The following is a 57,671-nucleotide window of genomic DNA, read 5'->3' on the forward strand; positions in this document are numbered from 1 at the left end:
CAACTTGGTCTCGCTGGCGATCTGCTCGATCAGGCGCGGATTGGTGATGTTCTCGACAAAGATCGCCGAAGCCTTGTCTTCCCTGATCTGCTTGATCAGGGCAACGATATCGGCGGCCGATGCTTCGGAATCCGTCGAGATCCCTTCAGGTGCCAGGAATTTTAGCCCATACTCATGCTGGAAATAGCCGAATGCATCATGTGATGTGATGATCAGACGCTTCGATTCAGGAATGGAGGCGATGGCAGCCTTCACCTCAGCTTCAGTCGTATCGAGTTTCGCCGTATAGGCCGCAGCATTGGTCTTGTAGGTATCGCAATTTGCCGTATCCGCCGTGCAAAACGCTTCGACGATGTTTTTGACATAGATTTTTGCATTGTGGATCGACTGGAAGGCATGTGGATCATAGGCGCCATGTTCTTCCTTTTCCGTCCCGGCGGCTCCATGGACATGTTCCTCTTCAGCGCTCTTGATCGGCTCGACACCCTTGGACAGTTCGACGATTGGCGCCTTGGTGGCACTTGCCTCGACAAGCCGTGGCACGAAGCCTTCGAAATGCAGGCCATTGACCAGAACCACATCGGCTGCAGCGACCGCTGCGGCATCGGCAGGTTTTGGCTCGTAAACATGCGCGTCCCCGTTCGGGCCGACCAGCGTTGTCAGCGAAATCTTGTCGCCGCCGACGTTCTTGGCAAAGTCAGAAATGACGGTGAAGCTCGATACGACCTTCAGATCTTTCGCCGAAGCCGTGGAAAATCCGGCGCCAAGTAATAGTATAACATTTAATGCCGTGGCGAGTTTAAGAGCCTTGATCATGGTCAATTTCCTTGAGTTGCGAGGTATATGTCTGGATTTAAATCAGGACGAGATCAAAATGTTGCTTTTCGAGACCCGGAGCGCAGTGGACTTTTGGGTCCATGCGCACCGGGAGCGGAGAAAAGTGCCATTTGCGGGCCATCATGGTTTAATCCTAAGCTGTTCTGTGGCGATGGGGGCGCAAGCGGGTATTGAGAATGCCGCGCGAGCCGGCGAGGATTGAACCGAGATATATTGCGCCCGCGGAGAGGATGATGGCCGGCCCCGACGGTACGGCGAAATGATAGGAAACCAGCAGGCCCACTGTGCACGACACGCAACCGATGACAATGGCGAGCGCGCACATGGGTCCCACCCTCGATGTCCAGAAGCGTGCGGCAGCGGCCGGAAGCATCATCAACCCGACCGCAAGTAGCGTGCCCAGCGCCTGGAAACCACCGACGAGATTGATGACGACCAGCGCCAGGAAGATGAAATGAACCGGCGTGCCGATCCGGCTGACCGAGCGCAGGAACAGAGGGTCGAGACATTCGGCAACGAGCCCGCGCCAGAAGATCGCCAGCGTCACGACGCTGATCGCCGAGATCATGCCGATCAGGCTCAGCGCTTCGTTGTTGAGCGCAAGAACCGTTCCAAAGAGCACATGCATCAGATCGACATTCGAGCCGCGCAACGACACAATCAATACCCCGAGCGCCAGCGATATCAGATAGAAAGCCGCCATTGAGGCATCTTCCTTCTGGATCGTGAAGCGTGACACCGCACCCGCGCCGAGTGCCACGATGACACCCGCGACCAGGCCGCCAATAGTCATCGGCACGATCTGCAGACCATAGAGCAGGAACCCGACGGCGGCACCGGGCAGGATCGCATGGGCCATGGCGTCGCCGGTAAGGCTCATGCGGCGCAGCATCAGGAAAACTCCCACCGGGCAAGAGCCAAGGGCAAGCGCAAGCGAGCCGATGAGCGCACGCTGCATGAAACTGTAGTCGACAAAGGGCGCGATCAGATAGTCATACATGGATCAAGCCGCCCCCTTGGAGCCGTTTCGCTGAGCGCTGTGATCATGATCGCCACCATGGTGATGTTCATGATGCTGGTGGCCATGCAAATGGTCATGAGCGTGCGGCGCCGCGTGGGCGGCGTCGTCCTCGCACCACGGCGCGCCCTCTTCCCATGCTTCATGGAACTGCCGTGCATGCAGCAGATTTTCCGGCGCCAGCGTTTCGCGCGATTCACCCCAGGCAATCGGCTTGCGGGCGAGAAGCAGCGTTTCGGGGAAATGTTCACGAACCAGATGCAGATCATGGACAACAACCATGATCGTGCGCTTTTCACCGTGCCAGCGCTTGATCAGTTCAATCAGGTCGCTGACGGTCTTGGCATCGATCGCGTTGAAGGGCTCGTCGAGCAAAATGAGATCGGCATCCTGCACCAGCACCCTGGCAAACAGGGCGCGTTGCAATTGCCCGCCCGACAATGTGTCGATCGGCCGCTTTTCGAAGCCCGCAAGCCCGACGCTCATCAGTGCCTTTGACACTCGTTCGCGATCGTCGGACGTAAAGCGGCCAAGCAGGCCGCGCTTTGGCCAGAGGCCGAGCGAGACAAGGTCGATCACGCGTGCCGGAAACGACCGGTCCAGTTCGGATTGCTGCGGCAGATAGGCGATGCGGACGTCTTTCTCGACTGTGCACGAACCTGACATCGGCTTCAGGACGCCGACAATACCTTTCATGAGCGTGGACTTGCCCGAGCCGTTGGAACCGACGACCGCCGTCAGCGACCCGCGCCTGATGCTCCCGCTCAAATGATGAACGGCCGGATGGCGATGATAGCCCAGCGTCAGGTCGTCAAATGTCAGGCATGGTTCGGTCATTCGAATATCCGTATCCGGAATGCAATTGGCAGTCGGCCAGGTCGCAGCTTGCCATTTCGATATGTGATGTTATTACATTAGTCAACAATGGCAAATTTGAGAACTGTGAAAATTAATGTATCCACTGGCGGGAGAGGCAAATCTTTCCTATCTCTTGTCCACCACCAAGGAGCGCATACGGCAATGACATCGACGCAGGAGCTGACCAAAAACCAATCCCTGGTTTTCAATGCATTGGCTCGCGCCGATGGCCCGCTCAGCGCCTACACTATCCTCGACCAACTGCGCGGCGACGGTTTCCGCGCGCCGCTTCAGGTCTACCGCGCCCTCGACAAACTGCTCGACTACGGAATGATTCACCGGCTCGAAAGCATCAATGCATTCGTTGCCTGCTCGCATCCGCACAGCCATAATCACAGCCACGGCATGATTGCCTTTGCCATTTGCGAGAAATGCGGTCAGGTTTCAGAGTTTTCAGACGATGTTATCACCGGGCGTGTCCGTGAATGGACCAACAGCAACGGCTTCAAACAGTCGAAGACGACGATCGAGATTCGCGGGCTCTGCGCCACCTGCGGAGCTGCCTGAACCCAGGGCAGGACCTCGATCTCAGCGCCGGTATGCCTTCAGGAATACATCGACACCGGAGGTCACGGTCTTTCTGATAAGTTCTTGCGTGGGAGCAGTCGCCATGCAGCCAAACAGCCGCTTCTTGAACATTCCCGACATGAACAGATCCGCCAACTGATAAGTGGCAAGTTCGGTGTCATCGATATCGAGTGTCCCCGCGGCAACGTGTTTCTCGATGAGCGCCCTCATCATGGCCTGCCCGCGTCTCGGCCCCCTCTCGTAGAAATCGCGGCTCATCGACGGCATGCGTTCGGCAACACCGATAACCACCCGCTGCGCACGGATGACGACATCGGAAGTAACGACGGTCGCCAGGGCCGTGCCGAACTCGATCAGCGCCTCGCGAAGATCCCCGTCGCTTTCCAGCGCGTGGTAGATATCGGCGAACAATATCTCGCGGTAATGGTTGCAGAGCTCCATGAAGAGCTCCTCCTTGCTGTCGAAATAGACGTAGATCGTGCCCTTGGAGACGCCGGCTTCACGCGTTATGTCGTTCATGCTCGCAGCGTCAAACCCCATCTGCGAAAAGACCCGGTTTGCACCCTCGAGTATTTGCTGGCGCTTGGCGGGGTCCTGCCCGGCTGCCAATCGGCTCGGGCGCTCCGCATCGGACATGACATTCGAATCTGCTGCCGTCGCTGATGACATAAAGGCTGGCTTCGTAGACGACATTTTAGCGCAGTTTCCTCATTTTTCGATTCTTTTTCGAACCAATCGGTTCGATCCTCTTGATATGCGCTCCCGATTGCGCTATGTCAACGATCGAACCGATTGGTTTAATCACTTTTCCCTTACTGGGCCGAACGTCGCTTGGGACGCACAGGCGCAGTAACAAGTTGAGTGGCGTATGATCCTTTCCAAAAATCGGAGGGATTTTTGGGATTATACGCTGAATGTCATCAGAAAGAGCCATCAGATGTCCGCGTCGAAAGCAACGAATGAAGCTGAGATCCGTCAGTTTCCAGCCCCGGCTCCTGCTTCAAAGGCTGAAGCACCAGCAAAAACCGAAGCGCCTCAACCCGATGTTACAACCCAGACGCCCGCTCCGCCGAAGCGCTCTGCAAAACGCTTTATTCTGCCAGTCCTGATTTTGGCGGCGGTTGGCGCCGGTTCCTGGTACGGCCACGAATGGTGGACGACGGGGCGTTTCATGGTCTCAACCGACGACGCCTATATTCAGGGCGATATCACCGCGATTGCCCCGAAAGTCACCGGCTATATCGACACGATCAATGTGGTTGCCAACCAGCGCGTAAAGGCCGGCGATGCGCTGGTCACGCTCGACAATGGCGACTACACGATTGCCGAAGAGCAGGCCGAGGCGCAGATTGCAACCCAGAAGCTGTCGCTCGACCGCATCGAGGCGCAGACCCAAGCTGCCAGGGCTTCGCTGCAACAGGCGCAGGCCGGCAAACTGGCTGCACAGGCGGTTCTGACCAATGCCCAGGCTGCGTCAGTGCGCGCGAACCAGCTCCACGCCACACGCTTCGCTTCGCAATCCCAGCTTGACGATGCCACTGCCGCACTCGATCAGGCGAAAGCCAATATCGCTTCGGCTGACGCGCAGATCGCCACGGCTGTCGCCAATATCAGCGTGCTCGAAGCCCAGTACAAGGAAGCCGAAAGCTCGATCGCATCGCTGCAGCTCGCCAAGGACAAGGCGGCCCGCGACCTTGGGTTTACCATTATTCGCGCCCCGGTCGATGGTGTGATCGGCAATCTTGCCGCCAAGAAAGGCGATCTCGTCAGCCCCGGCCAGCGTCTCGCTGCGCTCGTCCCTGTGAACGCGCTCTATATCGACGCGAACTACAAGGAAACGCAGTTGCGCGATATCGTCGTGGGTCAGAAAGTCAAAGTACGCGTCGATGCCCTGTCAGGCGATACGTTTGAAGGCACGGTTGCCTCGGTGGCCCCAGCGTCCGGCGCGGTCTTTTCGCTGCTTCCGCCGGAAAACGCCACGGGCAACTTCACCAAAGTCGTCCAGCGTGTACCGGTCCGCATCGCCCTGCCCGCCGATGCACTGGCAAGCGGCAAACTACAGGCAGGCCTGAGCGTCATCGTCGACGTCGATACACGCACGACGCCTGCCTCGTAGGACCACTCCGGATAGGCCCGAGAACATGTCGAACGCCACCACAATCGGTAATGCCGGAGTACCCGCCGTTCCGGAAGATCGCATCGATCCGAAGAAAGCCATCGCCTTCCTGGCGATGGTGTTCGGCATGTTCATGGCCATTCTGGATATCCAGATCGTCTCGGCGTCCCTCGCTGAGATCCAGGCTGGTCTGAGCGCTAGCTCCGATGAGATTTCGTGGGTCCAGACCTCCTATCTGATCGCCGAAGTCATCATGATCCCACTTTCGGGCTTCCTCGGACGGCTCGTATCGACCCGCATCCTCTTCTCGGTCTCCGCCGCGGGCTTCACCGCCGCCAGCGTCCTGTGTGCCACGGCGACCAATATCGACCAGATGATCGTTTACCGCGCCATCCAGGGCTTCATCGGCGGCGGCATGATCCCCAGCGTCTTTGCGGCGGCTTTCACCATCTTTCCCCCTTCGAAGCGTTCCATCGTTTCCCCGATGATCGGCTTGGTTGCAACGCTGGCACCAACTATCGGGCCAACCGTCGGCGGCTATCTCAGCAATGCCTTTTCCTGGCACTGGCTTTTCCTCGTCAATGTCATTCCCGGCATAGCCGTCGCAATCGCCGCATGGAACCTGATCGATTTCGACAAGGGCGACCGCTCGTTGCTCAGCAAGTTCGACTGGTGGGGCCTCGCCGGTATGGCGGCCTTTCTGGGCTCGCTTGAATATGTGCTGGAAGAGGGCCCGCGCAATGATTGGCTGCAGGATCATGCCGTCTATTATTGCAGCATTGTCATGGTCATCGGTGCAGTGGTGTTCTTCTATCGTGCTTTCACAGCGGAACAGCCGATCGTCGATCTGTTTGCATTCAAGAACCTGAACTTTGCCTTCGGCTCGGCTTTCTCTTTCGTCCTCGGCATTGGCCTGTACGGCTTGACCTACATCTATCCGGTCTATCTCGGGCAGATCAGGGGCTATGACGCGCTCATGATCGGTGAAGCACTCTTTGTCAGCGGCCTTGCAATGTTCATGACTGCCCCAGTTGCCGGGTTCCTCTCGGGCCGCATGGATCCGCGCATCATGATCATGATCGGTTTCCTGGGCTTTGGTGCCGGCACCTGGACCATGACGCACCTCACGGCAGACTGGGATTTCCATGAATTGCTGATCCCGCAAATACTGCGCGGCTGTTCGCTGATGCTGTGCATGGTACCGATCAACAATCTCGCCCTTGGCACGCTGCCACCGTCGCGGCTGAAGAACGCTTCCGGTCTTTTCAACCTCATGCGTAATCTTGGGGGCGCAGTCGGGCTTGCTGTCATCAACCAGATTCTCACGGATCGCGGCGCGATCCACTATGCGCAGCTCTCCGAGAACGTCCGCTGGGGTAACCCGGAGGCTGAGGATCTCCTCGCAAGCATGAGCAAGAATTTTGCCTCCCATGGTCTTGATGGGCCGACGACCGCACTTAGCAAAGTCTCCGGCATGGTCCATCAGCAAGCGTCTCTGCTGTCGTTCATGGACGTTTTCTACATACTGACCGTGCTGTTTGCCTCGCTTGCGGTCTTCGCCATCTTGATGCGCAAGCCGGGTGCGCCGGCTCCCGGCGGCGGTGGCGGACACTGATGGATTCGATGAGCCAGCCGCCGGCCAGACGGCGGGATTCGGCAAAATAAGTTTAGCCTACTAAGATAAATTGAAGTGGTTGGCATTTTCGCGCAGAAGGGGGAATGTCGCACTCGAACTAACGCGACATCATTAACCGGCTAATTGCCGCGCGTTCCAACATTTCTGTCGTTATTGAAGCAATTTAGACATCAACGGGTTACGCCATAAATTTAGCTTTTGGCTGAATTGCTAAGCCACGAAAAAAGTGGTTCACTCCCTTTCACTGCTCAGGAAAACGACGTTCACGGCCTCTTCATCGCTCTGTCATCCAACTGACACGAGACACCTATATCGGAGCTGGACGTCGAAACAGAGCCAATGACGTATCGCTTAAAAAGGGGTGTTAAAATGGTTGGTTACACAAAACGCGCGCTCGCGCTGTCAACAGCTCTGCTGTTCGCGAGCACATCAATTTCATTCGCCGAGGCGCCGGCCGAGCTCGTCGATGCCGCAAAGAAGGAAGGCTCACTCACGACGATTGCCTTGCCACACGACTGGTGCGGTTACGGCGACATCATCGCTGGCTTCAAGGCCAAGTATGGCATTGAAGTCAACGAATTGAACCCGGATGCCGGCTCGAAGGACGAAGTCGAGGCGATCAAGGCAAACAAGGACAACAAGGGCCCACAGGCACCTGACGTTATCGATGTCGGTCTTTCGTTTGGCCCGGATGCCAAGAAAGACGGCCTGACAATGCCTTACAAGGTTTCCACCTGGGATTCGATCCCGGCGGAACTGAAGGATGCTGACGGCCATTGGTATGGCGACTACTACGGCGTTATGGCGCTTGAGGTGAACACCGATATCGTCAAAAACGTACCGAAGGACTGGTCGGACCTGCTCAAGCCCGAATATGCAAATACCGTCGCACTTGCAGGTGACCCGCGCGCCTCCAACCAGGCTATCCTTGCCGTGCAGGCCGCAGGCGCTTCGACTGGTGCCAAGCCTGGCGCGGAAGCCGGCGAAGCTGGTCTGAAGTACTTTGGCGATCTGAACAAGGCTGGCAATTTCGTCCCGGTTATCGGCAAGTCCGGCACACTCGCACAGGGTGCTACACCCATCATCATCACCTGGGATTATAATGCTTTGGCCGGTCGCGATACACTCAAGGGCAACCCGCCGGTTGAAGTTGTTGTACCTGCCTCCGGCGTTCTTGCCGGCGTGTATGTGCAGGCCATCAGCGCCTATGCACCACATCCCAATGCAGCCAAGCTCTGGATGGAGTATCTCTATTCCGACGAGGGGCAAATTGGCTACCTGAAGGGCTATTGCCACCCGACACGTTTCCAGGACCTGGTTAAGAACAACAAGGTGCCAAAAGAAGTCCTCGACAAGCTTCCGCCTGCGGCAGCCTATGAAAAGGCATTCTTCCCAACCCTTGATGAACAGGCAGCCGCCAAGGATGCCATCACCAAAGGCTGGGACAAGGTCGTCGGCGCCAACGTCAAGTAAGTTCTGGCTATCGAATCCCCGCGGAACCATCCGCGGGGATTCCGTTCTGTCAGACTATGGGCTTTGCCTGCTTCGCAATGAGCGGGGCAACAGTTATATTGAACCCATGAATGCGGTCCCAACACACTTATGAGTGCGATTTCAGAACATAGTTCCTCACCCCCGGTCCCCTTGCCGGTCAACGAGCGCAAACGCCTTTCTCTCGATTGGCTGGGCGTCATGCCATTCATGATTTTTGCGGTGATGTTCCTGGTTCTGCCCACGATTTACCTTGTCGCGGGCGCTTTTCAGGATGCCCAGGGCAATCTGACCCTCGTGAATATGGCTAATCTTTTCCAGCCTTCAATTCGGGACGCCTACTGGATATCGATCAAGATCTCCCTGGCTTCGGCGCTTTTGGGCGCAGTGATAGGCTTCTGTATTGCTGCTGCAGTCGTTCTGGGCGGCCTGCCAGGCTGGATCCGCTCGCCACTGATGACCTTTTCCGGCGTCGCCTCGAATTTCGCTGGTGTTCCCCTGGCTTATGCTTTCCTCTTCACACTTGGACGCACAGGTCTCGTCACCTATCTGCTGGTCAATATTTTCGGCTTCAACCTCTATGCCCATGGCTTTAATCTGCTCAGCTTCTGGGGCCTGACCATCACCTATCTGTACTTTCAGATTCCGTTGATGGTTCTCATCATCACCCCAGCCCTCGATGGCTTGAAGCGGGAGTGGAAGGAAGCGGCGCTAATTCTTGGCGCCACCGGCCCGCAATACTGGCGCATGGTGGCATTTCCGATCCTCTGGCCTGCACTGCTGGGAACGATGCTTCTGCTTTTCGCCAATTCCTTCGGTGCTATCGCCACAGCCTATGCGTTGACCGGCTCCTCGCTCAGCATCGTGCCGATCGTCCTCTACGCCCAGATCCGCGGCGATGTATTGCAGGACCCGCAACTGGGTTATGCGCTGGCCTTCGGCATGATTGTCATCACCGGCGTTTCCAATGGAATCTACATCTGGATGCGTGCCCGCAGTGAGCGGTGGCTCAAATGAAGTCAAATCGTTTCTGGTCGTGGATCGCTCTCGCCTTCGGTATTCTCTACTTTGTGCTGCCGCTGCTGGGTCTGCTCGAGTTTTCATTGCGCATGCGTCGCGGCACCTATTCGCTCGATGCCTACTGGGTAGTGCTGAGTGATCCCGGCTTTCAGGCGACGTTCACCTATTCCGTCTTCATGGCAATCGCGACAATCATCGTCGGCGTCGTGCTGGTGGTTCCGACAGCCTACTGGGTGCGGTTAAGGTTGCCGGCCTGGCGCCCGTTCATCGAATTCATCACGCTTCTACCGCTTGTAATTCCTGCAATCGTCATCGTGTTCGGCTACATCCGGCTCTACAACACGTCTTCGATCCTGCCTCTGACCGGATCGGCGATGGGAACGAATATCTTGCTCTGCCTGGGATATACGACTCTTGCCCTGCCCTATATGTATCGCGCCGTCGACACGGGTCTTGGCGCCATTGATATCCGCACCCTGACCGAAGCCGCCGAAAGCCTCGGTGCCAGCCGTATCACCATCATGTCGCGTATCATTCTTCCCAACGTGCTCGTCGCGGTTCTGTCCGGTGCCTTCCTGACCTTCGCCATCGTCATCGGCGAATTCACCATGGCGGCGCTTCTCAATCGCCCGGCGTTCGGACCGTTCCTGCAGTTGCTCGGTGCAAATCGCGCCTACGAACCGGCAGCGCTCTCGGTGATCGCCTTTGCCATCACCTGGATCTGCATGGGGCTGATCCAGGTCGTCACCCGTCTCAATAAATCCCTCGCTGCGACCAAGCGATAATCCGGATACTCACTCATGTCATTTCTCAGCATCAGTCATTTGAAAAAGAGTTTCGGAGCTACCACCGTCGTTCATGATTTCAATCTCGAGGTCGAGAAAGGGGAGTTTGTTTCCTTCCTTGGACCGAGCGGTTGCGGCAAGACCACGGTCCTGCGCATGGTAGCCGGGTTTGAAACCCCGACCTCCGGCAAGATCAGCATCGGCGGCAAGGATGTCGTCAATCTGAAGCCAAACCAGCGCAATATCGGGATGGTGTTCCAGGCCTATGCGCTGTTCCCCAATATGACCGTGGCGCAGAATGTCGCCTTCGGTCTGAAAGTCGCCAAGAAGCCGCAGGCGGAAATCAACGCGACGGTGCACGAAATGCTGTCGCTGATCAAACTCGACCATCTCGCCGAACGCTTCCCCTATCAGCTCTCCGGCGGTCAGCAGCAGCGTGTGGCACTGGCCCGCGCACTGGCCACGAAGCCACAGGTGCTACTCCTGGATGAACCCCTCTCCGCTCTCGACGCGAAGATCCGTGTTTCGCTGCGTGAGGAAATCCGGGCGATCCAGCGCAAGCTCGGTATCACCACCATTTTCGTCACCCACGATCAGGAAGAGGCCTTATCGATCTCTGACCGTATTGTGGTGATGTATGAAGGCAACGCCGAACAGGTCGGTGCTCCTTTCGAAATTTACAACCAGCCAGCATCCCGGTTCGTCGCTTCCTTCGTAGGCACGCTCAATACGCTGGATGCCACGGTGCGCGATGCAGCGGCTGGACTCATCAGCATTGATGGCAAGGATATTTCGATCGACCGGACACGCCTCAATGGTCACAAGACCGGCGACAAGATATCACTCGCCGTCCGTCCGGAAGCTGTCAGCCTCGGCGATGCGACTGACAAGCGCGAGACGACGCTCGACGGCACGATCAACAGTGTGCATTTCCTGGGTTCGGTCATCCGCATCCGCGCATCGCTCGGCGAAAACACTGTATCCTTCGATACCTTCAACAATCCGAGCGCCCCGCCGCCGGAACCCGGCGAGAACGTCAAGGTCAGCCTTTGCGCAAAGGACCTGCTGGTCCTGGGGCATTAACAGATCAACCGCTCCCGCAGCATCAAAAAAGGCACTGTTTCCAGCGCCTCATTCAACAGGTAAACCTTCGCAGTTATCCCGCAATCGCCTCATCCAGCAGCTTCAATGCTGCTTTCTTCGTCAACTTGACCGGATTGCCACCGGCCGTCGGATCGACAATGGCCATGTCGGCAATCAGCTCTTTCTGCTTCTTCGTCATGTTGAGGTCCTTGATCAGACCCGGCAGCGCGTGCGGCACCTTTAGCTCCTTGCGCAGCTTGATCACCGCCTTGGCAAAGCCGTCGAAACCGCCCTTGATGCCGATATAGCTGGCAAGACGCGCAATTCGCTCTTCCACCGCATCACGGTTGAAGGCCAGCACATAGGGCATGAACACCGCATTGGTCATGCCGTGATGTGTGTCGTAAAGCGCGCCGATGGGATGCGAGAGCGAATGGATGGCGCCGAGACCCTTCTGGAACGCGGCGGCACCCATCGCAGCGGCGCTCATCATATGCGCCCGCGCTGTCAGATCCTTGCCATTCGCGTAGGCCTTCGGCAGGTTTTCGAACACCAACCGGATACCTTCGACCGCAATGCCATCGGCCATCGGATGATAGCCCGGCGCGCAATAGGCTTCGAGGCAATGCGCCAGCGCATCCATGCCCGTGCCGGCAGTTATGAACGCCGGCATACCAACCGAAAGTTCGGGATCGGCGATAACCACCACCGGCAGAAGCTTCGGATGGAAGATCACCTTCTTGGTGTGGGTTTCCTCATTGGTGATGACACCGGCGCGCCCGACCTCCGAACCCGTTCCGGCCGTTGTCGGGACTGCGATAATCGGCGCGATCGCGTCGCTGTTGGCGCGTGTCCACCAGTCACCGACGTCCTCGAAGTCCCAGACCGGCCGCGTCTGTCCAGCCTGGAAGGCGATCAGCTTGCCAAGATCGAGTGCCGAGCCACCGCCGAAGGCGATGACGCCGTCGTGCTTGCCCTTTTTGAATACAGCGATACCGGCCGTCAGGTTCGATTCCACCGGATTGGGCTTCACATCCGAAAACACCCCGTATGGCACCTTCGCGTCGTCGAGGATTTTCAAAGTGCTTGCCACGACAGGCAGCTTGGCAAGGCCCGGATCGGTGACGAATAGCGGTTTCTTGATCCCCGTCGCTTCCAGAACCTCCGGCAATTCCGCGATGCGCCCCGCGCCAAAACGGACGGTGGTCGGATAGTTCCATTTGGAAATGAGTTTGCTCATGTCATGTCTCTCTCAGGGAATTAGATCTGTTCGCGCAAATGATAGGACTTGGGTCTCGTCAGATTGCCATAGCCGATGGCGGACATTGCCGCGCCCTTGCCGGTCTCCTTGACGCCGGTCCACACCAGCGCCGGGTCGATATAGTCGCAGCGGTTCATGAACACCGTGCCGGTCTCGATCCGGTCGCCGATATCTGCCGCGTGATCCGTATCGGTGGTCCACAGCGACGCCGTCAGGCCATACTGGCTGTCATTCATCAGTGCCACGGCTTCCTCGTCGTTGCGCACCTTCATGATGCCGACGATCGGGCCGAAACTCTCCTCGCGCATGACGCTCATCTGGTGATCGACGCCCGTCAGCACCTCTGGCGCGAGATAGGGCGAACCCGCCTTGTCATTGGCAGCACTCATGTTGACGTGCGCCTTGGCGCCCTTGCGCAGGGCTTCGGCCTTCTGCTCACGCACGAGATCGGCAAAGCGCGTCTGCGCCATGGGTCCCATCGTCGTTGAAGCATCCAGCGGGTTGCCGACGACATATTGCCTGGTGAGGTCGATAAAGCCATCGACGAAGCGGTCATAGACGTTTTCGTGCACATAGATGCGCTCGATACCGCAGCAGCATTGGCCGGAATTGAAGAAGGCGCCGTCGACAAGGTTGGCCACCGCGTGGTCGAGATTGACGTCCGGCAGCACATAGGCCGGATCCTTGCCTCCAAGCTCGAGGCCAAGCGTCATGAACGTTCCGGCAGCAGCCTTCTCGATGGCGCGGCCACCGCCGACGGAACCGGTAAAATTGACATGATCGATACGCCCCGAACCCAGCAGTTTTTCTGTCTGGCCGTGGCTCAGCACGATGTTCTGGAAGACGCCCTTCGGCAGTCCGGCCTTCTCGAATGCCTGGGCGAAGCGCTCGCCAACGATGAGCGTCTGCGCCGCATGTTTCAGGATCACGCTGTTACCCGCCATCAGCGCCGGGATGATGGTGTTGACAGCGGTCAGGTATGGATAGTTCCAAGGCGCGATGACCATGACGACGCCGAGCGGTACATGTTTGATGTAGCGGCGGAATCCCGGCCTGTCGTTCTCGACGACCGGTGCGAGCGCCTGTTCGGCGATCCTGACCATGTAGCGCGTACGCTCTTCGACACCGCCCTTTTCGCCGCCATAGCGCACCGGCCGCCCCATCTGCCAGGCGATCTCGGGAACGATTTCGTCATTCATGGCGAGCAGTGCATCAAGCGCGGCGAGGCAAAACCGGCCACGCTCGGCAATGCTCGTCTGTGCCCAGTCCGCTTGTGCCTGTTTCGCCGTTTCTACAGCGGCGTCGACGGCCTTGTCGGTTGCAATGGGGCGTTCCGCATAGACGGAACCGTCGATCGGGGTAATCAGTTTGACCGTCTCGGTCATGGCAAAACCTCTAGGCTATTTATGTCAGTTTCGTTCTTCAATACCGTTCGAAGCCGCGATGCAACTCCCAGTCGGTCACGCGGCGGTCATATTCGAACTGTTCCCATTTGGCGGTATGCACGTAGTGCTCGACCACATCCTCACCCAGCGCCGCTTTCAGCATCTTCGAGCGCGCGAGCGTCTCCGTCGCATCCCGCAAGGTCTTGGGGATTTCCCGCAGGCGGGCGCCACCATAGGCATCGCCCTGGAATGGCGCGCCAAGTTCCAGCTTCTCATCGATCCCGGCAAGACCCGAGGCGATAAGCCCGGCAAAAGCGAGGTATGGATTGAGATCGGCGCCGCCGATGCGGCACTCGATGCGTATGCCTTTCGTCCCCTCACCGCACAGCCGGAACCCGGCCGTACGGTTATCAAGGCTCCAGACATTCTTTGTCGGTGCAAACGTGCCCGCCTGGAAGCGCTTGTAGGAGTTGATGTAGGGTGCGAGGAAATAGGTGAAGTCATCGGCATATTTCAGCTGCCCCGCCACCCACTGGCGCATCAGCGGCGACATGGTGTGCTCGGCCTTCTTGTCGAAGAACAGCGGCGTCTTGCCGTCCGCGCTCCACAGGGAGTTGTGGACATGGCTGGAGCTTCCGGCGAGCGAATAATCGTACTTCGCCATGAACGTGATCGCCTTGCCCATCTGGGTGGCGATTTCCTTGCAGCCGTTCTTCATGATTACATGCCGGTCAGCCATTTCCAGCGCCTCGGCATAGCGCACATTGATCTCTTCCTGGCCCGGACCCCACTCGCCCTTGGAATTCTCGACTGGAATACCCGCATCGAACAGGCCATTGCGGATCGCGCGCATGACCGCGTCTTCCTTGGTCGTCATCTGGATCACATAGTCCTGGATATAGGGCGATGCGGTCGCCATGCCCTTCCAGTGCTTGGCGCGGGCGGTCTCGTAGGTTTCGTCGAAGAGATAGAACTCCAGCTCCGAGGCGAAATAGGCAAGATAGCCACGCTCCTTCAGCCGGGCAAGCTGACGTTTCAGGATAGCACGGGGAGAGTGAGCAAGGTCTTCATGGTGGTGGTGGTCGAGAATGTCGCAAAGAACGAGCGCGCATTTCTCGAGCCATGGAATGTGGCGGATCGTGGCGAGGTCGGGCTTGATGACGAAATCGCCATAGCCTTGCTTCCAGCTCGCCGCCTTGTAGCCCGGCACCGGCTCCATATCGATATCGTTGGCCAGCAGATAATTGCAGCCATGCGTCTCGTCATGCGCGGATTCAACGAAGAAACTCGCGTGGAACCGCTTGCCGATCAGGCGGCCCTGCATGTCGACGAAACAGGCCAGAACCGTATCAATCTCGCCATTGGTCACGTGGCGCTTTAGTTCGTCGAAACTCCAATGTCCGGGCATATTTTTTCCTCAAGCAAAAAATGTCGATCCAGGGCAAAATAAAAGGGGCGACCCGCCGAAGCCGGTCGCCCCCTGTTTCAAAATCAGGATGTTTCGCCCACTGCCTTTTCCGCAGCCTTGATAGCCGCCTGGCGCGCGGCAATGATTTCGCCGAGCGGGGGGCCTTGGAACCGGCGCTTCTCGAAGGCGAACCAGATGATCGCCGTCAGGATGAAGAAACCGACGGTGATGTAGAGCGCCCAGTCATTCGGCGGCTGGATGCCGATGACGAAGATCAGGATCATCGACAGGATCGACAGGATCGCAAACAGGGTGAAGATACCGCGCCCCATGTTCCATGGGCCCATCTTGTCCCATTTCGGCGTGCCCCAGGCGAGGAGGCCGAGCACGATCGGTACGGTGAAGGAAAGGAACAGGAAGATAACGGTGCAGGATACGACGATGGTATAGGCCGAAGTGCCTGCAACCGAAACCAAAGACGATCCCCAGACGAAGAGCACCGACAGGACAGCCGATGTCCAGATGGCGGCCACCGGTGTGCGGTAGGTCGGGCTGACCTTTGAAAGCGCCCCGGACGCCGGCAGTCCGCCGTCACGCGAGAAGGCGAAGATCATGCGTGATGCTGATGTCACAGTCGCGAGGCCGCAAAGCAGCTGTGCCAGGAACACGACGATATAGACGAACTCCTTCAGGCCAGTGCCGACGCGCTGGTCGAAAGCCCAGAAGAACACGTTCCAGCCCTGCTTGGCTGCTTCGTCCATGTTCGGGATCATGAGCACGAATGCGGCAAGGAACAGGTAGCCGAAGATCGCTGACCAAACCACCGACATGACCATGGCGCGCGGTACGGAATGAGCCGCCTTGATTGTCTCTTCGGACGTATGGGCCGAGGCATCATAGCCGGTGATCGTATAGATCGGCAGCAGAAGGCCCAAGGCGAACACCCACCAGTTCGAGACTGCCGGCCATACATTGCCGCCGGCCTCGCCCGAATAGTTCTGGAAGGTGAAGAGCCTGCCGAAATCCCAGGTTTCGGCTGCGAACAGGCAGACGACCGCGATGAGGATCGAGCCGAAGAATATCAGGTAACCGGAAAAATCGGTAAGCTTCGCGGTCAGCTTGATCCCGAGATGGTTGATCAGCGCCTGTGCCCCGGTGATGATGATCAGGAAGATCGTCTGCGTTGTGATCGTGTTCTCGATGCCGAGCGTCGCGCCGAAAGCGCCGACGAAGAACGTCCACGTCCCGACATTGATGGCGCCAAGCACGGTGATCAGGCCCAGCAGGTTGAGCCAGGCCGTCACCCAGCCGGTTCCGCGATTACCGAGGATCGAACCCCAGTGATAAAGCCCGCCTGCCGTCGGATAGGCGGAACTGATCTGCGACATGGCGACGGCAAACGTCAGCGAGACGAAGCAGCCCACCAGCCAGCCAATGCCAATTCCGGCACCGCCGGCGCCCGATGTCGCCTGTGCCAGTGAATTGATACCGCCGGACAGGATGCAGATGATCGAAAAAGAGACGGCGAAATTCGAAAAGCGGCTCAATCGCCGCTCCAGTTCCTGGGCGTAGCCCATGCTGTGGAGGACCTTTATATCCTCCGATTTGTCTGTCTCGGTATAATCTTGCTGTGTCATCACGTTCCCCTATTATTCTGGTAAGTTGCAACGTCAGATACCCGCTAGAGCGCTACTCCGTAATTTGCCTACGCCGTTCCCCTCTTTGGTGTGCCCGCTTTTTTGGAAAGCGGTTGTTCCAGAATCTCCCTGAGCAGGCCGGACAGCATCGTGCCCCAGGCCTCTTCTTCTTGCGGCGTTGTGATAAGATCATTGCGGATCTCGATCATCACGGCCGGTAATCCAAGGGCAGAAGCGTGCCGCTCCAGCGTGTAGTAAACACGGTCTGCCGGTGAATAGGGTTCGTTGATGCCGACGTTGAACTGATTCAACGCCTGCAGGCCCGCGATCAAGGGCGCGGCGACCCTGTCGTCATCATCATGGATGATGCCGATATGCCATGGGCGTTCCACACCGCGATAGACCGGCGTGTAGGAATGCACCGCCACATAAATCGGCTCCGGCAGACCCTCGCTGGCCCGCTCCCGCACAAGCGTTTCAATGGCGGCATGGTACGGTATGTGTGAAAGTGCAATTCGCTGCTGTTTGGCTGCTAACTCCAGATCAACATTGGCCGGAATCGTCGTGACCTCGCTCAGGGAGGGAACGAGATCGGGCGCATCAAGCGGACGATTGCAATCTATGATAAGGCGCGACACGCAGGATTCGACCAGCGGCGCATCCAGCATTTGGCTCATCACCTGGCTGACACCCAGAGCACCAGGATCCCAGGCAATGTGCTTTTGCAGATCATCCGGCTGCAGGCCCAGGGTGCCAAAGCCTTCGGGAATGTAATTGGAGGCGTGATCACACAGAATGACGAAGGGTCCGAGCCCATCGGGGTTCGACACCCGGACAGGACTCCAGCCATGCTCCACTGCCTGCGACAATCCCATATTGCCCTCTTTGGCAATTGTACTTTACGTTACATTTTGTATTTTTATTTCCACTCTCGTATGATTTGATACATATCAACTAAAATTGTCAAATCCGAAAATTGCACTTTGCAAAAAACGGTCACGGCAGATGTGGGGAAACACCGATGAGCACCAGCATTTCCGAGCTGATCGCCGAGAAAATCGACGCCATGTCCGCATCGGAACGCAAGGCCGCGCAGACGCTCATTGCCAACTATCCATTGATCGGTCTGCGCACTGTTGCCGAATTCTCGACTCAGGCCGGGGTTAGTTCTCCGACGATCCTGCGTTTTGTTTCGCGCTTGGGTTTCCAGAGTTACCCGGATTTCCAGGGTGCGCTCCAGGAGGAACTCGCTGCACAGGTACAATCGCCGTGGAACCGGGCGGCCGCAATCGTACCTGCAAAGGGTGGTGCAGCATTTCCCCTCATGGAAGCTGCCATCGAAAACATCCGCGAAACTTTCCAGCACCTGTCCCTGCAACAGCTTGACGACGTAACAGATGCCATCAGCCGCAACCGTGCCCGTATCTATCTCCTCGGCGGGCGCTTCACTGATCCCATCGCCAGATACATGGCTGCGCACCTCAAGATTACCCGCCCTGGCGTGACGCATCTGGTCGGACAGGAAAGTCACTGGCGTGATCAGTTGATCGACATGGGCAAGAAGGATGTGCTGATCATCTTCGACATCCGCCGCTACCAGGACAGCCTGATCCGCTTTGCTGAAAAGGCCCAGGCGCGCGGTGTGGAGATTGTCCTGATCACGGATCAGTGGCTATCCCCCATTGCCCGATTTGCCCGTCATGTCATTGCCGGTCGCACCGCCGTTCCTTCGCCATGGGATTCGTCGGCAACCCTTTTCCTCGTTGCCGAAACACTTATCGCCGAGGTCACCCGCAAGCTCGAGAAAAGCAGCGCTAATCGGATCCGCGACATGGAACAGCTGCGTGATAATTAGACTATATGCGCATCTAATCGTTGCCGTCAGTGCCCATTGATATACAAATGCTCTTCCGGACTCAGAGGTCGCTCACGGCCTGCGGCCCATATCGAAATTATCAAGGACCCAAATCATGCAGCAAGCTGACATCGGATTGATCGGCCTCGGCGTCATGGGCGCCAATCTGGCGCTCAATATCGCTGAAAACGGTTATCGCGTCGCGGTTTTCAACAGAACTGTGGCAAAGACCCGCGAGTTCTACGAAGAAGCAGGTTCCCTGCAGGACAAGATCATACCGTGCGAAACGCTGGAAGAATTGGCCAAGAACATCCGCGCGCCGCGTCCGATCATCCTGATGGTCAAGGCGGGCGAAGCCGTCGACGAGCAGATCGCCGCATTGAAGCCGTTCCTCGCCAAGGACGACATCATCATCGACGCGGGCAATGCGAACTTCCATGACACGGTCCGCCGCCTGGCCGAACTTGGACCCAATGATCCGACATTTGTCGGCATGGGCGTTTCCGGCGGTGAAGAAGGCGCGCGTCATGGCCCGTCTATCATGGTTGGCGGCACGCCGGAATCCTATGCGCGTATCGAGCCCGTCCTGACGGCGATCTCGGCTAAATACGAAGGCGAATCCTGTTCGGCTCTGCTCGGTCCCGATGGCGCCGGCCATTTCGTCAAGACCATCCACAACGGCATCGAATATGCCGACATGCAGATGATCGCCGAAGTCTATGGCGTGCTGCGCGATGGTCTCGGCCTTACTCCCCCGGACATCGGCAGGATATTCGAAAAATGGAATGCCGGTCCCCTGAATTCCTATCTGATCGAGATCACCGCCAAGGTTTTGCTGGCGACAGACAAGAAGACGGGCAAGCCTGCCGTCGACGTCATCCTCGACAGCGCCGGCCAGAAGGGCACTGGCCGCTGGGCCGCGATCGAGGCGCAAATGCTCGGCATACCCGCGACCGCCATCGAGGCCGCCGTCGCCGCCCGTTCAATCTCATCGCTCATCAAGGAGCGTAGCGAGGCTTCGAAAGCCTATGGCAATCTCGATGGCGCCAGGCTTGCGAACAGCGACGCCGATTTCATCGACACGCTGGAACGAGGCCTTCTCGCCGGGAAGATCGCTGCCTATGCGCAGGGCTTCGACGTGATGGCAGGTGCATCGAAGGAGCACGGCTGGAATATCCCGCTTGCCACGACGGCGCGCATCTGGCGCGCTGGCTGCATCATCCGCTCGCAGTTCCTCGACCAGATCGCCGCGGCTTTCGAAGGCAGCGAAGGCAAGAACCTTCTGCTCGCGCCAGCCTTCGTCGAACGGATGAAGGCCGGTTCGAAGTCACTGCGCCAGATCGTTGCGCAGGCGGCTCTTGCGGGTCTGCCGACCCCGGCGCTCTCTGCCGCGCTGAATTATTTCGACGGCTACCGCCAGGCGCGCGGCACCGCCAACCTCATCCAGGCACAGCGCGATTTCTTCGGCGCACATGGTTTCAAGCGTCTCGGCGAGGAAGGCGACTTCCACGGTCCTTGGTCGGATATCGGTTAACTGCGTCAACAGACCGGGTACTCTGAGTGGCGACTGTCTACAGGACGGAGACAATGTATCAAGCGGGAGACGGGTTTAACTATCCCGGCTCCCGCGACATATGCAGGACATGGAAAAGCAACCAAGTGGTGCGGATGACGCCGCACTGGAGAAGTTAGACATGTCAATCAATAGCTATCGGCATCGCATCCACAAGGCCGAACAGCCGGGCAGCCCGCTGCTGTTCGTTTTTCACGGCACGGGCGGCGATGAAAACCAGTTCTTCGATTTCGGCCGGCGCTTGCTGCCGGACGCCACGATCGTATCGCCGCGCGGCGATGTATCGGAACATGGCGCATCGCGCTTTTTCCGCCGCACGGGCGAAGGCGTCTACGATATGGACGACCTCGCCGCGCGCACGGGCACCATGGCGCAATACATCCGGGCTCACAAGGACAGTGCGAAGCCCGCGACTGTGATCGGCCTTGGCTATTCCAATGGAACGAATATCCTGGCTTCGGTGATGCTGTCGCAACCCGAACTGTTCGACGCAGCGATATTGATGCACCCATTGATACCGTGGAAACCGGCCGCGCAAACCGGGCTTGCCGGCAAACACGTATTGATCACCGCCGGGCAAAGGGACCCGATCTGTCCGCCGGAACTGACCCAATCCTTTGCCGATTATCTGATCTCGCAGGAGGTTGAGACCGACCTTTTCTGGCATCCAGGCGGGCACGAAATCCAGCAGGGTGAAGTGACGGCGATTGAAAATTTCGTCCGCAAAAATGCCCGTTAAACAAAAACCGGCCCAAATGGGGCCGGTCCTTTTTTCTAAAGGCCTTTTGAGAATTCACGCTGATGAGGCAGCTGGGCTGATTTTCGAGAACCGGAGCGCAGTGGACTTTTGGGTCCATGAGCACCGGAAGCAGAGAAAATCGCATCAGATGTCCATCAGGGTGAAGAGATCAAAAGGTCTCTTTACATTGAAAACCGCAGCGACACAGGCAGTACTCTCGTCGCCCGCGATGAACGGCGGCCTCGTGGCGTGAGCAATCCGTGCGCACCGTCAAGGTGGCCCTGCTTTAGTTCCAGCGCCAGAAAACGGCGGCGCTCGACCGGACCAGGCATGGCAAGGCCTGACGTGTTCGCACCGCTGAAACCAAAACGCTCGTAATATTCCGGATCACCCACCAGGATGATCGCGCCGTGGCCAAGGCGTGCGGCCTCGGCCGTCGCATGATGCATCAGTGCCGCGCCGATGCCCTGCCCCTTGACCGAAGGATCGACGGCCAAAGGTCCGAGCAGGAGCGCACGCACCGGTTTGCCTGCCGCGTCGTGTCCGGCCTGGATGTCCCAAAGGCGCACCGTGCCCAGCAATGTGCCGTCTTCGCCGCGCGCGACAAAGGCAAGGCCCGCGGAAGGCAGCCGGCCGCGCCGCAGCTTTTCCGACGACTTGCGGCGGCGGCCCTCGCCCATGGCGCGATCCAGCAAAGCTTCGCGTGCCCGTTCGTCCTGCACGGTTTCGTTGAGGATAATGCAAGCCTGCAATCCATCCGGATGCAGATTGTGTTCGATGAAGTCTACTGCGCTCATTGTCTTGACCAATCAATCATAAAGGTGCGTCAACGCCGCCCGGCACGAGAGGCCGGGACAGCTTTTGCAACGGGGCAAAAACCCCTTAAATGACGTATGATCGGAGGGGTTCAAACCCGTTGAAGGCGACTGCCGAGTAGGTCGTGGTGTAGGCGCCAGTTCCCTCGATCAGCACCTCATCGCCAATGGTCAGCGAAATGGGGAGCGGATAGGGGTTCTTTTCGTACATCACGTCGGCCGAGTCACAGGTCGGGCCTGCAAGGACGCAAGGCTCGCTGCGGTCGCCATCGCGCGGCGTGGTGATCTGGTAACGGATTGCCTCATCCATCGTCTCGGCGAGACCGCCGAACTTGCCGATGTCGAGATAGACCCAGCGTACATTGTCGTTGTCGGCCTTCTTCGACACGAGAACGACTTCTGCCTTGATCACGCCGGCGTTGCCGACCATGCCGCGGCCTGGCTCGATGATGGTCTCGGGCAGGCGGTTGCCGAAATGCTTGCTCAATGCCTGGAAGATCGCCTGACCATAGGCCTGGGCGGTCGGCACGTCCTTGAGGTAACGGGTCGGGAAACCGCCGCCCATATTGACCATCTTCAGCGTGATGCCTTCCTTGGCGAGCGTATCGAAGACCTGCTTCGCATCGCCGAGCGCACGATCCCAGGCGGCCAGATCCGTCTGCTGCGAACCGACATGGAACGATACGCCATAGCTGTCGAGGCCGAGCTTCTGCGCAGCCCGCAGCACGTCGACGGCCATTGCCGGCACGCAGCCGAACTTGCGCGACAGCGGCCATTCGGCGCCGGCCCCGTCGGTCAGGACACGGCAGAACACGCGCGAGCCGGGAGCTGCGCGGGCGACCTTCTCGACTTCCTCGACGCAATCGACGGCATAAAGACGAATGCCGAGTTCGAAGGCACGCGCGATATCGCGTTCCTTCTTGATCGTGTTGCCGAAGGAGATGCGGTCAGCCGTCGCGCCGGCATCGAGTGCCATTTCGACTTCGGCAACCGATGCCGTGTCGAAGTTCGAACCGAGAGAGGCGAGCAGACGCAGGATTTCCGGCGCAGGATTGGCCTTCACCGCATAGAAGATCTTCGATTCCGGCAGCGCCATCTCGAAATTATGAAAATTTTCCCGAACCACCTCGAGATCAAGCACCATGCAGGGGCCATTCGGGCGTCGTGTATTGATGAAGTCGAGGATGCGCTGTGTAGCCATCTTGGGTCTCCAATCCGTAGCGGCACTTGCGGCCGCCTTGATGCAAGTCTGAGGTCACGGGACGCACCCGATGGACCGCAGGGACAAAGTGCATGAGTCGGTCCAGCGCGAGGCCAGCCTTTGGAGATGCTGGAACCACGGGAAAGATTCATGCGGCGATGGATCAACGCTAAAGCCAGCGTAGATCCGCTTTGTCTGCCTTGGTTTGGATGAACCCATCCGCACTACCGGCAATGAAGGTGTGCCTCTTCAGTAATCCCGGCTTATGGACAGCCGGAAGACACCAGAAAGGCCCGCACCGTCGTTGCTTCAGATGTCCTCAGCTTGGCAGTAGGCCGTCAAACTGACTGGAGGGGTTAGTTCCAGGTACCATACCGTTTCCTCACCATAATGAAGATCGGCGGACACCCATGGGCACGTGCGACTTTGGGCAAGCGCGATATAAGTCGAAACTTGTGTCCAATCAATGACAAATGTGGGTCTGGGCAAAATTTTTTATTCATTGAACAACAAGGGGTAAATGCCCTAGAATCGTTGAACGATGAGCACAATTCCCCCGCTGAACGCCCTGTTGGATTTACCCTCTGTTAACCTTGTCGCGGGCAGCGGCCCGCTGACGGGTGAAACCTTGGCGGTCAAGGACATATTTGACATCGCTGGTCTGGTCACCGGGGGCGGTAATCCGCAACGAGCCAGCGAATCATCTCCAGCAATCAAGACCGCCCCCGCGGTGCAGAGCCTGCTCGACGCCGGTGCCCATTTCATCGGCAAGACCCAGACCGACGAACTTGCCTTCTCCATGATGGGCCAGAACGCGCATTTTCCATACCCGGTCAATCCGGCTGCGCCTGACCGGGTTACCGGCGGCTCCTCCTCAGGTTCAGCCGCCGCTGTTGCAGGTGGTCTCGCCTCCATCGCTGTTGGCTCCGATACCGGCGGATCCATCCGCGCACCGGCAAGCTTCTGCGGCCTGATCGGCCTTCGCACAACCCACGGGCGCATATCCCTTGAAGGGACAATGCCGCTAGCCCCTTCGCTCGACACCTTCGGCTGGTTCGCCAGGGACATGGCCCTCTATGAACAGGTTGGATCGGTCCTGCTCGGCGCCGACGCTTACGACTTCAGGCTCGATCGCCCGCTCTTCATACCCCTGCTGGAACATCTGCTCACCGGCGAGGCCGAAGACGCCGCCTACAGGGCTATGTACGGAGCCGTCTGCGCGCATCTCGGTCAGGCGCGTTCGGCCCGCCAGCCTACGGCATCCATGGACGACCTCTATCTTTGCCTGAGGCAGATTCAGGGTTTTGAAGCCTGGGCGGCACATGGCGCCTGGATCTCGGCAAAAGAGCGAAACCTTGGCCCCGCCGTCAAAGAGCGGTTCGAGTATGGTTCGACCATTAATCTTGCAACCTATAAGGCACAGATGAAGCGGCGCGACCTGTTCCGCAGCGAACTGGCGGACCTGTTGAAGGACGACGGCGTCATGGTCATGCCGACCGTTCCAAGCGCCGCTCCGCTCGTCTCCACGTCCTTTGACGATTCGCAAGCCTACCGCGAGCGCTGCGTCCGGTTGTTCTGCCTTTCCGGCCTGTCCGGCTTTCCCCAGATCACTTTGCCGCTCGGGCAGGTGCATGGCGCGCCATTCGGCATTTCCCTGCTCGGACCGAAGGGCAGCGACCGCGCCTTGATCCGCCTCGGGCGCGACATTTTGGAAAAGGCAGCCTGATGGACACGCTCACCCGCATGCGCGCCTTTATCGACGTGGTCGAAGCCGAAGGGTTCTCGGCAGCGGCGCGCAAAATCGGGCGGTCCAAGGCGCTCCTGTCCAAATATGTTCGCGAACTGGAAGACGAGCTCGGTGCGCTGCTGCTCAACCGCACCACCAGACAATTCTCGCTGACGGAAGCGGGGCACACCTATTACCAGCGCGCCAGCGAGATCCTGCGTGAGGTTGAAAGCCTGCAGGAAGCTGTGCGCGAATCCAGCAGCGACATCAAGGGCCGCATCAAGATTTCGGCGCCCCGTACGTTTGCCGATGCGGAAGTCGGTCAGTGTCTTGTCGATTTCTGCGCCGAACAGCCGGATATCGTTCTCGATGTGCGGCTGGACGACCGCTTTGTCGATCTTGTCGAGGAAGGCTTCGATCTCGCCATCCGCATCACCCGCATGCAGGATTCCTCACTTATCGCCAAGCGCATCGCGCCATTTCACGTCATCGCTTGCGGATCGCCCGCACTGATCGAGCGCGTCGGCAAGCCAGCACGGCCAGAACAGCTTGCGGGCCTCCCCTGCATCATCGACACCAACAATCGCACACGTAACGCCTGGCAGTTTCACAATGATGATGGCGCGCCTGTGTCCGTGCAGGTCTCGGGACCCATCGAAATTAACAGCCCGCTTTCGGCGCGTCGAGCGGCACTTGCCGGGCTTGGGTTTGCAATGCTGCCCGATTTCACCGCGCGGGCGGATATTGCAAGTGGCAGGCTGGTCGGCGTTCTCGAGCAATTCGTGCCGCGCGATGCCGGCATCTATGCCGTTTACCCGCATCGCCGGTACCTCCCGGCAAAAGTCCGCGTCCTTGTCGATTATCTGGCCAAGTGGTTTAAGGACAACCGCAACGCATGATTATGTTATATCGTCCCAATTTCGCCAAGTTCGGGATGTCCTGTGCAGCAACTCAAAAAGGGTCATCCATGCACCAAAGATTCGCGGTTTTCATCGGCGCGCTCGCGGCGGGACTGACCTTCGCCACACCGGCCCATGTGCATCCGCACGTCTTTGCTGAAGCCCGCCTAGATATTACCATCAAACCCGATGGAACCGTCGAAAAACTCGGCCATGTCTGGCGTTTCGACGATCTGTTCTCCTCGACGGTGCTCGTCGAGTTCGACAAGAACGCTGACATGAAGCTCGACGAAAAGGAGCTGGCGGATCTCGCCACCACGATCAGCCAATCCATATCCGAGTACGATTATTTTCAGGCCGTCATGCATGATGGCAAGAATATCGCCATGGCCGCGCCGGCGCATCTGATGGCCGATTTCCAGAACAATCAATTGCTGATTATCTTCGAGAGCACACCCAAACAGCCGCTCAAGCTCGGCAAAAAGACCAGCTTTGGCGTTTACGACCCCACCTTCTACACGGCCATCGACTACGTGAACGACACGGATATCCACGTTACCGGGCTGCCTGCCGGCTGCACGCAAAAGGTAGTGCGCCCTGACCCGGACGAAGCCATCGCCCAAAATCAAGGCACATTGACCGAAGCTTTCTTCAACGATCCCACCGGCACGAATATGTCGAAAATATTCGCAACGCGGCTCGAAATCGAATGCGCCCAGAACGGGTGACAGAGGAATAGAATATGCAGAAAAGAACCCTGTTCGGCGCCCTGGCTCTCGTCGTGGTTCTCGGTGGTCATGCGCTGGCACAATCTTCGCTTGGCATCGGGTCGAACGAAGTTGCCATGCAGCCCACAGGTCCATTCAGCGAAATCATCCTCTGGATCAATGTCCAGCAGCGCAATTTCTATCTGGCCATGACCCACGCGCTCAAGGCCATGCGCGAAGATCCGTGGCAGGCATCGGTTCTCGTTGGCCTGTCCTTTCTTTACGGCATTCTCCACGCTGTTGGCCCCGGCCATGGCAAGGCTGTTATTTCCTCCTACATGCTGGCCAATGAGACGACGTTGAGGCGCGGCGTCCTCCTCTCCTTCGCATCGTCGATGCTGCAAGCGCTGACGGCGCTATTCATCATCGGCCTGACCTTTCTGGTGCTGCGCGGCACAACGGTTTCAATGGACGATGCGGCGCATTACATGGAAATGGCAAGCTTCGTGCTGATCATCGCTTTTGGTCTGTCGTTGCTGTGGCGCAAGGTGCCGCTGCTGTTCCGCCCGCGCGTCGCCCATCTCATGCCTGAAAAGCACGGCCCGGTGCTGGCGGATCATCATCATGATCACCACCATCATGATCATCACGGCCATTCCCACGCCGCCCATAGCCACGATCATCATCATGACCACGGCCACCACCATCATGATCATGCCGAGGGAGAAGTCTGCGCCACCTGCGGCCATTCGCACGCGCCGGACCCGGCGATGCTTGCCGGCGAATTCAACTGGAAGACCGCCTGGGCGGCAATAGTCGCGGTAGGCTTGCGTCCCTGCTCGGGCGCTTTGATCGTCCTGACCTTCTCACTGCTCAACGGCCTCATTCTTGGCGGTATCCTATCCGTCTTCGCCATGGCACTTGGCACGTTCATCACTGTCGCCATACTGGCAACACTGGCCGTCACGGCCAAGAATGTAGCGCTCAAGGTTTCCGGCGCCTCGGCGCTTTCGGGCCGGGTTCAAAACATCATCGAGGTTGGCGGCGCGCTGTTCATCGTGCTGTTCGGCGCGTTGCTCCTGACCGCATCGATACGGTTTTAGTAGGTTTTTGGTCCGGAGCTGCGTAAAACCAATACTTGGAGCACTTCCATGGCCCGGAGAGAAATGGAAATGACCTACGACCGCTCATCCTCATGCTGTTTTCTTGCCCGCAGCCAGAAAACCAGGAAGAACCCGGCGACAAAAACCATCGCGAAGATACCGGCCGCAAGCGTCGAGCGTTCGCCGAGCGCCAGCATCAGCGTCGGCATCCAATAGGCCACAATGCCGAAGCCAAGCATGATGCAAGCAGCCGCTATCGCCGCATTACGGGTTTTCGGATCCATCGCGCTTCACAAGCCCTTCTTCAACGCCGGTTTGAAGTGGTTGTAACCTTGCTGTGCGGTAATGCAAGTGCACGAAAGGTCGATGCCGATTATCTCCCCCCTTTGTGGGGGAGAAAGTGATTTCAGTATCTTAGCGTCAGCTGAGTGCTAGAGATCACAAGAGAGGGGAAATCCCGCTGCGCACTTAGGCAAATCCCCTCTCTTGGATTTTCTAAGGATTTAGCGATGAGCTAAATCCAACAAAATTCTTTCTCTCCCACAAGGGGAGAGATAATCGGCCTCCACGAGTTCAGCCAACCCGGAACTCCTCCAGCCTTTTGATCTGCATCCCGTTCGCATCGAAATTATCCGGTGACAGCCATGCCTGATAGGCGGCTTTGAGCGCCGGCCACTCGCTGTCGATGACCGAAAACCAGGCCGTGTCGCGGTTCTTGCCCTTCTGCACCATATGCTGGCGGAAGATACCTTCAAACGTGAAGCCGAACCGCTCTGCTGCCCGCTTCGACGGCTCGTTGGCATTATTGCATTTCCATTCATAGCGCCGGTAGCCAAGGCCATCGAAGGCGTATTGCATGAACAGGAATTGCGCTTCCGTCGCCGCGGGCTTGCGCGAAATCAGCGGCCCCCAGTAGATGTTGCCGATCTCGATCACACCAAACGCCGGATCGATGCGCATCAGTGTCTGGCGCCCCGCGACCTTGCCGCTGGCGTTGTCAATGACCGCGAAAAATAGCGGGTCCTTGCTCGCTTCGGCCTTTTCCAGCCACGCTGCAAAGGCTTCGTGGTCTTCGGCGGGGTTTTCGAACAGAAAGCGGAACCGGTCGCCAGCGTCCGCAACCGATGAGGCTTCATAGAGCCCGTCGCCGTGCTTTGCGGCATCGAGCGGTTCCAGACGCACATAGCGGCCCTCAATCGGTTCGCGGGCGGGCAAAGGTCGCGGCGTCCAGTTTGTCAGATCGGTCATGATATTACAGGCCTGTTTTGCGTAAGATTGTTTGACTCCTTACGATGCTACAAGCACAAAGCAGAAGTTGAAAATTGTATGTGGGACAAGAAAATGTTGCGCACTATCGCGGGGTTCGACCGTATTGGTGAGGAAAATGCCTTTGCAGTGCTTGCCCGGGCAACGGCGCTCGCAGCCGAGGGCAAGGACATCATCAATCTCGGCATCGGCCAGCCCGACTTCAAGACACCCGCCCACATCGTCGAAGCCGCCATCAAGGCGCTGAAGGATGGGCACCACGGCTACACACCGGCAACCGGCCTGCTCGCTGCCCGCGAAGCGGTAGCCCGCCGCACGTTCACCACGACCGGCGTCGAGGTTTCGCCGGAAAACATCATGATCGTTCCTGGCGGCAAGGTAACGATGTTCGCCGCAATCCTCATCTTCGGTGAGCCCGGTGCAGAAATCCTCTATCCGGACCCTGGTTTCCCGATCTACCGCTCGATGATTGAATTTACCGGCGCCAAGCCTATCCCCGTCCCGATCCGTGAAGAAAACGGATTCGCATTCTCCGCCGCAGAGACGCTGGCCCTGATCACGCCGAAGACACGGCTCCTGATCCTCAATTCACCCGCCAACCCGACCGGCGGCGTGACCCCGAAGGCCGAGATCGTGAAGCTGGTGAAGGGTCTCGAAGCCCATCCGCACGTGGCCATCATGTCCGACGAAATCTACGACGTCATGACCTATGACGGCGAGGAACATTGTTCGCTCCTGACCTTTCCCGAGATCCGTGACCGGCTGATCGTGCTCAATGGCTGGTCGAAGACCTGGGCGATGACCGGCTGGCGCATGGGCTGGTCGATCTGGCCGAATTCGCACGAGAGTGGTCAACTCTACGACAAGGTGCGCAAGCTCGCGGTCAATTGCTGGTCCTGCGTCAACGCGCCGAGCCAGTTTGCCGGCATCGCCGCCATCGACGGCCCGCAGGACGATGTTGTGAAAATGTGCAAGGCATTCGACAACCGGCGCAAGATCGTCGTCGATGGGCTCAACAGTCTGCCAGGCATCAGCTGCACGACGCCAAAGGGCGCGTTCTATGCCTTCCCCAATGTCAAGGAAACCGGCTGGCCGGCCAAGCAGCTGGCGGCGGCGCTGCTCGATGAAGCGGGCGTAGCGCTGATCGGCGGCCCGGATTTCGGCATTCTTGGTGAAGGCTATATCCGCCTTTCCTACGCCAATTCGGAAGAGAACATCGTCCGCGCGATCGAGCGCATTGAGAAATTCCTGGCGAAGTAGACCGGCAGCCCTCCCCTTTGTGGGGAGAGCTAAAACCACCAGCCCTCAGGACGGGGAAGTGACCTTGACTTCGGCCACCGTCGCTTCGATATGCTCGATCAGATTGTCCGGCAGCTTCAACCGGCCGGCGAGCAGGTCGAGATAGCCGCGTTCGGCGCGCGTCTTCGGATCGATGGCAAGGCGCGAAGCGGTGTAGAGCTCGACCTTCTGCGCATCGGTAACGGCGGCGGCAACCAGCGCGTCGATATCGACCGGCGCGTTGAGCTCGTTCGCCAGGAACTCCTGCGTGTCGCTATTGATGCCGGATAGCGAGAGCTTTTCGATGATGCGCGCCTTTTCTGCGTCGTCCACCATGCCGTCTGCGCGGGCGGCTGCGATCATCGCGCGGACCAGCACCAGGGCAAACTCATGCTCGCCCTGCGGTGCGGTCGCCGGGTGAAAGCTCGAATCGTCCGGTGGCGAAAGCAGCTCGGGTTCACTTGCCTGCGGCGTTTCTGCCGGGGTCTTGCCGGACTGGTAGTTCTGGTAAGCCTTGTAGGCGAGCCCTGCCACGGCGGCGAGACCGCCAAGCTTCAGCGCGCCACCAGCCACTTCGCGCCCCGTGCCGGTGCCAAGCAGGATTGCAGCCAGCGCACCGGCAGCAAGCGGATTGTCCTTGGCCATTTGCGTTGCCTTGCCGGCCGTATCACGAACCGAGGTTCCGACCCCGGGGACGTTGCTTCCCAGGAAATCATCGAGAATCTTCTTCGGATCAAGCATGCAAATCTCCTCTTGGCTGCATGAATTCGCTCCGCATAACTAAGAACGGGTTCATGGCATTGCAATGACAGGAGAGGAATTTGTCAGGCGCCTAGCTGCCTATATGCGCCTTCTCGCCGCGCTCTTTGGCTAACCTGACCTGCTTCTGCCGTTCGGCAAATCGGGCACGGTCTGCATCCGTGCGCTCGTGGTAGCAGTTCGGACAGGAGACACCTGCCTCGAACAGCGGCGAAAGCTTGTCTTCCGGCGCAATCGGATTGCGGCAGGCATGGCAAAGTTTGGCCTCACCCTCGATAAGACCATGACCGACCGAAACCCGCTCGTCGAAGACGAAACATTCGCCTTCCCAGCGGCTTTGCTCCGCCGGCACATCTTCGAGATATTTCAGGATGCCGCCCTTCAGATGAAACACATCGTCGAAGCCAAGACCTTTGACGAAGGCGGTCGCCTTCTCGCAGCGAATACCGCCGGTGCAGAACATGGCAATCCTCTTGCCTTCGAGCTCTTCGCGGTGATTTTCCACCCATTGTGGAAACTCGCGGAAGGTCTTCGTCTGCGGGTCGATCGCACCGGCAAATGTACCGATCGCCGTTTCGTAATCATTGCGTGTATCGATCAGGATGGTCGCCGGGTCGGAGATCAACGCATTCCAGTCCTTCGCCGGCACATAGGTGCCAACGCTTTGCAACGGATCGATATCCTCCACTCCCATGGTGACGATTTCCTTTTTCAACCGCACTTTCATGCGCTTGAAAGGCATCTCGCTCGCATGGGAATATTTAAGCTCCATTCCGGCAATGGCTGGCTCGGCTTCGAGAAATTCGACCAGTTTTTTGATAGCGGCCGCCGATCCGGCGACAGTGCCGTTGATACCTTCAGCTGCAAGGAGCAGCGTGCCCTTGATCCCCTCACCGCAGCACAGCTTCGCCAGCGGCTCCTGCAACGACTGGTAGTGATCCAGCCGGGCAAAGCGATAGAGTGCGGCCACTGTAAATGGCAGGTTTGAAGAATGATCCGTCATGATCGCATCCAACTACTGTGCTATGCCTGCAATTTCAAGGGTTTTACGCTGCCGGCCTCGAACGGTGTTCCAGTTGTGCAGCTTGTGAGATAACCAGGTAGACAAATCTGCCAAGCCCTACTAAATCGATTGAAGTTCAAGATTGCGGAGAAGTTACATGACCCAGAAGACCGATTTGCTCCTACCCGTCCTCAAGGGCCAGCCGGTTATTCCGGTCATTCTCATCCAGAACGTTGCCGACGCCGTTCCGCTGGCGCGCGCCCTTGCCGCCGGGGGCCTGCCGGCAATCGAGATCACACTGCGCACGGCCGCAGCCCTCGACGCCATTCGCGCTGTCGCCAATGAAGTGCCGGAAGCCATTGTCGGTGCGGGAACCATCCTCAATGCCCGCCAGTATGAGGAAGCGAGCGAAGCCGGTTCGCGATTCATCGTCAGCCCCGGTGTGACCCCGCAGCTCATCGAAGCGGCGCGCCACAGCAAGGTCCCTTTGCTCCCTGGCGCCATCACGCCCGGTGAGATCATGGCGCTGCGCGAAGAGGGTTATACAATGCTGAAGTTCTTCCCGGCCGAACAGGCTGGCGGCGCGACCTTTCTGAAATCACTTGCCTCGCCGCTGGCCGGTACGCTCTTCTGCCCGACCGGCGGCATCAGTGTCGCCAATGCCAAGACTTATCTGAACTTGCCCAATGTCGTCTGCGTCGGCGGCTCATGGGTTGCACCGGAGGAACTGGTCAAGGCTGGCAAGTGGGACGAGATCACCAGACTCGCCGCCGAAGCAGTCAAGCTGGCCGCGTAGACGCCGGAATTTTGGTGCAAACCGCTCTAGAATGTTGAAATCCCTATCTCACCAACGAGGGAGATAGGGAGGAGCGTTACGATCCGCTGGTCGGATTGAACTTGGCGATCTGCAGAAAGGTAACCGCCTTGCCTGTGAACTTGTTGGCGGCCACTGGCGTGTCATGGCGGAAGCCGCCCACATAAACGGTCGTTGGTGCCGTTCGCATCAATGCATTGCGCAGGACGGCCGGTTCCACATGCGGCGCTACATCAGCGACCTGCTCGGTCGAGAGCGCGCGATCCGGGACATCCGAGGAAACCTGGATCGCCTTGGCGCTCTCATCCTGCGCGGTCTGACGACGCGGTTTCGATCCTTTCGCCGTGGTGTTCACACCGCTGTCAAGTATGACAGCGGGCTCACGCGGTTCAGCTGATGCCATTTGTATATTCTGCTGCACGGCTGGCTGCGGGTGGGCAAGGCGCCCGCCGATCGTTCCTGGCAGTGTGGGCAATTGCTGGGCTTGTTTGAGAAGCGTTTCCGGTGTCGGGTCGACGTCCGGTACCTGAATGATATCCCGGTCGTTCGCCGCCGTCTCCGGCAAAGCCGAAGCAGGCGCAGGGCGCTGGTCGGGCACAATCGCCGCTACCATCATGTCATTGTGCTTGGGTTTGTCGAAAGGCACAGGCACCAGAGCATTGACCATTTCAGCGGACGTCTTGGGGGCAGCGGCACTGGAACCGTGGGCGTTGGCCGCCATGAGCTCATTGATTGCACCGACGCCGTTCTGCGGCCGGGGTTCTGGCAATGCAGCCAGCGCATTCAGTGTCGGCTCAGCCGGCACCGGCGTCGGCGAATAGTCCGGACGGCGCAGGGGAACCGGAACGTTGAGTGCTAGAGCCTGATTGTCCTCGGGCGTTCCCGCCATCGGCGTTTCAGGCTCCGGCACTACAGGATTGGCCTGTGACGCTTTGGTCTGTGCTGGTGCTCCATCGCCATCGGCTACTTCCGCTTTTGCAGCAACGGTCCTCGAGGGTTTCGCCGCCGATGCTACAGCAACTGAGCCTTCACTGGAATCCTCTGCTTCATCGGCGCCGCCGCCAAAGAGAACACCGAAAAGTGTCTTACGGCCGGAGCTCGAGGAGGCGCTGGCAATCTGGATCGAACTGCCACTGCGCTTGCGCGATTCATAGGCGGCAACGGCCTGCTCATAGCCGGGCAACGGCTTGCCGTCGGAGGGAACGTGCAAGGTCTTGCCATTCGGGAAAACTGTGAGCAGCTCCTTGCGGCTCATGCGCGGCCAGTGGCGAACATTGCCGACATCGGTATGTATGAAGGGGGAACCGGAGGTCGGATAGTAACCCACGCCGCCAGCCTCGAACTTCAGGGCCGTGTTGCGAAGCGTCGCGAGTTTCACACCCGGGAGGTACCAGTCCATCGCCTTGCCAAGCATGTGCTGGCTTTTCTCCGCGACGCCGCGCGAACGGGAACGCAACATTGAATTCGTGGAGGGGGAGCGATAACCGCAGATAACGTGAATGTAGTCCCTGCCACCGGCCGCCTGGTATACTTGCCACACCAGATCGAACAGGCGGGGATCCATCTTGGTTGGTTCGTTGCGGCGCCAGTCGCGCAGGAACTTGTTCAGCTTGTTCAAGCCGTCCTGCTGAAAGCGGCCGTTTTTCTTGAATGTGATTTCAGCACGTTCGTTCGTATGGACGAAATAAAGTTTCAGGGTGCGTGTCTCGGCATTAGCCTGCGTGGATGCAAACAACATCGACGCAAGAACCACGAGGAACGCAAACCAGCCGGAACGCACAAGAATACCCACCGTCGATCCGCCGTTCTTAACATGATTCATGTCTGACAATTCGTCCCAACCTTGACCGCTATTCCAACCCCCGAACAGCTGGATTATCGGATTTAATGGTTAATGGTCGCTTTATTGAAGAACAAATACGTTGAGAGCATGGCAAAAACTCACGCAGAATCCATCGTTATGTGGCATGGTAAACGGGTTGTTCACAGCACAGTTAACGTCTTTTGGCTGATGAATCCACCCCACGAAAGTCTAAAATTTGCTCAAGTATTGAACAAGCAAGACAGAACTGGATCAATCGCCAACGGACTCTTAAGGTTTGGATCGCCGGTCTTCCTCTTGTGATTCGGACCTTCGAAATTTCATTCGCTACAATGACATGGTGCCAAAATGACTTCTGAAACAACTGGATACACGCTCGATCACGCACTTATGGCTGCGGCAAAAACCGGCGGCGCGGCAGCCATGAAAAACGATCAGGCGGCGCTTGGCGTCCTTCCCGAGTGGAATTTGGCGGATCTGTATCCGTCAACCGAAAGTAGCGAGCTGAAGGCCGATATCGCACGGGCCAATGAGCTGGCCGCAGCTTTCGAAGCGCGCTGGAAGGGCAATCTCACGGCCGAAGCGGGCAAACCGGACGGCGGCGATTTTGCCGTCTCCATCCGGGAGTTTGAGGCGCTGGAGGAACTCATTGGCAGGATCGTCTCCTTCGCCGGCCTGGTCTATGCAGGGGACACGTCAGACCCGAAGCGCTCCAAGCTTTATGGCGATATCCAGCAGAAGATGACGGATGCCAGCACGCATCTGATCTTCTACAGCCTCGAGCTCAATCGCATCGACGATGCGGTGATCGAAAAGGCAATGGCGAACAATCCCGCCATCGGCCATTACCGGCCGTGGCTTGTCGACCTGCGCAAGGACAGGCCCTACCAGCTTGAGGACAAGCTTGAGCAGTTGTTCCACGAAAAATCGATTACCGGCCGTGGCGCCTGGAACCGCCTGTTCGATGAAACCATGACCGCCCTGCGTTTTGAGGTGAATGGCGAGGAGCTGTCGCTCGAGCCCACGCTCAACCTGCTTCAGGATGCGGACGCCAACGTACGCAAGACCGCTTCCGAAGCGCTTGCCAAGACATTCAAGGAAAACCTGCGCACCTTCACCCTCATCACGAATACGTTGGCGAAGGACAAGGAAATCTCCGACCGCTGGCGCGGATTTCAGGACATCGCCGATAGCCGCCATCTCGCCAACCGCGTCGAGCGCGAGGTTGTCGACGCGCTTGCCGAGGCGGTGCAGGCCGCTTACCCGCGATTGTCGCATCGCTACTATGCGCTGAAGGCGAAGTGGCTCGGTCTGGAATATCTGAACAACTGGGACCGCAACGCGCCGCTGCCCGAGACCCCGCAGGCCGTCATATCCTGGACTGAAGCCCGCGAAACCGTGCTTTCCGCCTATCACGGCTTCGCCCCGGAAATGGCCGATATCGCCAGGCGGTTCTTTGACCGGAGCTGGATCGATGCACCGACCCGGCCTGGCAAATCCCCCGGCGCTTTCGCCCATCCCACCGTGCCCTCCGTGCACCCCTATGTGCTGCTCAACTATATGGGCAAGCCGCGCGATGTGATGACCCTCGCGCACGAACTTGGTCACGGCGTGCATCAGGTGCTTGCTGGCGACCAGGGGGCGTTGATGGCTTCGACCCCGCTGACCCTGGCCGAGACCGCATCGGTGTTCGGCGAAATGCTGACGTTCCGTTCGCTTCTGGAGAAGACCAGGGACAAACGCGAGCGCAAGGCGATGCTGGCGCAAAAGGCCGAGGACATGATCAACACGGTCGTGCGCCAGATTGCCTTCTACCAGTTCGAGCGCCGTGTCCACACTGAACGCACGAACGGCGAATTGACCTCCGACCGCATCGGCGAAATCTGGCTGGATGTGCAGAAGGAGAGCCTTGGACCGGCGGTCCGCTTCGGCCCCGGCTACGAAACCTTCTGGACCTATATTCCGCATTTCATCCACTCGCCCTTCTACGTCTATGCCTATGCCTTCGGCGATTGCCTGGTCAACTCGCTCTATGCGGTCTACCAGAATGCCGATGCAGGTTTTCAGCAGAAATATTTCGACATGCTGAAGGCCGGCGGGACCAAGCATCACTCCGAATTGCTGGCGCCTTTCGGCCTCGATGCGACCGATCCTGCCTTCTGGCACAAGGGCCTGTCGGTCATCGAAAGCATTATCGACGAGCTGGAGGCGATGGACGCCGCATAATGGTCACGACTACTCCGGCTCACACGCCTTATGATGGTTCGGCGCAACCCTTCACCATAGGATTGCAGCAGCTCGACCTGAAGGACTGGATTGAGATCGACGAGAATCTTCTCGCCTATCTGGCAGAAAAGCAGCGCCTGTTCACACTGCATGGCGAGCGCATATTCGTCGAGGAGACGGGAACGGACGAGGCTCAAAAGGAAGTGCTGGAGCTGCTCGCCGCCCATCTCACCGGGCACTACCCCTCCATCTACACCCGTGACGGCGAAACCATCGCCATTGCCGGCCGGGATGAACCGGTGCCGCTTGGCGAAGCGGAAACGCCCTCCCTGCGCCGCGCCGCCAGTCTCGTTCAGGAAGACCTGGTCCTGATGCGCAAGGATGAGCAGCGCGGCTGGCACCTTGGCGCTGCCTCCCTGTCGTTTCCCTCGTCCTGGACGCTGCTGGAGAAATTCGGCCGCTCGATGGACGAAATCCACGCGCCCGTCCCTGATTTCGGCGCGGGAACCCGCAATGCCGGGCTGATCACCCGCATGTTCGACAATCTGCGCCTCGACCGCCCGGTCTGGCGTATGAACTGGTCGCTCCAACCCGATGGCAATCTCTATCACCCGCTCGCCAGCCACCAGAAGGGCGCGCTCTACACCGATGGTGACATCGCCGAACAGAGCTACGTTCGGGTCGAGCGCCAGACATTGCGCAAACTGCCTGGGTCCGGCGATATTCTTTTCACCATCCGCATTCATCTTGATCCGATAAAGGCGCTGAAGAAACACCCGGAGTGCCGGGCCGTGGCTGAAGCTTTTTCCCGCCAGCTCGAAGCGCTTAATCCTGCGCAATTGCATTACAAAGGTATTATGGCAATCCGCGAACGGCTTATCGAAGCGCTCAAGCGGCTATAGGCGCCGTTATAATTAACAGTATAATGAAAATTCACCCTAAAAGGGCAATGGGTTGTTTGCTCTTTGTCATGTCTATGCTCTATGGTTTCTTTGAAGCGGGGAATTAACCGCTGCACTCATTGATGGAGATCAAAATTAGGAGCAACAAAAAAATGGCGAAGGCTGATTGGCCTGTACATGGAGAAATTACCGGTCCGATCGTGATGATCGGTTTCGGGTCCATCGGACGGGGTACCCTGCCCCTCATCGAACGCCACTTCAAATATGATAAATCCCGGCTGGTCGTTATCGATCCAAGCGCTGCCAACAAGAAATTGCTCGACGAGCGCGGCATCCGCTTCATCCAGCAAGCCGTTACCAAGGAAAATTACAAGACGCTGCTCAAGCCGCTTCTGACCGAAGGCGGTGGACAGGGTTTCTGTGTCAACCTTTCCGTCGATACCTCGTCCGTCGACATATTGCATCTTTGCCGCAAGCTCGGCGCGCTGTATATCGATACCGTCATCGAACCCTGGCCCGGCTTCTACTACGCCAACGACCTCGATAACGCTGACCGCACCAATTATGCCCTGCGCCAGACACTTCTTACCGAACGCAAGAAGCGTCCCGGCGGACCGACGGCGGTTTCATGCTGCGGCGCCAATCCAGGCATGGTTTCGTGGTTCGTCAAGCAGGCCGTGCTCGACCTGGCGCGGGACCTGCGCGTTGATCACACCGAACCGGCGCGCAATGATCGTGACGGCTGGGCCCGTCTGATGAACAAGGTCGGCGTCAAGGGCATTCACATTGCCGAGCGTGACACCCAGCGCGCCACCGAGCCGAAACCTTTCGGCGCTTTCTGGAACACCTGGTCCGTCGACGGTTTCATTTCCGAGGGCCTGCAACCGGCCGAACTTGGCTGGGGCACCCACGAAAAGTGGATGCCAAAGAATGCCCGCAAGCAGAAAAAGGGCAACAAGGCCGCGATCTTCCTGGAACAGCCCGGCGCCGATACGCGTATCCGCACCTGGTGCCCCACGGAAGGCGCCCAGTTCGGCCTGCTGGTCACGCACAACGAAGCGATCTCGATTGCGGACTTCTTCACGGTGTACGACAAGAAAGGCAAGGCATCGTACCGGCCGACATGCCACTATGCCTACCATCCCTCGAATGTCGCGACATTGTCTCTCGACGAGATGTTCGGTGCAGCCGGTCAGCCGCAGGCGATCCAGCATGTGCTTGACGAATCCGAAATTGTCGATGGTGCCGATGAACTCGGCGTCCTGCTCTATGGCCACGACAAAAACGCCTATTGGTACGGTTCGCAGCTGACGATCGAGGAAGCCCGCAAGCTTGCTCCGTATCAGAATGCGACGGGCCTGCAGGTTACGTCTGCGGTCATGGCCGGCATGGTCTGGGCGCTGGAAAATCCCGACGCGGGCATCGTCGAGACTGACGAAATGGACTTCCGCCGCTGCCTTGAAGTCCAGAAGCCCTATCTTGGTCCACTCAGGGGCCACTATACGGACTGGACCCCATTGGAAAACCGCCCGGGTCTGTTCAAGGAAAATCTCGACCTTGACGATCCCTGGCAGTTCCGCAACATCCTGGTGCGCTGACAGCAGCGCTCAAATCAAAACGGCAGCCTTCGGGCTGCCGTTTTCGCTTCCGCCATTCTTTGCCGGCTATTCCGGCGCAACTGGCTTGGCGTCATAACAGACGAACGCCAGCTTGTTGCCGTCAAGATCGCGGATATAGGCAGCATAAAAGCCCTCGCCATATTGCGGGCGGAAACCGGGCTTGCCCTCGTCCCGTCCGCCGTTCTTGATCGCAAGTGCATAGAGCCGGTCAACCAGCGGTGCATTATCGTCGAAGCGGAATGCCGTCATGACGCCATTGCCGACGGTCGCGCGCCCGCCGTCGAAAGGGTGACCCACAAAAAACAGGGGGAAAGTGTCATCGCCCTTCCGGCCCCAGGAGCTCGAAAGATGATCCCTGTAGCACTGATCGAGGCCCATTTCTGCCATGAGCGGATCGTAGAATTTGATCGCCCGCTGAAGATCATTGGTTCCAACCATGGTATAGCCGATCATCGCCTCGCTCCATAATTTGTGGTCGCTACTATCGCCAACTGTGGTCCAGGTCACAAGGCCGCCATGTCAGTAGTCTCTGCCGGAAAATATCGTATCCTTCAAATCTTCAATTAAACTTAGGTCTTGTTTTGGCTTGATTTTCGCGGCATTGAATGAGGCAGATCCATTGGGAGACAGTCTGGATGAAACGCTTTTCGCTGGCCATCGCCGCAACCGCACTGACCATCACCCTTGCCGGCTGCATGAGCGGCGGCGTCCAGGAAGGTGGTCCGGGCCAGGTCACCCGGCCCACTGACGCCGTGCAGGGTCAATGGTTCGACACATCCGGCGTCGCTTTCTCCAATTTCAATGGTGGCGCGTTCGAAACGCGGGCCAACGATACCAAGGAAAAATTGGCGGAGGGCAGCTATCGCTTCGCTTCGGCCAATCTGATCGAGATCAATTTGCGCTCGCTTGCCCGCGGCACCCAATCCAAGGTTAATTGCGCCTTGGTCAGTGCTGGCCAGCTGAATTGCACTTCCTCATCAGGTCAGCAATTCTCACTGACGCGCCGCTCACCGCAGGTAGGCTAGGCTCCTCAATTCCTCGCGCGAATGGCTGAACGATCGTATAATTGAACGCCGCAATGCATGACGCTACCTTCTTCGAAGGCCATCGGTGGTCAACGGAAAGAAGCAATAATGAGCGTCGTGCAAAGAAGTATTTGAGGCAGTTCGAGCAATCGATGTTCCAGAGATAAGGCGATGACGGCGGCAACTGCATTGAGCAGGCGAAACGACGACGTTACCTCAATCAAGTCCGAATTGATGCTGATCAAATGGATGATGGGATTCGTTCTTGCATTTCAGATTGGCATTTTCGCCAAATTGTTCCTGTCTTGGAAAACTCGGCAAAATCTACGTCCTCGGCAGCGGCACGTGTCATATCTTCTTGACGCGCGAAACATAGGATGAAGATACTAAACCATTCGATCGAAATGAGCCCGCGGAGCAGTTATGTCCAGAATCCTCAACCGAATCCTGCCGAAAATCCTGTTAGCCACCTCCGCCCTCGGCATGACGGCCGGCGTGGCGCTGGCCGACTACACGCTCAATATTTTGCATATTAACGATGAGCATTCGCGCATCGAAGCGATCAACAAGTTTGATTCGACCTGCTCCGCCGAGGAAGAGGCCAAGCAAGAGTGTTTCGGCGGGATCGCCCGCGTCAAAACCAAGATCGACGAGCGCCGGGCCGCGCTTTCGAAAGACGGCGGCAACGTGATTGTTCTCGATGCCGGCGACGAGTTCCAGGGTTCCCTGTTCTACACGACCTACAAGGGCGACGACACCGCCGAATTCATGAACCAGATGGGCTTCGATGCCATGGCTCTCGGCAACCACGAATTCGACGACACCCCCGTCACGCTCGGCAAATTTCTCGACAAGGTGAAGTTCCCGGTCATTTCCAGCAACATCGAAGTCGCGCCGAATTCGCCCATCGCCGGTAAATTCAAACCCTATCTCATCAAGGAAATCGGCGGCCAGAAGATCGGCATCATTTCCGCCCTGACCACGGATACGGCAGAAATTTCGAGCCCCGGGCCCGACGTCAAATTCGCCGATGAAGTCGAGACGCTGAAGAAACTGGTCGACACACTGAAGGCCGAAGGTGTCAACAAGATCATCGCGGTCAACCATTACGGCTATCTCAGGGACAAGGAGCTCGCGGCAAAGGTCGACGGCATCGATGTTATTGTCGGCGGCCACAGCCATACGCTCCTGTCGAACACCGACGCGGAAGCGCTCGGTCCCTATCCGACTTTGGTGAAGAATCCTTCCGGCCGGGACGTGCCGATCGTTCAGGCAAAGTCCTATTCGAAATATCTCGGTGAGCTCAAGGTCACCTTCGACGATGACGGCAATGTCACCAAGAGCGAAGGCGCACCGATCCTGCTCGACGCGTCTGTCACTCCGGATCCCGCCTTTGTGGCCCGCATCAAGGAATTGGGCAAACCGATCGAGGAATTGAAGGCGAAGAAGGTCGGTGAATCCAGCGGTGTGATCGAAGCTGCGCGCGAGGTTTGCCGCGTCAAGGAATGCAGCATGGGCGATCTGGTTGCCGATGCCCTGCTCGACCGTGTCAAGGGCCAAGGCGTGACGATTGCCATCATCAATGGCGGCGGCCTGCGCGCATCAATCGATGCGGGCGAAGTTACCATGGGTGAAGTCCTGACAGTCTTGCCCTTCCAGAATACGCTGGCGACCTTCCAGTTGCGCGGGTCCGATGTGGTCGCAGCGCTTGAAAACGGCGTCAGTCAGATTGAACAGGGTGCGGGCCGGTTTCCGCAGGTCGCCGGGCTCAAATATGCATTCGATGTGTCGAAGCCGGTTGGCAGCCGCATCTCTGACGTTCAGGTCATGCAGGGTGATAGCTGGAAGCCGATCGATACCGGGGCGACCTATGGTGTCGTTTCGAACAACTACATGCGCGCGGGTGGCGACGGCTACAAGATTTTCTCCACCAATGCGGTGAATGCCTATGATTACGGCCCCGGACTTGAATTGGTCCTTGCCGACTACATGGGCAAGAACACGCCTTACAAGCCATACACCGACGGGCGTATCACTGTGCTCGCGCCAGGAGCTTCCGCAGAGACAAAACCGGCTGAACCGGCGGCGGAAACCAGCGCAAAGCCAGCGCCGGAATCGGCAGCAGCGGCGCCGGCGGCCAACCATCATCCGGATACCTATACGATCAAGCGCGGAGACAATTTCTGGGATATTGCTGAAGAGGTCTATGGCAAGGGCACCGAGTGGAAGAAACTCGCTGAAGCCAATCCCGACATGAGGGTAATGAAGCTGCCGATCGGTGCGGCGATGAAAGTCCCGGCGCTGTAAGAGTTGATTCTCGCCCCCTCTGTCGTGCGGGACAGGGGGTGAGAACGCCACACTGCTTCAAACATGATTGCCCAAAACATGCGGCCATTCGCACTCTTGCAATAATACCCGCCCCCACTAGGTTCCACGCGCAGAAGTGGAGTAATGGACATGGCAATTTCTGGCGGGGATCTGGCGGTGGTAATAAAACCCGAAGACCATCCACGCATCGAAACCTCGAAGGTCGGTGTCCTTCTCGTCAATCTCGGCACTCCGGACGGCACCGACAAGGCGTCGATGCGGCGCTACCTGAAGGAATTCCTGTCCGACAAGCGCGTGATCGAATGGCCGCGCGCAATCTGGCTCCCGGTGCTCTACGGCATCGTCCTCAACGCCCGCCCGAAGAAGTCCGGCGCGCTCTATGCGAAGATCTGGAACCGCGAACGCAACGAGTCCCCCCTGCGTACCTACACCCGTTCGCAGGGCGAAAAGCTTGGTGCTGCCCTCGCTTCCCATCCTGAAATCATCGTCGATTGGGGTATGCGCTATGGCCAGCCGTCGATCGAGCAAGCGCTGGAGCGCCTCGACAATGCCGGTTGCAAGCGCATCCTGATGTTTCCGCTCTACCCGCAATATTCGGCAACGACGACTGCGACGGTCAACGACAAGTTCTTCGAGGCGCTGATCAAGATGCGCTACATGCCTGCAACACGCACGGTTCCGTCCTATCAGGACGAAGCTGTCTATATTGATGCCCTCGCCGCCTCTATCGAAAAACATTACGCGACGCTTGATTTCGAGCCTGAAGTCCTCATCGCCTCCTATCACGGCATTCCGCAGAGCTATTTCAAACGCGGCGACCCCTATCCCTGCCATTGCTGGAAGACCACGCGTCTCCTGCGCGAACGCCTTGGCTGGAGCGAAGACAAGCTGATTACCTGTTTCCAGTCCCGCTTCGGCCCGGAAGAATGGATGCAGCCCTATACGGACAAGACGCTCGAGAAACTTGCGAGGGATGGCGTGAAGTCAGTTGCCGTCTTCAATCCGGGTTTTGTTTCCGACTGCCTTGAAACGCTGGAGGAAATTGCAGGCGAAGGCGCGGAAATCTTCCGGCACAATGGCGGCGTCAACTTCACCCACGTCCCCTGCCTCAATGATTCCAGCGAGGGCATGAAGGTCATCGAGGAGCTGGTCCGGCGTGAATTGCAAGGCTGGATTTGAGCTCTCCCCGGGCTCGCTAGAATCATAACTATCGTCTATCTTGCCCTCGCCCATCCAAGGGGCGATGATCATATGTGACGCCGCTCAAGCGGTGTCGGCCAGGGGAGACCACCATGCCGTTCAGCGGTTTCGACTTTACCATTCCAGTTCTCGTCATTCTGGTACTGGTGGTTCTGTTTGCGGGCGTCAAGACGGTCCCCCAGGGCTACAACTACACGATCGAACGCTTCGGCAAATATACCCGCACCCTCGCACCGGGACTCAACCTCATCGTGCCCTTTTTCGACCGGATCGGTGCCAAGCTGAACATGATGGAACAGGTACTGAACGTTCCGACCCAGGAAGTCATCACCAAGGATAACGCCAACATCGCTGTGGACGGCATTGCCTTCTACCAGATCCTCAATGCGCCGCAGGCGGCCTATCAGGTCAGCGGATTGCAAAACGCCATCCTCAACCTGACCATGACAAATATTCGTACCGTCATGGGCTCCATGGTCCTCGACGAACTTCTGTCGAACCGCGATACGATCAATGACCGCCTGTTGCGCGTCGTTGACGAGGCTGCGCATTCCTGGGGCATCAAGATGACCCGCGTCGAGATCAAGGACATCAACCCGCCGCAGGACCTGCTCGACAGCATGGGCCGCCAGATGAAGGCGGAACGCGATAAACGCGCGGTGGTGCTCGAAGCCGAAGGTACGAGGGCGGCGCAGATTCTGCGCGCCGAAGGGTTGAAACAGGCGCAGATCCTCGAAGCAGAGGGCAAGCGCGAGGCGTCGTATCGTGAAGCCGAGGGGCGCGAGCGCCTGGCCCAAGCCGAGGCCAAGGCCACGGAACTGGTCTCTGCCGCCATCACCGCCGGCAACGTGCAGGCGCTCAACTATTTCGTGGCGCAGAAATACACCGAAGCCTTCGGCAAGTTCGCAACGAGCCCCAACCAGAAGGTCATCCTGATGCCGATGGAGGCCTCTTCGCTCATCGGCTCGCTTGGCGGTATCGGCGCGATTGCTCGCGAAGTATTCGGCGACAGTGCATCCGCAACCCCGCCCGCTCCCGCAACCCCGCCCGCGCGTGGCCGCACGGTTCCCGGCACCGGTAGCGGCTCGAATTCATAATCCGCAAGCGGGGGAGTGACACCTATGCTGGAACGTCTCTTCGCTGAACTCGGCCCCTGGAACTGGGTCGTTCTCGGCCTGGTCCTGATGATATTCGAGGTCGCCGCACCCGGCATCTTCCTCCTCTGGTTCGGCATCGCCGCGCTGGTCGTCGGCGCGGTAGCGATCCTGTTTGGCGAAGCGCTCGGCCTGGGCTGGCAGCTGCAGGTCATCCTGTTCCTGATCCTCTCCGTCATTTCCGTCTTCATCGGCCGCCGGCTGATCGGCGCGACGGACGTCATGTCCGACGAGCCGCTGCTCAACATGCGCGGCGAACAGCTGATCGGTCAGGTGGTGACGCTGGAAGAGGCAACGGTCAACGGTCGCGGCCGCGCCCGCATCGGCGACAGCCTGTGGCGCGTGACCGGGCCGGACCTCGCTGCCGGCACGCCGGTGCGCATCACCGGCATCGATCATGGCACACTGGTGGTGGAACCGGTTTAGGGTCATCGGTTTGCGGTGCCTGTCGCGCCTGTGATATGATTTGAAAATGAAGAACAAAACGCCAAGCTTTGTCGTATCTGTTTTTGAGGAAGATGGTGCCTGGATCGCCGTCAACGATGATTTGCCCATAGCAACAGAAGCGCCAAGCTATAGTGAGTTGCTTGAAAGGGTTTGGGAGATCGCGCCGGAGATTGCCGTTCTGAATGGCTGGGTGAGCGATCCACACAAACTTCATCTCCGGTTTTATATTGAATCAGGCAATTCGATAGCAAAAGCACTTTGATACGTGGGTGCAAGTCTTTATCGGGAACTTGCTGATCTACTCACCAAGTCCGGATGCAAATTTGTGCGTCAGGCTAAAGGCAGCCACGAATATTGGAACAGTCCGATCACAAATCGGTTCTTCGTCGTTCCCTCAAATATCGAGAAACGCCACACTGCCAACGCCGTTCTGAAACAAGCAGGCCTGCCCAAGGCTTCTGACACAAAAGGTTGCTGAGACGAATTTTGAATTCATCCTTTTGAGGCAGCTGGTGTGGTTTTTCGAGAACCGGAGCGCAGTGGACATTAGGTCCATGAGCACAGGAAGCTGCATCAGATATCCGTCAGGTTGAATTCGCAACGTCTCAGGCGGCGCCTATCCGCAGCAGATCATGGAAATGCACGATCCCGATCGGGAAGTTGTTTTCGGTCACGATCAGCGCGCCGATATTGTGCTCGTTGAGCAACGCCAGCGCCGCACTGGCAAGCATTGTCGGCGGCACCGTCTTCGGACTGCGCGTCATGATCTCCTCCACCCTCATCGTCACCAGATTGCGGTGAAGGTTGCGCGAAAGATCGCCGTCCGTGATGATTCCTGCCAGCGTTTCGTCGTCATTCTGCACCGCAATGCAACCGAAACGCTTCTCCGACAAAACCTTCATCGCCTCGGGAATCGGCGTGCCTAAAGGCACCAGCGGGATCCTGTCGCCGCGGTGCATGATCTCGCGCACATGCGTCAGGCTGGCGCCGAGCGACCCGCCTGGGTGGAATGTCTTGAAATCGCCTGCCGTGAACCCGCGTGCCTCGAGCAGCGCCACGGCGATCGCATCGCCCACCGCCAGCTGTATCAGCGTCGAGGTCGTCGGTGCCAGGCCATGCGGACAGGCTTCCGTTACACGCGGCATCAGCAGTACCACGTCGGCAGCCGTTGCCAGCGCCGAATTTTCGCCTGCCGTCACCGCGATCAGCGGTATGCGGAAGCGGCGCGAATAGCTGACGATACCCTTGAGCTCCGCCGTATCGCCCGACCAGGATATGGCAAGGATCGCGTCATCTGCGGCGATCATGCCGAGGTCGCCATGATTGGCTTCGGAGGGATGCACGAAGAAGGCCGGCGTGCCGGTCGAGGCAAACGTCGCGGCTATTTTCGAACCGATATGACCGCTCTTGCCGACGCCCGTTACGATGATGCGTCCGCGCACGGCGGCAATCTTCTCGATCGCATTGCAGAAAGCTTCGGCCAACGGGCCCTCGAGCGCGCTGCTCAGCGCCGCCAGCCCGTCTTTCTCGGTTGAAATCGTCCGCTTGGCGGAATCAACCGCCGCGGTCTTGTCCAGTTCGGTGTCATTTATAGCCTGCATGGCCGCAACCGTTAGCGCTTTGCTCGTCATCTGTCCATTTTTTGTTCAACGGAAAGCAGGCAACGACGTCGCAGCAGGCGGCGGTTAGCCAGTCATTAACCATGGCCGTTTACGCTCCATAAACGATAAAGGCCCGTTCGAAGAGTTATCGAGCAGCCTCTTGGAGACCGGCGGCAAACCTGTTGATGCATCTTTGGCAACCACGTTTCGAAGCACCGCACCGCGGCAGCTTCCGGACTGCGATCAATGTCTGTCTGACGACGGCGTTGCTCAGCAGTACCGTGTTTGCATTCGGGGCCCGGGCCCAGGACGCCCCCCCTCTGCGTGGCGCCGTGCAGGAAAATATACTCCAGACGCAGAACAATGCCGGCGCATCCAATCCGGGCCAGCCCGGCAATCCTGCAAATCCGTCAGCGCCGCAGGCGGATAACGGCATCCCCTCCAGGCCGTACGAACCGGTCAGTCCCGGCGCATTGCCGCCGGATGACGACAGCGGAAATCTCGGATTGTTCGGCGTACCCGGCGGCACTGGCTCGCCCCCGCCCGGACCCGTGGACAATAGCGGTGGTCTTAATCCGGATTCGGCTGCTGCGCCCGGTGAAAGTGTTCCCGTTCCAGCGGAAAGACCCGCCGCGCGTACCGCCCCTGCCCGGCCGGGTGAGACACGTGCCAATATCACCGCAACGGCAAGCGGCGGCGAACAGACTGATTCGCTTGCCACTGGAGCAATCGAACAGAACAGGGAAGCCAATCCCCCCGCCGAGCGCACCGCGCGGGACAATCTCCCCGAACCGGCGATCGAGCGCCGCACGATACGTCCCGACCCTGAACCCTTTGCCCCGCTCGGCATCAGGGCAGGAACAATAACGCTGCGCCCGTCGATCAGCACCGGCCTTCGCGCCACGACCAATGCCGATGGCAGCTCGGACGGCAGCAGTGCTGTGCTTTCCGAAACACGCTTGCGCGCGCGCGCCACAACCGACTGGTCGCGTCATTCCGCCTTTCTGGATTTCGATGGCACCTATGACAAATCGATCTCTGGAGAAGAATATTCTGCTCCCAATGCCGGTTTGCGCGGCGGCTTCCAGCTCGATCTCGGCGAACGCACAACCGTGAAGGGCGAGGCAGGTTATCGCATCCGCCAGGAAGATCCGAGCGCACCAACGACCATCGTGGGAACCTCGAATCGCCCTCTCGTGCAGGAACTGGACGCAACCTTTGGTGTCCGCCACGAGTTCGGCAAGTTTTTTGCCGATGTAAGAGGTAATGTCGACCACACGACCTATGGCAATGCGGAATTCTCCGATGGCAGTGTCGTCAGCCAGGAAGACCGCGACAATACCTTTGCCAGCATTGCACTGCGCGGCGGTTTTGAAATGTCTCCGGCCATAAAGCCGTTTGTCGAAGTGGAACTGGGCAAGTTGATGTACGACGAATCTCTCGATGCCAACGGCTTCCGCCGTTCGGGACCGCGCATCGGACTGCGGGGCGGTGTCGAACTCGACATCGCCGAGAAACTCAAGGGCGAGCTCGCGATTGGTTATCTGCGCCAGGACATCGACGACCCAAGGCTTGCAGCCGTCGATGGCATGAGTGTCGATGGCGCGATCACATGGTCGCCGCAACGGGGCACCGATGTCAGTCTCGGCCTGCTGACACGCGTCGAAGGAGCGACTGCCCCTGACGACAGCGGCTCGGTATTCTATGAAGGTACACTCGGTATAAAGCGTCAGGTCCGGTCGAACCTTGATGTCAGCGCAACATTGATCGGGTCGCTGCGCGACAATACGGACGGCTCAGGCTGGGACAAGGGGTTCGGTGCGGAGATCGGCGCCACCTACTGGTTCAACCGTTTTGTCGGTCTCGACGTCAGCGCCCGCCACGAATTCACCCACAGCGAAGTAGAAAGCCGCCAGACCGAAGAAACCAGCATCTTCATGGGTGTGACACTACAGCGTTGACCTCGGGGGCATCGTTTATCTCCCCCTCGACGGGGGAGCTAACGATGGTGTGACTTCACCCCTGCTTGGGCTGGATCGTCTTCAGCATATTGCCGATATTGTCGATGACCCCATTGCGGATGTCATTGCGCCAAAGGGCAAAGGCCACATTGGCTTCGACAAAGCCCTCCTTGGAGCCCGTATCATAGGTGCGGCCCTTGAAGTGATAACCGAAGAAATCCTGCTCTTTGGTCAGCTTCAGCATCGCGTCGGTAAGCTGGATTTCGTTGCCGGCACCGCGTTCCTGATGCTCGAGAATGTCAAAAATCTCCGGCTGCAGGATATAGCGGCCATTGATGTAGAGATTGGACGGAGCCGTGCCCTTGGCCGGCTTTTCCACCATTTCGGTCAGCTCGAATCCCTTGCCGATAGGCTTGCCCTGACCGACGATACCGTATTTGTGCGTCTCGGCCGGATCGCATTCCTGTACTGCGATCACATTCCCCCCCGACTGGTTGTAGAGCTCGACCATGTCGGCAAGACAGCCATTGCCTTCAGGCTGCATGATCATGTCCGGCAACAGCAGCGCAAAGGGTTCGTCGCCGACTATGTCGCGCGCGCACCACACCGCATGGCCGAGACCCATTGGCACCTGCTGGCGGGTAAAGCTGGTCGTTCCCGGACCGGGCTGAATGCTTTGCAACTCGTCAAGGAGGCCGGTCTTGCCGCGTTCGGCGAGCGTGGCATAGAGCTCGTACTGAGCGTCGAAATAATCCTCGATGACCGCCTTGTTGCGGCCGGTCACGAAAATGAAATGCTCGATACCGGCTTCGCGCGCCTCGTCCACCACATATTGGATGACCGGCTTGTCGACGACGGTCAGCATTTCCTTCGGAATGGACTTGGTGGCGGGAAGAACGCGGGTGCCAAAACCCGCAACTGGAAAGACGGCCTTACGGATTTTCTTGCTCGTCGTCATCATTACCTCATGGTGTTGCATGCAATTATTGTTGTTTATTACTGTGGCATAGGCTCTATTGGATGCACAAGCGCACAATAACACTTCAAATTTCCGTACAATCCTCTACAAAATTGGTTCGAAACTTAGGTTCAGGACCTGGGGCCGTGCGCTAGACAATTTCGTTTCAAAGACCCAAAATGCATGCGACTGTAAAATAAACATTCTTTGCCACTGTTAATGTGGCCAAATGAATCTCGTTTGACGACGCATGGTAAACCAATTCCTAACTTTGAGGTGTGTAATTTATCGTTTGACCCAAAATTGTGGAAACACAGCTCGAGGAGAAAACACAATGGTGAGTTGTTCATCGGCTTTCGCCAGGCGCATGTTGATGGTTGCTGCGGTCGCGGGCATCGGATTGACCGGCGCCATCAACAATGCCGCTGCCGATGCAAAGTTCCAGAACTGGATCGCGGAGTTCCGCGGTACAGCAATGAAGAGCGGCATTTCTGCGGCCACCTATAACCGGGCTTTTGCCGGCGTGACCGAGATCGATCCGGAAGTCCTGCAGAAAGCCCAGTTCCAGCCGGAATTTACGGAGCCTGTCTGGGGTTACCTCGACAACCGCGTCAACGAGCAATCGATTGCCACGGGCCGGGAAATGGCGCGCAAATACAGCCGCTGGCTCAGTGCCATCGAAAAGTCCTACGGCGTCGATCGCAATATCCTGCTCGCCATCTGGTCGATGGAAACCAATTTCGGCGAGATCATGAAGCGTGACGATGTCATGCGCGACGCTGTGCGCTCGCTCGCCACCCTCGCCTATGCCGATCAACGCCGGGCGAAATATGCCCGCACCCAGCTGATCGCTGCAATGAAGATCCTTCAGACCGGCGATATCGACCGCAGCCATCTGACCGGCTCCTGGGCTGGCGCCCTTGGCCACACCCAGTTCATTCCGACAAGCTATCTGGCCTATGCCGTCGATATGGATGGCAATGGCAAGCGCGATATCTGGAATTCAGTGCCCGACGCGCTCGCCACCGCAGCCAATCTGCTGCGCAAGAACGGCTGGCAGTCCGGCCGCACATGGGGCTATGAAGTCGTTCTGCCGGCCGGTCGCAAATTTCCAGGCGGTTCGCGTACCATTGCCGAATGGCAAAGCCTTGGCGTCGTCCGGGCCAACGGCAAAGCGTTCCCGCATGGCAGCGAAAAAGCGACATTGAAGGTGCCGGATGGCCGCAACGGCCCGACTTTCCTGATGACACGTAATTTCTTTGTGCTGAAGAACTACAACAATGCCGATAAATACGCTCTTGGCGTTGGTCTTCTGGCCGATCAGATTGCCGGTTCCACTGGCCTTCGCCAGGACTGGAATCGCCCCTTCACGCCGATTACCATGAAGGAGCGCGAAGAATTGCAGCATCATTTGCGCGAACTCGGCTATTATGACGGCAAGGTTGACGGGAAAATCGGCACGGGCTCGAGGGATGCCATTCAGGCTTTCCAGAAGCAGATGGGACTGGATCCCGATGGTCATCCAAGCAAGGAAGTGCTGACCGTCATCCGGAAGAAATAGTCCACGGCTGATGCCGATTATCTCTCCCTTGCGGGAGAGAAAGCGATTTTCAGCATCTTGGCCTTTGCTAAGTGCTGGAAATCGCAAGAGAGGGGATATTGATGATTTGCAAATCCCCTCGCTTGGATTTTCCAAGGATTTGGTAAAGAGGCTAAATCCAAGAAAATCCTTTCTCCCCCACAAGGGGAGAGATATGCTTCCGCTGTTGTCGGTGCAAATCGGGGTCACAGGACAAACGCATGGATTGCAATCGATTCTATCGCGCGGAATATATGGGCAGACACTCCTCGCCTTTCTCACCCCTGCTCCTGTCCTTGGCTCTTGGTCTCGCAGGCACCCTTGTCTTCGTCGAATCTGCCTCTGCACGAACGATCCTCGATATGCTGTTCGGGCCGCGCGAGATCTATCGGGAGCCGACGGACAGGCTCATTGACGATGGCAGGAGGAGGGCACGTCCTCCCAGGAGCCGCCCGGCAAAGCGAGCCCGCCCCCGTGCGCCTGCCCCCCTACGCACCTCGCCAAGAGAGGGCCCCTCCGCAACCGCGCCACAACCAGCCATTCCGGCAAAACTGCCCGATGCCAAGACTGTCCTCATTGTCGGCGATTTCATGGCAGGCAACCTGGCGGAAGGCCTGGACGCCGCATTCATCGATTCACCGGGTGTGCGTGTCGTCGACAGGGCAGATGGGTCCTCTGGCTTTGTACGCAACGATCACCGCGACTGGCCTGCAACGATCGGTGGCATGATCGAGGCGGAAAAACCAGCCGTTGTCGTCATCATGGTCGGGGCCAATGATCGCCAGCAATTCGCCAGCGGCCAGACGCTGCTGACCGACGAATGGACGAAGGAATATCAACTGCGCATCAACGCGTTCCTGGAAGCGGTCAAGAAGACCGGTCATCCGGTGGTTTGGGTGGGTCAACCAGCTTTCAAGTCGAAAAGCATCACCAATGACGTGCTTGCCTTCAATGAACTCTATCGCAATGCGGCGGAGAAAGCCGATGGCACGTTTGTCGATGTTTGGGATGGCTTTGTCGATCAGAGCGGCAATTTCACATTGTCCGGATTTGACATTTCGGGGCAGACCGCACGCCTGCGCAACAATGACGGGATCGGCCTGACCATCGCAGGCAAACGCAAGCTCGCCTTCTATGTCGAAAAGCCGCTGCGCCAGATGCTCGGTAATGCAACTTCACCGGATGTTGCTGCAATCAAACCGGGTGCCCCGGTGCAGGCCCTGCCCGGAACGCCGCAAGCTCCCGTGAAGGTCGACCGGCTGGCGCCGATCAGCCTCAGCGATCCTGAACTTGATGGTGGTACCGATCTCCTCGGGGCCGCGCCGCGACCTGAACCCGCCGTTGAAAAATCGGCCCGTGATCGTCTCGTCATCGACGGCGTCGCCCCGGACAGTCAGCCGGGCCGCGTCAACGATTTCTCCTGGCCCGCGCAAAAAGCGCCGTAACCAAATCTGAACTCGTCCCACTCATGACCCGGGATACGCGTATAGCCCTGGTGGTCACTGCGTCGCCGCCACCCCCGTGGCTGGTGCATAAAATTCATCGAGTGCTTTTTTCAGGGGACCTCGGGCGGCTTCTGTATAATAAGTCATATGTCCGCTGGCGAATCTCTTGACCGTAACGCGTTTGTCTGTGTCCAGTTTGGCGATCTTCAACTGTGATTCCACTTGGTAGAACCACACCGCATTGTCGTAATAGCCAAGCAGCGCCAGTATTTTCAGTTTCGGATCGGTTTTCAACACCGCGGCCAGATCGGTAACACCGCCCAATTGGCTCATCTCATAGTCCCATTTGCATCGGTTGCACACGACGGCATAGTCCGGGCTTGTGCGAGGAACATAATTGACAGAATTTGGCAGATGATCCTTGAGGGCGTTACCGAGCACCTCGCTATCAAAATAGTCAGGATCGTAATCAGTAGCGATCATGCGTGCATCAAAAACGCCGTATTTGCTATCTTTTTTTGGCAAAAATAGTCTCGATATTGCCAAGCTCACACTAGACCATCTCAAATCCGGAATTGCCAATATCCCCTGTATTTCCTTGAGTACTTTCTTGCCGTCAACCGTTTCAGCGAACAGCGGAAACAGCTTCTTGAACATGGGGATATATGTATTGGCATGAAAATTCCGGATGTAGTCGACATATCTATCAAGGCCGTCGTCCGTGAGCGTATCGAAGCCCTTCGTTTTGCTCCAGCGCTCGTCGGGCTCTTTGGAATATGTGGCCTGAAAATAGTCCGTAACCAAGGCCTGGGTCGGGAAACCCAAAGTGCACAAGGGCAGCGTGGTAAATACGGCTCCAAACCGCGAACAGCTATCACCCGACAAAAGCGGTGAATTGAGAATGATCCCGGATAATATGATCGGCGGCTTGCCCGATGGGTCCGCATCGAAGTTGCTTGTTCCCGCTTGCTCCAGAAGCGCCGAAGCCTTTGCGACGCGTGCACCTCCATAGGATTCGCCATAGACATATTTGGGCGAGCTTTGCCGGTTGTTTTTGTTGGAATAACTGGTCACAAAATCACGAAATATCTCGGCATCCCTGGTGACATCGAAGAAATCCTCGTCCTTGAGCGGCTGGATCGCGGTTGAATACCCGGTGCCGACCATATCGACGAAAACAAGGTCACTTTGATCCAGCAAGGTTTCGTCATTGTCGATGACCGGAAAATTGAAATCTTTCGCTTGCATGGGCAAATTGGGTGCGTCGATCTTGACCCGTTTTGGCCCGTACGCCGCCATGTGCAAATAGATGGTGGCCGCTCCCGGACCGCCATTAACAAAGAATGTCACAGGACGCTTGTCTCTTGGCAGATCATCGCGCGTATAGGACACATAGAACATCGCCGCTTCGAGTTTTTTTGTGCCGGTAATATCCTTCGGTCCATAGGCAATGAGGTGCCCGGCCGACGCCGTATACCAGAGTGTCTTTTCGTCGCTGGCACCCTTGTGGACGGTTATACTGTGCCGCATGACCGATGGTCTCCCGTTCACCTGCGGTGATGAAGGATCGGGATTGTCGTTTGCGATAAACCTGTATTCTTCCGGGGCGAACAATGCGTATGCATCTGCGTCCAGCCCGGCCCCTTCCGGAATCTTTCCGTCTGCCTTGAGCATTGCGGCAGCTTCCTTGAAGAGGCCGGCATCCGTCAGCATTTTCAATGCCTCTTGCGCCCTGCCAACTGCTTTAAGCATATCCGCGGCTTCATTGAAGAAGCCCGCCCCCTTCAGCACGTCAATGGCTTCCTGGGTGAATCCCGCATCCTTGAGCCCCTTGGCGGCCTCTTGCGGCTTGCCGTCCGCCATCAGTTTCGCTGCCTTGCCGAGCGCGGCGAGTTTCGCATTGATATCTGCGAGCAGTTTCTGCGCCTTGGCGATCTCGCCCGGGTTGTCCTTGTCGGTGCGGATTAGATCGTCCAGTCTTTTCTGCGCCGCTGCAATCAAACCGGGCGTGTCAGCATCCCCGTTGAGAATGGCAAGCTCGTCCCGGGCTTTTTTGAGTTTGACCTGTGCCGCCTTGATTGAACCGGGTATGAACTCATCCCCATCGAGGATGGCGAGCGCATCCCGCGCCCTCTTGAGCGCGCCAGGATTATCCGGGTCTTCCCGGGTCAGATCGTCGAGATCGGCCTGAGCTTTTTCAAGTTTGGCCTTCGCCGCGGCGATCAAGCCTGGCGTGTTTTCCTCTGCCATAAGAGTGGCAAGCTCAGCTTGTACGTCGTTACGCTTCTTCACCGCCTCCTTGATCGAGCCAGGCGTGTTTTCATCTCCATTGAGGATGGCGAGCGCATCCCGCGCCTGCTTGAGCGCGCCGGGATTGGCCGGGTCTTCCCGGGTCAGGTCGTCGAATTCCTGCCGCGCCGTTTGCAATGCCTCGGTCTTGGACTCGAGCTCGACAGCAAGATCTTCCAGCGCCGTTTTAACCGCGGCGATTTCCTTTGCGTGTGCCGCCTTCAGATCGTCCAGCGCCTTTTGCGCGGCCACCCGTTCGGCCTCCAGCTGCGCCCGCTTCCGTTCTGACTCCGCAATCGTGGCATTGACCGTGGCCAGATCGTCCCTTGCCGTGGCCAAGGCGAATGTGCTGTCCGATGTGTCGGCGTCAGTCTGTGGAGAGTTTGTGTCCGCGCCATTACAGGCGGAGAGCCCCAAAAGGGCCACTAGCAACAAAAGTCTGAAAATCATTGGTGCTCTCAAATTCGAAAAGAGAGCCCTATGCGCAACTGTGAGAGTTCAGGTCAATTAGCCATAAGTCGCAAATTGCCTAATATTCTACCAAATAATGCTGAAGATTCTTTTTTGAGCAGTTTCTACACCGGGAAACTCGCCTTGGTTGCATCCAGCAAATTACGATCCCGCGATTTCGCACTAACCATCGCGGCAGTGCGACAATCCTGTTGCGAAGAAAAAAGCGAAAGCACGAATGCGTTTTGGGAAAGTTCATCGAATTACACAGAAAGGCACCCAAGAACCGCCCGGGATTCGGCGAATCTGGCGCAAGATTCTCAACCGGCACGAGAATTTTGGACGTGCCTGGTTGAAAATGTTACCGCGGCAGAACCGAAGAACCCATCAATGCCGCATCAATGGAATGGGCTGCCTGCCGGCCTTCGCGGATCGCCCAGACAACGAGAGATTGCCCGCGACGGACGTCACCGGCCGTGTAGAGCTTGTCGACACTGGTGCGATAATCCTTGTCATCCGCTGCAACCGAACGGTTACCACGGCGATCAGCCCGCATATCGAGCGAACCGGAGAGTTCCTTGACGATATTGTTCTCGAAGGGCCCCGAAAAACCGATGGCGATAAAGGCGAGATCGGCCTTGATGAAAAAGTCGGTGCCGGCAATGGGCTTGCGTGCCTCATCGACTTCACAGCACTTCACATGGGTCAGGGTTCCATTTTCACCAATGAATTCAAGTGTTGCCACTTGGAATTCGCGGTCCGCACCCTCCGCTTGCGAGGAGGAGGTGCGCATCTTTGTCGCCCAGTATGGCCAGACGCTGAGCTTGTCTTCCTTCTCCGGCGGCTGTGGGCGAATATCGAGTTGGGTGACCTTCACCGCGCCCTGACGGAACGCCGTGCCGACGCAGTCGGACGCCGTATCACCACCACCAACAACCACTACGTGCTTGCCGGAGGCGATGATCGGATCGCTCGGCCAAGCGACCGAGTCGATGTTCTCACGGCCGATGCGCCGGTTCTGCTGGACGAGGTAATGCATTGCATCATGCACGCCCTCGAGCTCGCCGCCGGGGATACCGGCCGGGCGGGGTGTCTCTGCCCCGCCGCAATAGAGCACTGCGTCATAGGTGTCGATAAGCTCTTGAACCGGCTTGTCAATTCCCACATTTACCCCGCAGTAGAACGTGACGCCCTCGCCTTCCATCTGGGTAACGCGGCGATCGATGAAGTGCTTCTCCATCTTGAAGTCAGGGATCCCATAGCGAAGCAGCCCACCCGGACGGCTCTCGCGTTCGTACACGTGGACTTCATGCCCTGCACGGCCAAGTTGCTGTGCTGCAGCCAAACCAGCCGGTCCGGAACCAATCACCGCCACGTTCTTGCCGGTCTTGGATGCGGCAGGCTGCGGAATAATGAAGCCTTTTTCATAGGCCTTGTCGGCAATCGCCTGCTCCACTGTCTTGATGGATACCGGCACATCCTCCAGGTTCAGCGTGCAGGCCTCCTCGCAGGGAGCCGGGCAGATGCGGCCAGTGAATTCCGGGAAATTGTTGGTGGAATGCAGGTTGCGGATCGCCTCATCCCAGTTGTCGTTGTAAACGAGATCATTCCAGTCCGGAATCTGGTTGTGGACCGGACATCCGGTCGGCCCATGGCAGAAGGGAATCCCGCAATCCATGCAGCGCGCTGCCTGCTTCTTGACCTCGCTATCCGACATGGGAATGGTGAATTCCCGGAAGTGCCGGATGCGATCAGAAGCCGGTTGATACTTGCCGACCTGCCGGTCGATCTCTAGAAAACCTGT

At 58.0% G+C, this 57,671-nt stretch carries 50 protein-coding genes (2 of these 50 cut by a window edge); 29 read left to right on the forward strand and 21 right to left on the reverse strand.

Annotated elements, in window-relative coordinates; all coding sequences use genetic code 11:
- The 3 genes from aztC to aztA all read right to left on the reverse strand — a co-directional run.
- Nucleotides 1-816 carry the 5' portion of a zinc ABC transporter substrate-binding protein AztC gene (gene aztC / locus CU103_RS11925; RefSeq protein ID WP_106664141.1) on the reverse strand. It extends 120 nt beyond the left edge of the window, so only the first 816 of its 936 coding nucleotides appear in the window; its start codon is at nt 814-816; the stop codon falls past the left edge of the window.
- Between the two features lie 154 nt (nt 817-970).
- The gene (gene aztB / locus CU103_RS11930; RefSeq protein WP_106664142.1) at nt 971-1,837 is read right to left on the reverse strand and encodes a zinc ABC transporter permease AztB; all 867 of its coding nucleotides are present in this window, start codon (nt 1,835-1,837) and stop codon (nt 971-973) included.
- Nucleotides 1,838-1,840: 3 nt separating this feature from the next.
- On the reverse strand, nt 1,841-2,692 hold the full coding sequence (gene aztA / locus CU103_RS11935) for a zinc ABC transporter ATP-binding protein AztA (protein WP_106664143.1): 852 nt from the start codon (nt 2,690-2,692) through the stop codon (nt 1,841-1,843).
- 183 nt (nt 2,693-2,875) lie between these two features.
- Between aztA and CU103_RS11940 the strand changes: the two genes are divergently transcribed.
- Nucleotides 2,876-3,280: a Fur family transcriptional regulator gene (locus CU103_RS11940; RefSeq protein WP_106664144.1), complete on the forward strand. Its 405-nt coding sequence runs from the start codon at nt 2,876-2,878 to the stop codon at nt 3,278-3,280.
- 21 nt (nt 3,281-3,301) lie between these two features.
- On the opposite strand, the gene CU103_RS11945 is transcribed toward CU103_RS11940, so the two are convergent.
- Nucleotides 3,302-3,970 (reverse strand): TetR/AcrR family transcriptional regulator, encoded by a 669-nt coding sequence (locus CU103_RS11945; protein WP_245448738.1) that lies wholly within the window; start codon nt 3,968-3,970, stop codon nt 3,302-3,304.
- Nucleotides 3,971-4,238: 268 nt separating this feature from the next.
- Here CU103_RS11945 and CU103_RS11950 point away from each other — a divergent pair, with 268 nt between their 5' ends.
- The 6 genes from CU103_RS11950 (at nt 4,239) to CU103_RS11975 (ending at nt 11,432) form a co-directional block, all read left to right on the forward strand.
- Nucleotides 4,239-5,417: an HlyD family secretion protein gene (locus tag CU103_RS11950; protein WP_106664281.1), complete on the forward strand. Its 1,179-nt coding sequence runs from the start codon at nt 4,239-4,241 to the stop codon at nt 5,415-5,417.
- A gap of 25 nt (nt 5,418-5,442) precedes the next feature.
- Complete coding sequence (locus tag CU103_RS11955; RefSeq protein WP_106664146.1) at nt 5,443-7,032, forward strand: DHA2 family efflux MFS transporter permease subunit; 1,590 nt, start codon at nt 5,443-5,445, stop codon at nt 7,030-7,032.
- A 390-nt stretch (nt 7,033-7,422) separates the two neighbouring features.
- Nucleotides 7,423-8,526 (forward strand): ABC transporter substrate-binding protein, encoded by a 1,104-nt coding sequence (locus CU103_RS11960; protein WP_106664147.1) that lies wholly within the window; start codon nt 7,423-7,425, stop codon nt 8,524-8,526.
- 219 nt (nt 8,527-8,745) lie between these two features.
- Nucleotides 8,746-9,561, forward strand: a complete 816-nt coding sequence (locus CU103_RS11965) for an ABC transporter permease (protein ID WP_410010355.1) — start codon at nt 8,746-8,748, stop codon at nt 9,559-9,561.
- Complete coding sequence (locus tag CU103_RS11970) at nt 9,558-10,349, forward strand: ABC transporter permease (protein WP_106664149.1); 792 nt, start codon at nt 9,558-9,560, stop codon at nt 10,347-10,349. Before CU103_RS11965 ends, CU103_RS11970 begins: the two co-directional genes overlap by 4 nt.
- 15 nt (nt 10,350-10,364) lie before the next feature.
- Complete coding sequence (locus tag CU103_RS11975; RefSeq protein WP_106664150.1) at nt 10,365-11,432, forward strand: ABC transporter ATP-binding protein; 1,068 nt, start codon at nt 10,365-10,367, stop codon at nt 11,430-11,432.
- Between the two features lie 73 nt (nt 11,433-11,505).
- On the opposite strand, the gene CU103_RS11980 is transcribed toward CU103_RS11975, so the two are convergent.
- From CU103_RS11980 to CU103_RS12000, 5 genes are all read right to left on the reverse strand, one after another.
- On the reverse strand, nt 11,506-12,672 hold the full coding sequence (locus tag CU103_RS11980; protein WP_106664151.1) for an iron-containing alcohol dehydrogenase: 1,167 nt from the start codon (nt 12,670-12,672) through the stop codon (nt 11,506-11,508).
- Nucleotides 12,673-12,692: 20 nt separating this feature from the next.
- On the reverse strand, nt 12,693-14,078 hold the full coding sequence (locus tag CU103_RS11985; protein WP_106664152.1) for an aldehyde dehydrogenase family protein: 1,386 nt from the start codon (nt 14,076-14,078) through the stop codon (nt 12,693-12,695).
- Between the two features lie 37 nt (nt 14,079-14,115).
- Complete coding sequence (locus tag CU103_RS11990; protein WP_106664153.1) at nt 14,116-15,486, reverse strand: glutamine synthetase family protein; 1,371 nt, start codon at nt 15,484-15,486, stop codon at nt 14,116-14,118.
- Between the two features lie 83 nt (nt 15,487-15,569).
- A complete protein-coding gene (locus CU103_RS11995) occupies nt 15,570-17,123 on the reverse strand; it encodes an amino acid permease (protein ID WP_106664154.1) in 1,554 nt (517 codons plus the stop codon).
- Between the two features lie 68 nt (nt 17,124-17,191).
- Complete coding sequence (locus CU103_RS12000) at nt 17,192-17,998, reverse strand: N-formylglutamate amidohydrolase (protein ID WP_106664155.1); 807 nt, start codon at nt 17,996-17,998, stop codon at nt 17,192-17,194.
- Between the two features lie 146 nt (nt 17,999-18,144).
- Here CU103_RS12000 and CU103_RS12005 point away from each other — a divergent pair, with 146 nt between their 5' ends.
- From CU103_RS12005 to CU103_RS12015, 3 genes are all read left to right on the forward strand, one after another.
- On the forward strand, nt 18,145-18,978 hold the full coding sequence (locus CU103_RS12005) for a MurR/RpiR family transcriptional regulator (protein WP_106664156.1): 834 nt from the start codon (nt 18,145-18,147) through the stop codon (nt 18,976-18,978).
- 115 nt (nt 18,979-19,093) lie between these two features.
- On the forward strand, nt 19,094-20,512 hold the full coding sequence (gene gndA, locus CU103_RS12010) for an NADP-dependent phosphogluconate dehydrogenase (protein ID WP_106664157.1): 1,419 nt from the start codon (nt 19,094-19,096) through the stop codon (nt 20,510-20,512).
- A 160-nt stretch (nt 20,513-20,672) separates the two neighbouring features.
- Entirely contained in the window at nt 20,673-21,290 is a 618-nt protein-coding gene (locus CU103_RS12015; protein ID WP_106664282.1) for an alpha/beta hydrolase, read from the forward strand.
- Between the two features lie 182 nt (nt 21,291-21,472).
- Here the strand turns inward: CU103_RS12015 and CU103_RS12020 are convergent, their stop codons facing one another.
- Together CU103_RS12020 and odc2 are read right to left on the reverse strand one after the other, a co-directional pair.
- Nucleotides 21,473-22,087 carry a GNAT family N-acetyltransferase gene (locus CU103_RS12020; RefSeq protein ID WP_106664158.1) on the reverse strand — a complete coding sequence of 205 codons (615 nt, stop codon included), beginning with the start codon at nt 22,085-22,087 and terminating at the stop codon, nt 21,473-21,475.
- Between the two features lie 85 nt (nt 22,088-22,172).
- Nucleotides 22,173-23,306, reverse strand: coding sequence for an ornithine/lysine decarboxylase (gene odc2 / locus CU103_RS12025; protein WP_106664159.1), 1,134 nt, complete (start codon nt 23,304-23,306; stop codon nt 22,173-22,175).
- Nucleotides 23,307-23,847: 541 nt separating this feature from the next.
- Between odc2 and CU103_RS12030 the strand changes: the two genes are divergently transcribed.
- The 4 genes from CU103_RS12030 to CU103_RS12045 all read left to right on the forward strand — a co-directional run bounded on the left by CU103_RS12030 (nt 23,848) and on the right by CU103_RS12045 (nt 27,741).
- Nucleotides 23,848-25,032: an amidase gene (locus CU103_RS12030; protein ID WP_106664160.1), complete on the forward strand. Its 1,185-nt coding sequence runs from the start codon at nt 23,848-23,850 to the stop codon at nt 25,030-25,032.
- Complete coding sequence (locus CU103_RS12035) at nt 25,032-25,931, forward strand: LysR family transcriptional regulator (RefSeq protein WP_106664161.1); 900 nt, start codon at nt 25,032-25,034, stop codon at nt 25,929-25,931. Before CU103_RS12030 ends, CU103_RS12035 begins: the two co-directional genes overlap by 1 nt.
- A 68-nt stretch (nt 25,932-25,999) precedes the next feature.
- A complete protein-coding gene (locus CU103_RS12040) occupies nt 26,000-26,659 on the forward strand; it encodes a DUF1007 family protein (RefSeq protein WP_106664162.1) in 660 nt (219 codons plus the stop codon).
- Between the two features lie 14 nt (nt 26,660-26,673).
- A complete protein-coding gene (locus CU103_RS12045) occupies nt 26,674-27,741 on the forward strand; it encodes a nickel/cobalt transporter (RefSeq protein ID WP_106664163.1) in 1,068 nt (355 codons plus the stop codon).
- Nucleotides 27,742-27,815: 74 nt separating this feature from the next.
- On the opposite strand, the gene CU103_RS12050 is transcribed toward CU103_RS12045, so the two are convergent.
- Both CU103_RS12050 and CU103_RS12055 read right to left on the reverse strand, forming a co-directional pair.
- Nucleotides 27,816-28,025, reverse strand: coding sequence for a hypothetical protein (locus CU103_RS12050; protein WP_106664164.1), 210 nt, complete (start codon nt 28,023-28,025; stop codon nt 27,816-27,818).
- Between the two features lie 289 nt (nt 28,026-28,314).
- Complete coding sequence (locus tag CU103_RS12055; protein ID WP_210203752.1) at nt 28,315-28,989, reverse strand: GNAT family N-acetyltransferase; 675 nt, start codon at nt 28,987-28,989, stop codon at nt 28,315-28,317.
- 93 nt (nt 28,990-29,082) lie between these two features.
- On the opposite strand from CU103_RS12055, the gene CU103_RS12060 reads away from it, so the two are divergent.
- Complete coding sequence (locus CU103_RS12060; RefSeq protein WP_106664283.1) at nt 29,083-30,267, forward strand: pyridoxal phosphate-dependent aminotransferase; 1,185 nt, start codon at nt 29,083-29,085, stop codon at nt 30,265-30,267.
- 45 nt (nt 30,268-30,312) lie between these two features.
- Here CU103_RS12060 and CU103_RS12065 read toward each other — a convergent pair whose 3' ends face one another.
- Nucleotides 30,313-31,026 (reverse strand): tellurite resistance TerB family protein, encoded by a 714-nt coding sequence (locus CU103_RS12065; protein ID WP_106664166.1) that lies wholly within the window; start codon nt 31,024-31,026, stop codon nt 30,313-30,315.
- 91 nt (nt 31,027-31,117) lie between these two features.
- Entirely contained in the window at nt 31,118-32,047 is a 930-nt protein-coding gene (gene trhO / locus CU103_RS12070) for an oxygen-dependent tRNA uridine(34) hydroxylase TrhO (protein ID WP_106664284.1), read from the reverse strand.
- A gap of 157 nt (nt 32,048-32,204) precedes the next feature.
- On the opposite strand from trhO, the gene CU103_RS12075 reads away from it, so the two are divergent.
- Nucleotides 32,205-32,843, forward strand: a complete 639-nt coding sequence (locus CU103_RS12075) for a 2-dehydro-3-deoxy-phosphogluconate aldolase (protein ID WP_106664167.1) — start codon at nt 32,205-32,207, stop codon at nt 32,841-32,843.
- Nucleotides 32,844-32,919: 76 nt separating this feature from the next.
- On the opposite strand, the gene mepK is transcribed toward CU103_RS12075, so the two are convergent.
- Entirely contained in the window at nt 32,920-34,683 is a 1,764-nt protein-coding gene (mepK, locus tag CU103_RS12080; protein WP_245448740.1) for a peptidoglycan L,D-endopeptidase MepK, read from the reverse strand.
- 390 nt (nt 34,684-35,073) lie between these two features.
- Between mepK and CU103_RS12085 the strand changes: the two genes are divergently transcribed.
- The 3 genes from CU103_RS12085 to CU103_RS12095 all read left to right on the forward strand — a co-directional run bounded on the left by CU103_RS12085 (nt 35,074) and on the right by CU103_RS12095 (nt 39,409).
- On the forward strand, nt 35,074-36,909 hold the full coding sequence (locus CU103_RS12085; protein ID WP_106664168.1) for a M3 family oligoendopeptidase: 1,836 nt from the start codon (nt 35,074-35,076) through the stop codon (nt 36,907-36,909).
- The gene (locus CU103_RS12090) at nt 36,909-37,811 is read left to right on the forward strand and encodes a heme-dependent oxidative N-demethylase family protein (protein WP_106664169.1); all 903 of its coding nucleotides are present in this window, start codon (nt 36,909-36,911) and stop codon (nt 37,809-37,811) included. Before CU103_RS12085 ends, CU103_RS12090 begins: the two co-directional genes overlap by 1 nt.
- Nucleotides 37,812-37,963: 152 nt before the next feature.
- The gene (locus tag CU103_RS12095; RefSeq protein ID WP_106664170.1) at nt 37,964-39,409 is read left to right on the forward strand and encodes a homospermidine synthase; all 1,446 of its coding nucleotides are present in this window, start codon (nt 37,964-37,966) and stop codon (nt 39,407-39,409) included.
- A gap of 66 nt (nt 39,410-39,475) precedes the next feature.
- On the opposite strand, the gene CU103_RS12100 is transcribed toward CU103_RS12095, so the two are convergent.
- Nucleotides 39,476-39,883, reverse strand: a complete 408-nt coding sequence (locus CU103_RS12100) for a VOC family protein (protein ID WP_106664171.1) — start codon at nt 39,881-39,883, stop codon at nt 39,476-39,478.
- A 182-nt stretch (nt 39,884-40,065) separates the two neighbouring features.
- Here CU103_RS12100 and omp10 point away from each other — a divergent pair, with 182 nt between their 5' ends.
- The 7 genes from omp10 (at nt 40,066) to CU103_RS12140 (ending at nt 46,062) form a co-directional block, all read left to right on the forward strand.
- A complete protein-coding gene (gene omp10, locus CU103_RS12105; protein WP_106664172.1) occupies nt 40,066-40,455 on the forward strand; it encodes an outer membrane lipoprotein Omp10 in 390 nt (129 codons plus the stop codon).
- Between the two features lie 423 nt (nt 40,456-40,878).
- Nucleotides 40,879-42,762, forward strand: a complete 1,884-nt coding sequence (locus tag CU103_RS12115; RefSeq protein ID WP_106664174.1) for a bifunctional metallophosphatase/5'-nucleotidase — start codon at nt 40,879-40,881, stop codon at nt 42,760-42,762.
- 150 nt (nt 42,763-42,912) lie between these two features.
- Nucleotides 42,913-43,962, forward strand: coding sequence for a ferrochelatase (gene hemH, locus CU103_RS12120; protein ID WP_106664286.1), 1,050 nt, complete (start codon nt 42,913-42,915; stop codon nt 43,960-43,962).
- A gap of 113 nt (nt 43,963-44,075) precedes the next feature.
- On the forward strand, nt 44,076-45,080 hold the full coding sequence (locus CU103_RS12125; protein WP_106664175.1) for an SPFH domain-containing protein: 1,005 nt from the start codon (nt 44,076-44,078) through the stop codon (nt 45,078-45,080).
- Between the two features lie 24 nt (nt 45,081-45,104).
- Nucleotides 45,105-45,563, forward strand: coding sequence for an NfeD family protein (locus CU103_RS12130; RefSeq protein WP_106664176.1), 459 nt, complete (start codon nt 45,105-45,107; stop codon nt 45,561-45,563).
- Nucleotides 45,564-45,609: 46 nt separating this feature from the next.
- Nucleotides 45,610-45,846: a DUF1902 domain-containing protein gene (locus CU103_RS12135; protein WP_106664177.1), complete on the forward strand. Its 237-nt coding sequence runs from the start codon at nt 45,610-45,612 to the stop codon at nt 45,844-45,846.
- Nucleotides 45,847-45,849: 3 nt separating this feature from the next.
- Nucleotides 45,850-46,062: a type II toxin-antitoxin system HicA family toxin gene (locus CU103_RS12140; RefSeq protein WP_106664178.1), complete on the forward strand. Its 213-nt coding sequence runs from the start codon at nt 45,850-45,852 to the stop codon at nt 46,060-46,062.
- A gap of 127 nt (nt 46,063-46,189) precedes the next feature.
- On the opposite strand, the gene CU103_RS12145 is transcribed toward CU103_RS12140, so the two are convergent.
- Nucleotides 46,190-47,185: a KpsF/GutQ family sugar-phosphate isomerase gene (locus CU103_RS12145; protein WP_106664287.1), complete on the reverse strand. Its 996-nt coding sequence runs from the start codon at nt 47,183-47,185 to the stop codon at nt 46,190-46,192.
- Nucleotides 47,186-47,370: 185 nt separating this feature from the next.
- Between CU103_RS12145 and CU103_RS12150 the strand changes: the two genes are divergently transcribed.
- Nucleotides 47,371-49,146 carry an outer membrane beta-barrel protein gene (locus tag CU103_RS12150; protein WP_106664179.1) on the forward strand — a complete coding sequence of 592 codons (1,776 nt, stop codon included), beginning with the start codon at nt 47,371-47,373 and terminating at the stop codon, nt 49,144-49,146.
- A 55-nt stretch (nt 49,147-49,201) separates the two neighbouring features.
- Here CU103_RS12150 and galU read toward each other — a convergent pair whose 3' ends face one another.
- On the reverse strand, nt 49,202-50,104 hold the full coding sequence (gene galU / locus CU103_RS12155) for a UTP--glucose-1-phosphate uridylyltransferase GalU (RefSeq protein ID WP_106664180.1): 903 nt from the start codon (nt 50,102-50,104) through the stop codon (nt 49,202-49,204).
- Nucleotides 50,105-50,477: 373 nt separating this feature from the next.
- Here galU and CU103_RS12160 point away from each other — a divergent pair, with 373 nt between their 5' ends.
- Nucleotides 50,478-51,665: a lytic murein transglycosylase gene (locus CU103_RS12160; protein WP_483428617.1), complete on the forward strand. Its 1,188-nt coding sequence runs from the start codon at nt 50,478-50,480 to the stop codon at nt 51,663-51,665.
- 272 nt (nt 51,666-51,937) lie between these two features.
- Nucleotides 51,938-53,128 carry an SGNH/GDSL hydrolase family protein gene (locus CU103_RS12165; RefSeq protein WP_106664288.1) on the forward strand — a complete coding sequence of 397 codons (1,191 nt, stop codon included), beginning with the start codon at nt 51,938-51,940 and terminating at the stop codon, nt 53,126-53,128.
- Between the two features lie 54 nt (nt 53,129-53,182).
- On the opposite strand, the gene CU103_RS12170 is transcribed toward CU103_RS12165, so the two are convergent.
- Both CU103_RS12170 and CU103_RS12175 read right to left on the reverse strand, forming a co-directional pair.
- Nucleotides 53,183-55,867 (reverse strand): S10 family serine carboxypeptidase-like protein, encoded by a 2,685-nt coding sequence (locus tag CU103_RS12170; RefSeq protein ID WP_106664182.1) that lies wholly within the window; start codon nt 55,865-55,867, stop codon nt 53,183-53,185.
- Between the two features lie 361 nt (nt 55,868-56,228).
- On the reverse strand, nt 56,229-57,671 hold the 3' portion of the coding sequence (locus CU103_RS12175) for a glutamate synthase subunit beta (RefSeq protein WP_106664183.1). 12 nt of this gene lie beyond the right edge of the window; 1,443 of the gene's 1,455 nt are visible here — the last part of the coding sequence; its start codon lies off the right edge, out of view; it ends in the stop codon at nt 56,229-56,231.

It is taken from the genome of Phyllobacterium sophorae, from assembly GCF_003010965.1.
Classification (GTDB): Bacteria; Pseudomonadota; Alphaproteobacteria; order Rhizobiales; family Rhizobiaceae; genus Phyllobacterium; species Phyllobacterium sophorae.

Bases quoted from the DNA above. Each gene is read 5' to 3' on its own strand.
- CU103_RS11940 (WP_106664144.1), top strand. From the start codon at position 2,876: ATGACATCGACGCAGGAGCTGACCAAAAACCAATCCCTGGTTTTCAAT.
- gndA (WP_106664157.1), top strand. From the start codon at position 19,094: ATGCAGCAAGCTGACATCGGATTGATCGGCCTCGGCGTCATGGGCGCC.
- CU103_RS11970 (WP_106664149.1), top strand. From the start codon at position 9,558: ATGAAGTCAAATCGTTTCTGGTCGTGGATCGCTCTCGCCTTCGGTATT.
- CU103_RS12000 (WP_106664155.1), bottom strand. From the start codon at position 17,998: ATGGGATTGTCGCAGGCAGTGGAGCATGGCTGGAGTCCTGTCCGGGTG.
- CU103_RS12100 (WP_106664171.1), bottom strand. From the start codon at position 39,883: ATGATCGGCTATACCATGGTTGGAACCAATGATCTTCAGCGGGCGATC.
- CU103_RS12055 (WP_210203752.1), bottom strand. From the start codon at position 28,989: ATGACCGATCTGACAAACTGGACGCCGCGACCTTTGCCCGCCCGCGAA.
- CU103_RS12160 (WP_483428617.1), top strand. From the start codon at position 50,478: ATGGTTGCTGCGGTCGCGGGCATCGGATTGACCGGCGCCATCAACAAT.
- CU103_RS12060 (WP_106664283.1), top strand. From the start codon at position 29,083: ATGTTGCGCACTATCGCGGGGTTCGACCGTATTGGTGAGGAAAATGCC.
- trhO (WP_106664284.1), bottom strand. From the start codon at position 32,047: ATGACGGATCATTCTTCAAACCTGCCATTTACAGTGGCCGCACTCTAT.
- galU (WP_106664180.1), bottom strand. From the start codon at position 50,104: ATGACGACGAGCAAGAAAATCCGTAAGGCCGTCTTTCCAGTTGCGGGT.
- CU103_RS11995 (WP_106664154.1), bottom strand. From the start codon at position 17,123: ATGACACAGCAAGATTATACCGAGACAGACAAATCGGAGGATATAAAG.
- odc2 (WP_106664159.1), bottom strand. From the start codon at position 23,306: ATGGCTACACAGCGCATCCTCGACTTCATCAATACACGACGCCCGAAT.
- CU103_RS12005 (WP_106664156.1), top strand. From the start codon at position 18,145: ATGAGCACCAGCATTTCCGAGCTGATCGCCGAGAAAATCGACGCCATG.
- mepK (WP_245448740.1), bottom strand. From the start codon at position 34,683: ATGAATCATGTTAAGAACGGCGGATCGACGGTGGGTATTCTTGTGCGT.
- CU103_RS12075 (WP_106664167.1), top strand. From the start codon at position 32,205: ATGACCCAGAAGACCGATTTGCTCCTACCCGTCCTCAAGGGCCAGCCG.
- CU103_RS12145 (WP_106664287.1), bottom strand. From the start codon at position 47,185: ATGCAGGCTATAAATGACACCGAACTGGACAAGACCGCGGCGGTTGAT.
- CU103_RS12135 (WP_106664177.1), top strand. From the start codon at position 45,610: ATGAAGAACAAAACGCCAAGCTTTGTCGTATCTGTTTTTGAGGAAGAT.
- aztB (WP_106664142.1), bottom strand. From the start codon at position 1,837: ATGTATGACTATCTGATCGCGCCCTTTGTCGACTACAGTTTCATGCAG.
- CU103_RS11985 (WP_106664152.1), bottom strand. From the start codon at position 14,078: ATGACCGAGACGGTCAAACTGATTACCCCGATCGACGGTTCCGTCTAT.
- CU103_RS12170 (WP_106664182.1), bottom strand. From the start codon at position 55,867: ATGATTTTCAGACTTTTGTTGCTAGTGGCCCTTTTGGGGCTCTCCGCC.
- CU103_RS12125 (WP_106664175.1), top strand. From the start codon at position 44,076: ATGCCGTTCAGCGGTTTCGACTTTACCATTCCAGTTCTCGTCATTCTG.
- CU103_RS11975 (WP_106664150.1), top strand. From the start codon at position 10,365: ATGTCATTTCTCAGCATCAGTCATTTGAAAAAGAGTTTCGGAGCTACC.
- CU103_RS11945 (WP_245448738.1), bottom strand. From the start codon at position 3,970: ATGTCATCAGCGACGGCAGCAGATTCGAATGTCATGTCCGATGCGGAG.
- CU103_RS12020 (WP_106664158.1), bottom strand. From the start codon at position 22,087: ATGAGCGCAGTAGACTTCATCGAACACAATCTGCATCCGGATGGATTG.
- CU103_RS11965 (WP_410010355.1), top strand. From the start codon at position 8,746: ATGCCATTCATGATTTTTGCGGTGATGTTCCTGGTTCTGCCCACGATT.
- CU103_RS11980 (WP_106664151.1), bottom strand. From the start codon at position 12,672: ATGAGCAAACTCATTTCCAAATGGAACTATCCGACCACCGTCCGTTTT.
- CU103_RS11955 (WP_106664146.1), top strand. From the start codon at position 5,443: ATGTCGAACGCCACCACAATCGGTAATGCCGGAGTACCCGCCGTTCCG.
- hemH (WP_106664286.1), top strand. From the start codon at position 42,913: ATGGCAATTTCTGGCGGGGATCTGGCGGTGGTAATAAAACCCGAAGAC.
- CU103_RS12130 (WP_106664176.1), top strand. From the start codon at position 45,105: ATGCTGGAACGTCTCTTCGCTGAACTCGGCCCCTGGAACTGGGTCGTT.
- CU103_RS11960 (WP_106664147.1), top strand. From the start codon at position 7,423: ATGGTTGGTTACACAAAACGCGCGCTCGCGCTGTCAACAGCTCTGCTG.
- CU103_RS12030 (WP_106664160.1), top strand. From the start codon at position 23,848: ATGAGCACAATTCCCCCGCTGAACGCCCTGTTGGATTTACCCTCTGTT.
- omp10 (WP_106664172.1), top strand. From the start codon at position 40,066: ATGAAACGCTTTTCGCTGGCCATCGCCGCAACCGCACTGACCATCACC.
- CU103_RS12015 (WP_106664282.1), top strand. From the start codon at position 20,673: ATGTCAATCAATAGCTATCGGCATCGCATCCACAAGGCCGAACAGCCG.
- CU103_RS12095 (WP_106664170.1), top strand. From the start codon at position 37,964: ATGGCGAAGGCTGATTGGCCTGTACATGGAGAAATTACCGGTCCGATC.
- CU103_RS12045 (WP_106664163.1), top strand. From the start codon at position 26,674: ATGCAGAAAAGAACCCTGTTCGGCGCCCTGGCTCTCGTCGTGGTTCTC.
- aztA (WP_106664143.1), bottom strand. From the start codon at position 2,692: ATGACCGAACCATGCCTGACATTTGACGACCTGACGCTGGGCTATCAT.
- CU103_RS12050 (WP_106664164.1), bottom strand. From the start codon at position 28,025: ATGGATCCGAAAACCCGTAATGCGGCGATAGCGGCTGCTTGCATCATG.
- CU103_RS11950 (WP_106664281.1), top strand. From the start codon at position 4,239: ATGTCCGCGTCGAAAGCAACGAATGAAGCTGAGATCCGTCAGTTTCCA.
- CU103_RS12115 (WP_106664174.1), top strand. From the start codon at position 40,879: ATGTCCAGAATCCTCAACCGAATCCTGCCGAAAATCCTGTTAGCCACC.
- CU103_RS12040 (WP_106664162.1), top strand. From the start codon at position 26,000: ATGCACCAAAGATTCGCGGTTTTCATCGGCGCGCTCGCGGCGGGACTG.
- CU103_RS12165 (WP_106664288.1), top strand. From the start codon at position 51,938: ATGGGCAGACACTCCTCGCCTTTCTCACCCCTGCTCCTGTCCTTGGCT.
- CU103_RS11990 (WP_106664153.1), bottom strand. From the start codon at position 15,486: ATGCCCGGACATTGGAGTTTCGACGAACTAAAGCGCCACGTGACCAAT.
- CU103_RS12065 (WP_106664166.1), bottom strand. From the start codon at position 31,026: ATGCTTGATCCGAAGAAGATTCTCGATGATTTCCTGGGAAGCAACGTC.
- CU103_RS12150 (WP_106664179.1), top strand. From the start codon at position 47,371: ATGCATCTTTGGCAACCACGTTTCGAAGCACCGCACCGCGGCAGCTTC.
- CU103_RS12085 (WP_106664168.1), top strand. From the start codon at position 35,074: ATGGCTGCGGCAAAAACCGGCGGCGCGGCAGCCATGAAAAACGATCAG.
- CU103_RS12090 (WP_106664169.1), top strand. From the start codon at position 36,909: ATGGTCACGACTACTCCGGCTCACACGCCTTATGATGGTTCGGCGCAA.
- CU103_RS12035 (WP_106664161.1), top strand. From the start codon at position 25,032: ATGGACACGCTCACCCGCATGCGCGCCTTTATCGACGTGGTCGAAGCC.